The 57671-nt window shown below is 52.1% G+C and carries 48 protein-coding genes, 1 pseudogene and 1 riboswitch (1 of these 50 running past the window's edge); of the genes and pseudogenes, 30 read left to right on the forward strand and 19 right to left on the reverse strand.

Features of this window, described 5'->3' with window-relative positions:
- Positions 1-368: 368 nt before the first annotated feature.
- A complete protein-coding gene (locus BUB06_RS18545) occupies positions 369-1451 on the reverse strand; it encodes an ABC transporter ATP-binding protein (protein ID WP_039474973.1) in 1083 nt (360 codons plus the stop codon).
- A gap of 492 nt (positions 1452-1943) precedes the next feature.
- Here BUB06_RS18545 and BUB06_RS18550 point away from each other — a divergent pair, with 492 nt between their 5' ends.
- From BUB06_RS18550 to BUB06_RS18575, 6 genes are all read left to right on the forward strand, one after another.
- Positions 1944-3176, forward strand: coding sequence for an extracellular solute-binding protein (locus BUB06_RS18550; RefSeq protein ID WP_010300990.1), 1233 nt, complete (start codon positions 1944-1946; stop codon positions 3174-3176).
- An 88-nt stretch (positions 3177-3264) separates the two neighbouring features.
- On the forward strand, positions 3265-4581 hold the full coding sequence (locus BUB06_RS18555; protein WP_048329346.1) for a sugar ABC transporter permease: 1317 nt from the start codon (positions 3265-3267) through the stop codon (positions 4579-4581).
- 12 nt (positions 4582-4593) lie between these two features.
- Positions 4594-5442, forward strand: coding sequence for a sugar ABC transporter permease (locus BUB06_RS18560; RefSeq protein WP_039474975.1), 849 nt, complete (start codon positions 4594-4596; stop codon positions 5440-5442).
- Positions 5443-5477: 35 nt separating this feature from the next.
- Positions 5478-6692: a glycoside hydrolase family 53 protein gene (locus BUB06_RS18565; protein WP_039474977.1), complete on the forward strand. Its 1215-nt coding sequence runs from the start codon at positions 5478-5480 to the stop codon at positions 6690-6692.
- A gap of 46 nt (positions 6693-6738) precedes the next feature.
- Positions 6739-8799, forward strand: a complete 2061-nt coding sequence (locus tag BUB06_RS18570; RefSeq protein WP_039474979.1) for a beta-galactosidase — start codon at positions 6739-6741, stop codon at positions 8797-8799.
- A 151-nt stretch (positions 8800-8950) separates the two neighbouring features.
- Complete coding sequence (locus BUB06_RS18575) at positions 8951-9292, forward strand: glucose PTS transporter subunit EIIB (protein WP_010301002.1); 342 nt, start codon at positions 8951-8953, stop codon at positions 9290-9292.
- A gap of 406 nt (positions 9293-9698) precedes the next feature.
- Here the strand turns inward: BUB06_RS18575 and BUB06_RS18585 are convergent, their stop codons facing one another.
- Positions 9699-10664, reverse strand: coding sequence for an aldo/keto reductase (locus BUB06_RS18585; protein WP_039474982.1), 966 nt, complete (start codon positions 10662-10664; stop codon positions 9699-9701).
- A 263-nt stretch (positions 10665-10927) separates the two neighbouring features.
- On the opposite strand from BUB06_RS18585, the gene BUB06_RS18590 reads away from it, so the two are divergent.
- From BUB06_RS18590 to yegS, 12 genes are all read left to right on the forward strand, one after another.
- Positions 10928-12118 (forward strand): NupC/NupG family nucleoside CNT transporter, encoded by a 1191-nt coding sequence (locus BUB06_RS18590; protein WP_029368774.1) that lies wholly within the window; start codon positions 10928-10930, stop codon positions 12116-12118.
- 245 nt (positions 12119-12363) lie between these two features.
- On the forward strand, positions 12364-13599 hold the full coding sequence (locus BUB06_RS18595; RefSeq protein ID WP_039474985.1) for an MdtA/MuxA family multidrug efflux RND transporter periplasmic adaptor subunit: 1236 nt from the start codon (positions 12364-12366) through the stop codon (positions 13597-13599).
- Positions 13599-16721 (forward strand): MdtB/MuxB family multidrug efflux RND transporter permease subunit, encoded by a 3123-nt coding sequence (locus BUB06_RS18600; RefSeq protein WP_039474988.1) that lies wholly within the window; start codon positions 13599-13601, stop codon positions 16719-16721. Before BUB06_RS18595 ends, BUB06_RS18600 begins: the two co-directional genes overlap by 1 nt.
- Positions 16718-19798: a multidrug efflux RND transporter permease subunit MdtC gene (gene mdtC, locus BUB06_RS18605; protein ID WP_039474989.1), complete on the forward strand. Its 3081-nt coding sequence runs from the start codon at positions 16718-16720 to the stop codon at positions 19796-19798. The genes BUB06_RS18600 and mdtC overlap by 4 nt, the downstream gene beginning before the upstream one ends.
- A gap of 423 nt (positions 19799-20221) precedes the next feature.
- Entirely contained in the window at positions 20222-21622 is a 1401-nt protein-coding gene (gene mdtD, locus BUB06_RS18610; protein WP_039474992.1) for an MFS transporter, read from the forward strand.
- Positions 21623-21629: 7 nt separating this feature from the next.
- Positions 21630-22997, forward strand: coding sequence for an envelope stress sensor histidine kinase BaeS (gene baeS / locus BUB06_RS18615; protein ID WP_039474994.1), 1368 nt, complete (start codon positions 21630-21632; stop codon positions 22995-22997).
- A gap of 25 nt (positions 22998-23022) precedes the next feature.
- Positions 23023-23751, forward strand: coding sequence for an envelope stress response regulator BaeR (gene baeR / locus BUB06_RS18620; RefSeq protein WP_039474996.1), 729 nt, complete (start codon positions 23023-23025; stop codon positions 23749-23751).
- Positions 23752-23781: 30 nt separating this feature from the next.
- Positions 23782-24426 carry a Vat family streptogramin A O-acetyltransferase gene (locus BUB06_RS18625; RefSeq protein WP_072013035.1) on the forward strand — a complete coding sequence of 215 codons (645 nt, stop codon included), beginning with the start codon at positions 23782-23784 and terminating at the stop codon, positions 24424-24426.
- Between the two features lie 53 nt (positions 24427-24479).
- A complete protein-coding gene (locus BUB06_RS18630) occupies positions 24480-25031 on the forward strand; it encodes a GNAT family N-acetyltransferase (protein WP_039475001.1) in 552 nt (183 codons plus the stop codon).
- 367 nt (positions 25032-25398) lie between these two features.
- A complete protein-coding gene (locus BUB06_RS18635; RefSeq protein WP_039475004.1) occupies positions 25399-26358 on the forward strand; it encodes a glutathione S-transferase family protein in 960 nt (319 codons plus the stop codon).
- Between the two features lie 213 nt (positions 26359-26571).
- Positions 26572-27933 carry a prephenate-dependent tRNA uridine(34) hydroxylase TrhP gene (gene trhP, locus BUB06_RS18640; RefSeq protein WP_039475007.1) on the forward strand — a complete coding sequence of 454 codons (1362 nt, stop codon included), beginning with the start codon at positions 26572-26574 and terminating at the stop codon, positions 27931-27933.
- Positions 27934-28347: 414 nt separating this feature from the next.
- On the forward strand, positions 28348-29247 hold the full coding sequence (gene yegS, locus BUB06_RS18645) for a lipid kinase YegS (RefSeq protein WP_010305487.1): 900 nt from the start codon (positions 28348-28350) through the stop codon (positions 29245-29247).
- 28 nt (positions 29248-29275) lie between these two features.
- Here yegS and psiE read toward each other — a convergent pair whose 3' ends face one another.
- The 3 genes from psiE to thiM form a co-directional block, all read right to left on the reverse strand.
- Positions 29276-29683 (reverse strand): phosphate-starvation-inducible protein PsiE, encoded by a 408-nt coding sequence (psiE, locus tag BUB06_RS18650; RefSeq protein WP_010305490.1) that lies wholly within the window; start codon positions 29681-29683, stop codon positions 29276-29278.
- A gap of 178 nt (positions 29684-29861) precedes the next feature.
- Positions 29862-30665, reverse strand: coding sequence for a bifunctional hydroxymethylpyrimidine kinase/phosphomethylpyrimidine kinase (gene thiD, locus BUB06_RS18655; RefSeq protein ID WP_039475010.1), 804 nt, complete (start codon positions 30663-30665; stop codon positions 29862-29864).
- Positions 30662-31456 (reverse strand): hydroxyethylthiazole kinase, encoded by a 795-nt coding sequence (gene thiM, locus BUB06_RS18660; RefSeq protein WP_039475013.1) that lies wholly within the window; start codon positions 31454-31456, stop codon positions 30662-30664. Before thiM ends, thiD begins: the two co-directional genes overlap by 4 nt.
- A 36-nt stretch (positions 31457-31492) precedes the next feature.
- A riboswitch (TPP riboswitch) is annotated at positions 31493-31589 on the reverse strand.
- Positions 31590-31747: 158 nt separating this feature from the next.
- On the opposite strand from thiM, the gene ahr reads away from it, so the two are divergent.
- The 3 genes and pseudogenes from ahr to BUB06_RS22305 form a co-directional block, all read left to right on the forward strand.
- Complete coding sequence (gene ahr / locus BUB06_RS18665) at positions 31748-32767, forward strand: NADPH-dependent aldehyde reductase Ahr (protein ID WP_039475016.1); 1020 nt, start codon at positions 31748-31750, stop codon at positions 32765-32767.
- A 153-nt stretch (positions 32768-32920) separates the two neighbouring features.
- The gene (locus BUB06_RS18670; RefSeq protein ID WP_039475020.1) at positions 32921-33844 is read left to right on the forward strand and encodes a GGDEF domain-containing protein; all 924 of its coding nucleotides are present in this window, start codon (positions 32921-32923) and stop codon (positions 33842-33844) included.
- A 35-nt stretch (positions 33845-33879) separates the two neighbouring features.
- Positions 33880-33972, forward strand: a pseudogene (locus BUB06_RS22305) (zinc-binding dehydrogenase); the annotation flags it as partial.
- 62 nt (positions 33973-34034) lie between these two features.
- On the opposite strand, the gene BUB06_RS18675 reads toward BUB06_RS22305, so the two are convergent.
- The 3 genes from BUB06_RS18675 to BUB06_RS18685 all read right to left on the reverse strand — a co-directional run bounded on the left by BUB06_RS18675 (position 34035) and on the right by BUB06_RS18685 (position 36276).
- Positions 34035-34853, reverse strand: coding sequence for a hypothetical protein (locus BUB06_RS18675; RefSeq protein ID WP_039475023.1), 819 nt, complete (start codon positions 34851-34853; stop codon positions 34035-34037).
- Positions 34854-35048: 195 nt separating this feature from the next.
- Positions 35049-35816 (reverse strand): sulfite exporter TauE/SafE family protein, encoded by a 768-nt coding sequence (locus tag BUB06_RS18680; RefSeq protein ID WP_029368761.1) that lies wholly within the window; start codon positions 35814-35816, stop codon positions 35049-35051.
- A gap of 73 nt (positions 35817-35889) precedes the next feature.
- On the reverse strand, positions 35890-36276 hold the full coding sequence (locus BUB06_RS18685) for a VOC family protein (protein WP_010305519.1): 387 nt from the start codon (positions 36274-36276) through the stop codon (positions 35890-35892).
- Between the two features lie 213 nt (positions 36277-36489).
- Between BUB06_RS18685 and BUB06_RS18690 the strand changes: the two genes are divergently transcribed.
- Entirely contained in the window at positions 36490-37392 is a 903-nt protein-coding gene (locus BUB06_RS18690) for a LysR family transcriptional regulator (protein ID WP_039475027.1), read from the forward strand.
- 16 nt (positions 37393-37408) lie between these two features.
- On the opposite strand, the gene BUB06_RS18695 is transcribed toward BUB06_RS18690, so the two are convergent.
- Positions 37409-38182: a DUF3750 domain-containing protein gene (locus BUB06_RS18695; RefSeq protein ID WP_039475031.1), complete on the reverse strand. Its 774-nt coding sequence runs from the start codon at positions 38180-38182 to the stop codon at positions 37409-37411.
- Between the two features lie 403 nt (positions 38183-38585).
- Here BUB06_RS18695 and BUB06_RS18700 point away from each other — a divergent pair, with 403 nt between their 5' ends.
- Together BUB06_RS18700 and BUB06_RS18705 are read left to right on the forward strand one after the other, a co-directional pair.
- Complete coding sequence (locus BUB06_RS18700; RefSeq protein ID WP_039475032.1) at positions 38586-39716, forward strand: linear amide C-N hydrolase; 1131 nt, start codon at positions 38586-38588, stop codon at positions 39714-39716.
- A gap of 201 nt (positions 39717-39917) precedes the next feature.
- On the forward strand, positions 39918-41963 hold the full coding sequence (locus tag BUB06_RS18705; RefSeq protein WP_236689875.1) for a discoidin domain-containing protein: 2046 nt from the start codon (positions 39918-39920) through the stop codon (positions 41961-41963).
- A 147-nt stretch (positions 41964-42110) separates the two neighbouring features.
- Here the strand turns inward: BUB06_RS18705 and BUB06_RS18710 are convergent, their stop codons facing one another.
- Genes BUB06_RS18710 through BUB06_RS18720 form a run of 3 tightly spaced genes read right to left on the reverse strand, consistent with a single transcriptional unit; the run spans position 42111 to position 43887 of the window.
- Positions 42111-42419, reverse strand: coding sequence for a YciI family protein (locus tag BUB06_RS18710; protein WP_039475037.1), 309 nt, complete (start codon positions 42417-42419; stop codon positions 42111-42113).
- Between the two features lie 39 nt (positions 42420-42458).
- Entirely contained in the window at positions 42459-43079 is a 621-nt protein-coding gene (locus BUB06_RS18715; RefSeq protein ID WP_039475040.1) for an FMN-dependent NADH-azoreductase, read from the reverse strand.
- A 34-nt stretch (positions 43080-43113) separates the two neighbouring features.
- Complete coding sequence (locus BUB06_RS18720; protein WP_039475042.1) at positions 43114-43887, reverse strand: alpha/beta fold hydrolase; 774 nt, start codon at positions 43885-43887, stop codon at positions 43114-43116.
- Positions 43888-44053: 166 nt separating this feature from the next.
- Here BUB06_RS18720 and BUB06_RS18725 point away from each other — a divergent pair, with 166 nt between their 5' ends.
- Together BUB06_RS18725 and BUB06_RS18730 are read left to right on the forward strand one after the other, a co-directional pair.
- Positions 44054-45082: a GlxA family transcriptional regulator gene (locus BUB06_RS18725; RefSeq protein WP_039475045.1), complete on the forward strand. Its 1029-nt coding sequence runs from the start codon at positions 44054-44056 to the stop codon at positions 45080-45082.
- Between the two features lie 105 nt (positions 45083-45187).
- Positions 45188-46645 (forward strand): tetratricopeptide repeat protein, encoded by a 1458-nt coding sequence (locus BUB06_RS18730; RefSeq protein ID WP_039475048.1) that lies wholly within the window; start codon positions 45188-45190, stop codon positions 46643-46645.
- Between the two features lie 252 nt (positions 46646-46897).
- Here the strand turns inward: BUB06_RS18730 and BUB06_RS18735 are convergent, their stop codons facing one another.
- Positions 46898-47113: a helix-turn-helix domain-containing protein gene (locus BUB06_RS18735; protein ID WP_010279992.1), complete on the reverse strand. Its 216-nt coding sequence runs from the start codon at positions 47111-47113 to the stop codon at positions 46898-46900.
- Between the two features lie 106 nt (positions 47114-47219).
- On the opposite strand from BUB06_RS18735, the gene BUB06_RS18740 reads away from it, so the two are divergent.
- The 3 genes from BUB06_RS18740 (at position 47220) to BUB06_RS18750 (ending at position 48475) form a co-directional block, all read left to right on the forward strand.
- Positions 47220-47450 (forward strand): helix-turn-helix domain-containing protein, encoded by a 231-nt coding sequence (locus BUB06_RS18740; protein ID WP_039475050.1) that lies wholly within the window; start codon positions 47220-47222, stop codon positions 47448-47450.
- Between the two features lie 82 nt (positions 47451-47532).
- Positions 47533-47757, forward strand: a complete 225-nt coding sequence (locus BUB06_RS18745; protein ID WP_039475165.1) for a helix-turn-helix domain-containing protein — start codon at positions 47533-47535, stop codon at positions 47755-47757.
- Between the two features lie 19 nt (positions 47758-47776).
- A complete protein-coding gene (locus BUB06_RS18750) occupies positions 47777-48475 on the forward strand; it encodes a hypothetical protein (RefSeq protein ID WP_039475053.1) in 699 nt (232 codons plus the stop codon).
- Between the two features lie 152 nt (positions 48476-48627).
- Here the strand turns inward: BUB06_RS18750 and BUB06_RS18755 are convergent, their stop codons facing one another.
- Together BUB06_RS18755 and BUB06_RS18760 are read right to left on the reverse strand one after the other, a co-directional pair.
- Complete coding sequence (locus BUB06_RS18755) at positions 48628-49080, reverse strand: GNAT family N-acetyltransferase (RefSeq protein WP_048329348.1); 453 nt, start codon at positions 49078-49080, stop codon at positions 48628-48630.
- 3 nt (positions 49081-49083) lie between these two features.
- Positions 49084-49353: a type II toxin-antitoxin system TacA family antitoxin gene (locus BUB06_RS18760; RefSeq protein WP_039475056.1), complete on the reverse strand. Its 270-nt coding sequence runs from the start codon at positions 49351-49353 to the stop codon at positions 49084-49086.
- 321 nt (positions 49354-49674) lie between these two features.
- Here BUB06_RS18760 and BUB06_RS18765 point away from each other — a divergent pair, with 321 nt between their 5' ends.
- Positions 49675-50013, forward strand: a complete 339-nt coding sequence (locus BUB06_RS18765) for an addiction module antidote protein (RefSeq protein ID WP_039475059.1) — start codon at positions 49675-49677, stop codon at positions 50011-50013.
- Between the two features lie 316 nt (positions 50014-50329).
- Here the strand turns inward: BUB06_RS18765 and BUB06_RS18770 are convergent, their stop codons facing one another.
- From BUB06_RS18770 to guaB, 4 genes are all read right to left on the reverse strand, one after another.
- Positions 50330-52168: a UvrD-helicase domain-containing protein gene (locus tag BUB06_RS18770; protein WP_039475062.1), complete on the reverse strand. Its 1839-nt coding sequence runs from the start codon at positions 52166-52168 to the stop codon at positions 50330-50332.
- A gap of 13 nt (positions 52169-52181) precedes the next feature.
- Complete coding sequence (locus tag BUB06_RS18775; protein ID WP_048329350.1) at positions 52182-54275, reverse strand: ATP-dependent nuclease; 2094 nt, start codon at positions 54273-54275, stop codon at positions 52182-52184.
- A 327-nt stretch (positions 54276-54602) separates the two neighbouring features.
- Positions 54603-56180 (reverse strand): glutamine-hydrolyzing GMP synthase, encoded by a 1578-nt coding sequence (guaA, locus tag BUB06_RS18780; protein WP_039475065.1) that lies wholly within the window; start codon positions 56178-56180, stop codon positions 54603-54605.
- A gap of 118 nt (positions 56181-56298) precedes the next feature.
- Positions 56299-57671: the 3' portion of an IMP dehydrogenase gene (gene guaB, locus BUB06_RS18785; RefSeq protein ID WP_005970134.1), read on the reverse strand. Its footprint extends 94 nt past the window's final position; 1373 of the gene's 1467 nt are visible here — the last part of the coding sequence; its start codon lies off the right edge, out of view; its stop codon occupies positions 56299-56301.

Consider the following 57671-nt stretch of genomic DNA (forward strand, 5'->3'; position numbering starts at 1 on the left):
CTATGCTATGGCGTACTTCATACTCAACAGCCCTATGACAAAAATTACGGCGTCGTAACCGATTGAAGTGCTTGACTGGCAACACGGTTACTCAATCGCCGCAGCGCCTTGACCACTGGCTTTTCGGCGCTAATTGCGTCGCTACGCGATGCCTTCAGCGTGCGTGACCGCTATTCGGGCCGCCAGTGACGCGTTCCCGACGCGGCAGTCACGCCCACCTCAGCGCAATTTTTTACGCCTGGAACACACAGAGCAGCGACATATTTCGCAATAGAGGATTTATAAATGTCAGAATTAGCGCCCGCTAAGGGCGCTGTTTATGTTTAGAAGGGATTTTGGCTATTGAGATTCAGCGATGCAGTCGCTTACTACTCACTGATACGCAGGCCATCGGCGTTGAACACCAGACAGTTATTCGGGGAGAAGAAGACCTCAATATGTTCATAAGGTTTGAAGGCACTGTCACCCGCCAGCAGAAGTTTGAAGTTGTCGATGCCACAGCATTGGCCGAACAGGTAGGTGCTGTTACCTAAACGTTCGACGACTTCACAACCGAATGACAGACGAATCCCCTCACCTTCCGGTGACACGTGTTCCGGCCGCAGCCCCAGCGTTATCGCGCTGCCAACGGTCAGTTCGCCAGTGCGAATCGGCAGCTCAAGCTGCAACTGCTCAGCAACATTCACCGTCAGGCTATCCGGCGCCCAATCGATGACCTGCGCAGGCAGGAAGTTCATTTTTGGCGAGCCGATAAAACCCGCAACAAACTGGTTAACCGGATGATAATAAAGCTCCATCGGCGATCCAACCTGCTCGACTTTGCCGTAGTTCATGACCACAATTTTGTCGGCCAGCGTCATGGCTTCGACCTGATCGTGCGTCACGTAGATCATCGTCGTTTTCAATTCCTGATGCAGTTTGGCAATGTGCAAACGCATATCCACGCGCAGCTCTGCATCCAGGTTCGACAGCGGTTCATCAAACAGGAACACTTTCGGGTTACGCACGATGGCGCGCCCTATCGCCACGCGCTGGCGCTGCCCACCGGATAGCTCTTTCGGTTTGCGCTCCAGCAGGTGAGACAGTTGCAGCGTCTTCGCTACCATCTCGATTTGGTGCTTAATCTGGTCTTTCGGGACGCCATTCACGCGCAGGCCGTAGCCCATATTCTCAGCGACGGTCATGTGCGGGTACAGCGCATAAGACTGGAACACCATCGCCACGCCACGGTGAGCAGGGGCAACATCATTCACCACCGCCTCATCAATCATGATTTCACCGCCTGTGACATCTTCCAGCCCGGCAATCATTCTCAGCAACGTCGACTTACCACAGCCAGACGGCCCAACAAAAACGGCGAACTCTCCATCCGCAATCGTCAGATTCACATCGTGAAGCGTAATCGTTTTGCCAAAATGCTTACTCACTCTATCCAACTGGATCGACGCCATAACGGTAACCTCTTGATAATTTTGCTTTTCAGGATATAAGCGCTGAGTCACAACGGCCCAGTGGTCGTCTACTCAAAATGGCTCGGTAGCCCTTCCAGATGCATTAGCATCCGGCCAGGTTTACCTGCACGCTGGTCATAATTGCAATATAACAGCATGGTGTAACCGTTTGCACAAACAGGGGGTTACTTTTGTGCATAAGATCACAGCCTTTACATGTTTCGCTGGCAGACGTGGCGCACTCTGCTTAATGTAATCGCCATTGGTGTAACCGTTATCCTAGTTTGTGGAAAACGCGTAATAAAGCGTCAAGCACCACACAGCGACGATCGCCAAACAACGTGTACTGTTAGATGCCTCATTCTCTGCGGTGTACTGCCGTGTGATGTAACGTTACACCAACATCGCACAGAGACAGCAAAAACGGCGAAAGCGGAAAGTACGCGACGATTTCCTACCATGATGGGCCCACCAGGGCTTTGAGGACTAATGATGAAAATGAAAACACTGGCCACCGTCATTATGATTTCACTGGGTATCACCGGTGTACTCAGCAAATCAGCGCTGGCAGCCGACAAAGAACTTCTGGTATGGGAAGATATCAAGAAATCCGACGGCATCGCCGACGCGATCAAAGCCTTTGAAAAACAGAATAATGTCAAAATCAAAGTGCTGGAAACGCCCTACGCACAGCAGATTGAGAAACTCCGTCTGGATGGCCCAGCGGGGATCGGCCCGGATGTAATCGTGATGCCACACGATCAGGTCGGTACCGCCGTGGTTCAGGGATTGATCAGCGAACTGAAGCTGGATCAGACGTTCCTGTCGAGTTTCACCAAACCAGCACTGGAAGCACAAACCTATAACGGTAAGCTGTACGGCGTGCCGAAAGCGGTTGAAACCACCGTGCTGGTGTACAACAAAGACCTGATGCCACAGCCGCCGGAAAAATTCGACGACCTGTTCACCTTCTCCAAACAGCAACGTGCCGAAGGCCGCTATGGTCTGCTGGCGAAATTTGACGAAATTTATTACGCCTATGGCGTCATCGCCGGGATGGGTGGCTACATTTTCGGGCAGAACAGCAACGGTTCACCGAACGTAAAAGACATCGGTCTGGATAAACAAGCCACTATCGATGCCGTCAACTACATCAAGAAATTCTATGCAGATGGCCTGTTCCCACCGGGCATCGTCGGTGAAACCGGCGCTAACGCCATCGATTCCCTGTTTACCGAGAAAAAAGCCGCTGCCGTGATTACCGGTCCGTGGGCGTTCCAACCGTACAAAAACGCGGGCGTAAACTATGGCGTCGCCCCACTGCCGCTGCTGCCAAACGGCGAGCATCCGCGTTCGCTGCTGGGCGTGAAAGGCTACAGCATCTCCACCTACTCCAAAAACAAAGAGCTGGCGCAGAAATTCATCGAGTTCATCAACCAGCCTGAGTACGCCAAAATTCGCTTCCAGTTAACTGGCGAAATCCCACCGATCGCGGCGCTGGTTGACGATCCGCTGATTAAGGATGACGAAAAATCCCGTGCTGTCGCGATCCAGTCTGGTTATGCCGTTCCTATGCCGAGCGTACCGGAAATGCAGGAAGTCTGGACGCCAGCGAACAGCGCGCTGCAACTGAGCGTGACCGGCAAGCAGGACACCAAAGCGGCGCTGGAATCTGCCGTGAAGATTATCAAAATGCAGATAGAAGCTAACCACAGTAACCAGTAATCCCCTGCACCACCGTGGGTCAACATGGGATCCCTTATTTCTCCCCAATCGGTTTCGGGATGTGAGGGATACCCATGTTTTTAAGAAAATGGAGGTAGATGTGACCGTCAACGCCAGCGGCCTTACGCCACAAGAAAGAGGATGTCGCCACGCCAGAACGGCTGTATTGCTGGCGCTCGTCCCCGGACTCGGACAGATTTATAATCGCCAGTTCGTCAAAGGCGCGCTTTTCTTTATCGTCATGGCCTGCTTCATCGGCATATTCCATGATTTCCTGCGAAACGGCGCCTGGGGGCTCATCACGCTGGGCACTGAGCTGCCGCGCGATCATTCTATCTTTCTGCTGGCAAAAGGCATTATCAGCGTGATCGTCGCCGCTTTTGGCGTCGGCGTTTACTATCTCAGCCTGCGCGATGCTTACGTGTGCGGTGCTAGACGCGATAAAGGCCTGCCGTTGAACAGCGTGAAAAAGCAATATCAGATGCTGCTGAGCGAAGGCTTCCCTTATCTGATGATCACGCCTGGCTTCATCCTGTTGGTCTTTGTCGTGGTTTTCCCGATTGTTTTCGGCTTTTCCATTGCCTTTACCAATTACAATCTCTATCACACACCGCCCGCCAAGCTCGTCGACTGGGTAGGGATGACGAACTTTATCAACATCTTCCGGCTCGATCTCTGGCGCTCAACGTTCTTTGATGTGCTGCAATGGACGGTGATTTGGACGCTGATTGCGACCACACTCCAGTGCGCCGTAGGCATCCTGCTGGCGATTTTGGTGAACCAGAAAGGGCTGCGTTTCAAGCCGCTGATCCGCACCATCCTGATCCTGCCGTGGGCAGTGCCGGGCTTCGTCACTATTCTGGTCTTCGCGGGGATGTTTAACGAAACGTTTGGCGTGATTAATAACGGCATTCTGGCCGCATTGGGGATTGAGCCTAAAGCGTGGATGACCGACCCGTTCTGGACCAAGACCGCGCTGATTCTGATGCAAACCTGGTTAGGCTTCCCGTTTGTATTCGCCATGACGACGGGCGTATTGCAGGCGATTCCTGACGATTTGTACGAAGCCGCAACCATTGACGGTGCCAGCAGCTGGTACAAGCTGACCACTATCACGCTGCCGCTGGTGCTCTACTCCATTGCACCGATCATCATCACGCAGTACACGTTCAACTTTAATAATTTCAACATCATCTATCTGTTCAACAACGGCGGACCGGCGGTGATCGGCTCCAACGCGGGCGGGACGGATATTCTGGTGTCCTGGATTTATAAGCTGACCATGTCTTCTTCCCAATATGCGATCGCAGCCAGCATCACCATTCTGCTGTCGATTTTTGTCGTGGGCGTCGCGCTGTGGCAGTTCCGCGCCACCAATTCTTTCAAACAAGACAACATGGCATAGGAAAGCGCGCAGATGAAAAAACACAGCGTTAAACGCCAGAATTTTATCAAACTCGGCCTGACCTACCTGCTGTTGACGATCGTGGCCGTTATCATTATTTATCCACTGATCTGGACGGTTGGCGCGTCGCTGAACCCCGGCAACAGCCTGCTCAACACCTCGATCATCCCAGATAACTTCTCCTTCATTCACTATGAGGAGCTGTTTAACGGCCAGATTGACTACGCGGCGTGGTACTGGAACTCGATGAAAATCAGCTTCCTGACCATGATTCTGACGCTCGTCAGCGTCAGTTTCACCGCGTATTCCTTCTCTCGCTTCCGCTTTCGCGGCCGCCAGAATGGGCTGATGTTGTTTCTACTCTTGCAGATGATCCCGCAGTTCTCCGCGCTGATCGCCATCTTCGTACTGGCGCAGATGCTGGGGCTGGTGAACAGCCATATTGCGCTGGTACTGGTTTACGTCGGCGGCATGATCCCGATGAATACCTATCTGATGAAAGGCTATCTGGATGCCATTCCGAAAGATCTGGATGAGTCCGCGCGTATGGACGGCGCAGGCAACTTCCGCATCTTTATCGAGATCATTATGCCGCTGTCCAAACCGATCATCGCGGTGATAGCCCTGTTCTCGTTTACCGGCCCGCTGGGCGACTTCATTCTCTCCAGCACCATCCTACGCACGCCGGATCAGTACACGCTGCCCATCGGGCTGTACAACCTGGTCTCGCAAAAGATGGGAGCCAGCTACACCACCTACGCCGCGGGTGCCGTGCTGATCGCGGTACCGGTCGCCATTCTTTATCTTTCATTGCAAAAGTACTTTGTCTCCGGCCTGACTTCAGGCGGAACCAAAGGGTAATAACTCAACATCTGTACCTATTCCAGGAACGTAAAATGAAAATGAAAAAACGCGTACTGATGGCCGCCATGCTGGCAACTGGCCTGTTGACCTTCTCCCTGCCGCAAACCCTGTATGCCGCAGAGAATGTGACGATCAATAAGTTGACGAACGTCCCTGCCGACTTCATTAAAGGCGCGGATATTTCCATGCTGAACGAGGTGGAAAAGCACGGCGGAAAATTTTATGACGAACATGGCAAACAGAAAGATGCCATGCTGATCCTGAAAGAGAACGGCATTAACTATATCCGTCTGCGCATCTGGAACGATCCGAAAGATGCGGCAGGCAATGGTTACGGCGGCGGTAACAACGATCTGGCGACCACGCTGGCGCTGGCTAAACGCGCCAAAGCGAACGGAATGAAAATACTGCTGGATTTCCACTACAGCGATTTCTGGACCGACCCGGCTCACCAAAACAAGCCCAAAGCCTGGTCTGGCCTAAATGCAGCGCAGCTCACGACTGCCGTACATGACTACACCAAAGCCACCATTAGCGAATTCCAGAAAGCGGGCGTCATGCCGGATATGGTGCAGATCGGTAACGAACTGAACGGCGGGATGCTGTGGCCGGAAGGAAAAAGTTGGGGTCAGGGTGGCGGCGAATTCGATCGCCTCGCGGCGATGCTGAAAGCCGGTATTCAGGGCGTGAAGGACGTACAGGGCGCGAATAACGTCAAAATCATGCTGCATCTGGCGGAAGGCACCAAAAACGACACCTTTATCTGGTGGTTCGATGAAATCGTCAAACGTAATGTCCCGTTTGATGTCATCGGTGCCTCGTTCTACACCTACTGGAACGGCCCCATCAGCGCGTTGCAGTACAACATGAACGACGTCACCAAACGCTACAATAAAGACATCATCGTGGTTGAAGCCGCCTATGCTTACACGTTGGAAAACTGCGATAACGCGGAAAACAGCTTCCAGCAAAAAGAGTTGGATGCCGGCGGTTACCCTGCTTCCGTTCAGGGTCAGGCCAATTACCTGCACGATTTGATGCAAAGCGTCATCAACGTACCCAACCAGCGCGGCAAAGGCGTCTTCTATTGGGAGCCAATCTGGCTGCCTACCCCAGGCGCAACCTGGGCCACGAAAGCGGGTATGAAATACAACAACGACGAATGGAAAGAAGGCAACGCACGGGAAAACCAAGCGCTGTTCGACTGCAAAGGCAACGTACTGCCCTCCATCAAAGCGTTTAAGTAAGTCGTAAACCGTATTCAGAGCGTGACAACCCGTTTAGGAGAGAACGATGTTCAAATTCCCCCCGCTAAGCAGCAAGGTGCCTGTTCTGCTGCACGGCGCAGACTATAACCCTGACCAATGGCTGGACGACCCAGAGGTTCTGGAAAAAGACATTGAGATGATGAAGCAGACACAGTGCAACGTCATGTCCGTGGGCATTTTCAGTTGGTCTGGGATTGAGCCGGAAGAAGGTCGCTACGAATTTGGCTGGCTGGATGGCATCCTCGACACGCTGTATGCCAACGGTATCTTCGTTTTTCTGGCAACACCGAGCGGCGCACGCCCAGCTTGGCTATCGCAAAAATACCCAGACGTACTGCGTGTAGGCAGCAACCGCGTGCAGGCGCTGCACGGCGGTCGCCACAACCACTGCCTGAGTTCGCCGAACTATCGCGAGAAAGTAAAACAAATCAACACCCAGTTGGCAAAGCGTTACTCGCACCATCCTGCAGTGATCGGCTGGCATATTTCCAACGAATACAGCGGCGAGTGCCATTGCGATACCTGCCGCAGCACCTTCCAGAGCTGGCTGAAAGCGCGCTACGGCACGATAGATGCACTGAATAAAGCGTGGTGGAGCACCTTCTGGAGCCACACCTACACCGACTGGTCACAGTTAGAACCCCCGTCGCCCATCGGTGAAGTATCCATCCACGGCCTGAATCTGGACTGGAAACGCTTTAACACCTCACAGGTCAGCGATTTCTGTGCCGCAGAAATTGCACCGCTAAAAGCCGAAAATCCGTCTCTGCCAACGACGACGAACTTCATGGAATACTTCTATGATTACGACTACTGGCAGTTGGCGAAGGTGATCGACTTCGTCTCCTGGGACAGCTACCCGCTGTGGCATAACGCGGAAGATGACTGCACGCTGGGCGCCTACACCGCGATGTATCACGATCTGATGCGTACGCTGAAAGGTGGAAAACCGTTCTACCTGATGGAGTCAACGCCAAGCCTGACCAACTGGCAGCCGATCAGTAAACTGAAAAAGCCGGGCATGCATATCCTGTCTTCGCTTCAGGCCGTCGCACACGGGTCAGACTCCGTGCAGTATTTCCAGTGGCGTAAAAGCCGCGGTTCCGTTGAAAAATTCCACGGTGCCGTCGTCGATCATGTCGGACATATCGACACCCGCGTTGGGCGTGAAGTGCAGGAATTGGGTGACATACTCAACAAACTCGCACCGGTGGCAGGAAGTCGGGTTGACGCCAAAGTCGCCATCATTTTCGACTGGGAAAGCCGCTGGGCAATGGATAACGCCCAAGGGCCACGCAACGCGGGGCTGTTCTATGAGAAAACCGTCACCGAGCATTATCGTACGTTCTGGGAACAAGGCGTGGCGGTGGATATCATCAACGCCGATGTCGATCTCAGCGACTATCAGCTCGTGATCGCACCGATGCTCTACATGGTACGCGATGGCTTTGCCGAACGTGTCGATGCCTTCGTCAAACAAGGCGGCCGCTTCGTCACCACCTACTGGTCTGGCGTCGTCAACGAAACCGATCTGTGTCACCAAAACGGTTTCCCTGGCCCGCTGCGTCCGATCATGGGGATCTGGGCAGAAGAAATCGATGGGCTGTACGATCATGAAAGTAACAGCATCAGCGGTCTGGACGGCAACGAGCAACGTCTGGTCGGCCCGTATCAGGTCACCCACCTGTGCGAGCTAATTCACCTTGAAGGTGCGCGGGCGCTGGCAACCTATGACAGCGATTTCTACGCGGGTCGTCCGGCCGTTACGGTCAATGATTACGGCAAGGGTCAAACCTATTACATCGCATCGCGTAACGATCTCGCCTTCCAGCGTGATTTCTTCACCACGCTGATACAGACGCTGGATTTACCGCGTGCGCTACCGACCGGCCTGCCCTACGGCATTGTCGCTCATCGTCGTGATGACGGGGAAAGTGAGTTTATCTTCGTACAGAACTACACGGCAACGCCGCAACAGATCGCGCTGCCTGCCACCTACGAGGAAATGACCACGGGCAGCACACTTTCAGGGGCGCTCGACCTGTCAGGCTACGGCTGCCGGATTCTACGCCGCGCGCTACAGTAAGGCTCATGCTTGTCGGTTAAGCATAACGATACTGGGCGAGCACAGTGCAGATGTTCCTACGGAACTTCATCACCGTGTGTCGCCTAACAGTAATGTTACGTGGACGGCATTATCATACGCACGCTGATAAACAAACGAAGAGGTGACTACGATGGGCAAGATTCACAATTTTCGGAAATTGTTCGCATCAATGTTGGGTAAGCAAATTACCGAGATTGAAATCGCTTCACCGCTAGACAAAGAAAACTTGCAGCAACTGGTAACCGCCTTTGGCGGCAAAGAAAATATCGTCAGTCTGGATGCCTGTATCACCCGCCTGCGGGTCGAGGTTCACAGCCTGCGGCTGGTTAACAGCGACAGTCTGCAAAAACTGGGCGCTATCGGCGTGATCATCGTCGGCCATCAGGTGCAGGCCATCTTCGGCACCCAGTCGGATAACCTGCGGCGCGAGTTAGCCGCCTGGTTTGAGGATGATGGAGCAGAAGCGCGGTAGCGGTTTTAAGTCTGCTCGGTCGCTATTTCTTAGCCACATTTTTATGCCACTATTGAAGCAGTTTCGTGCGCGATAATACCGTCATTTTCATGCTACCTCGTAGCACGCGCCCGACACGGGGCGGCTCAAACGCCGCCCGCCCCGTGACCCCTAGGCTTTTGGCGGAAATTATGCCGCTACGCGGTCCCATCGGTATTCATGCCCGCTAACCGAGCCGCCAGTGACGCGTTCCCGACGCGGCACTGGCTTTCGCGGCATCCATGCCGCTCACTCGGCGGTCAAGCCTACCGATGCATAATTTTTTACGCCGGATAACAACCATACCCCCATACATTCACAACATTTGTGGCGCACGAAACCATCTTCACGTCCGCATAAAAATCACCACTTCGAAGGTATCAATTTCTTAGTAACGACTCGCGCGATTCAACAGTTCAATATCTTCTGCTGGCAGCACCAGCCGCGTCGCGCCCGCCAGTTCGGCTACCTGTTCCAGCGACGTCGCACTGGCGATTGGGGCAGTGATGCTCGGGCGTGCGATCAGCCATGCCAGCGCGACCTGCGATGGCGTCGTCTGATGCGCATTCGCCACGCTATCCAACGCTTCCAAAATGGTGCGACCGCGCTCGTTCAGGTATTTTTCTACTACGCCCTGCCCGCGTGCGCTTTTCGACGCATCCTTCGGCTGACGATACTTGCCTGACAGAAACCCGCTAGCCAGCGAATAGTAGCTAATGACGCCAATCCCCTGCTCACGCACCAGCGGCTCTAGCGCGGCCTCATAACCCTGCCGATCGTACAAATTGTATTCCGGTTGCAGCGTTTCATAACGCGCCAGATGGTTGGCTTTACTGACTTTCAGCGCCTCCGCCAGACGCGTCGCACTGTAGTTAGACGCCCCAATCGCGCGCACTTTGCCCTCTTTAATCAGCGCATCAAACGCGGCCAGCGTTTCTTCCAGCGGTGTATCTTTGTCGTCAGTATGTGCCTGATAGAGATCGATGTAGTCAGTTTGCAAACGCTGTAATGAGGCCTCGACCGCCTGTCGAATATAGCGGGGAGACAGCCCTTTCTTGCCATCGCCTAAATCCATACCCACTTTGGTGGCAAGAATGACCTTGTCACGCTGGCCGCTTTTTTTCAGCCAGTTACCGATGATGGTTTCAGATTCACCGCCCTGATTGCCGGGAGCCCAGCGCGAATAGACATCAGCGGTATCAATGAAATTCAGCCCGTGCGCCAGCAGCGCATCCAACAGGCTGAACGACGTCGATTCGTCAACCGTCCAGCCAAAGACATTACCGCCGAAAGAAAAAGGTGGAACCACGATCCCAGAACGTCCAAGCTCACGTGTGGTATCTGATACTGACATAATCACTCTCCTTTTGAATCATGCAGAAAACATCATGAAAAGCCCCGCCAGCCTGCAACCTCAAGTAGGCCGACGTCACTTTCTGTGTGGAATAAGAATAATGAATGATCAGAAAAGTGCGAATAACGAGACGTAGCATTTAGTTTAGATAAAATCCCAAGGTATAATTGTTTTTTTGCGTTCTTCCTCTCATTTTTAATGCACGCGTTACATAAAATGACGTGGAAAATTAGGCCTGCCTCATATTTGGAGCACACATGTCCCTGTCCCATATCGCGCAATTTATTCTGGCGCTGGTTGTTGTTGCGGCGCTGGCACTACTCGTCTGCCGCGATCGTAAAAGTATTCGTATTCGTTTTATTATTCAGTTACTCGTCATCGAAATTTTGCTCGCTTATTTCTTCCTGTACTCCGACATCGGATTAGGCGCAGTCAAAGGGGTCGCAGCGCTATTCGACAAACTACTCGGATTTGCAGGTCAAGGGACGGACTTCGTATTCGGTGACATGGTTAACAGTGAGAAGAACCTGATTTCCTTCTTCTTTAAAGTGCTCTGCCCTATCGTCTTCATTTCCGCGCTGATCGGTATCCTGCAACACATTAAAGTGCTGCCCATCATCATCCGCGCGATTGGTACGGTTCTGTCCAAAGTAAACGGCATGGGTAAACTGGAATCCTTTAACGCAGTCAGTTCACTGATTCTCGGCCAGTCCGAAAACTTCATTGCCTACAAAGACATTCTGGGCAAGATGTCCGAAAAACGCATGTACACCATGTCCGCGACCGCCATGTCGACCGTTTCGATGTCTATCGTCGGTGCGTACATGTCTATGCTGGATGCCAAATTCGTCGTTGCCGCGCTGATTCTGAACATGTTCAGTACCTTCATCGTGCTGTCGCTGATCAACCCCTACAAAGTCGGTGAAGAGCAGGAATTGCAGTTGGGTAATCTGCATGAAAATCAGAGCTTCTTTGAAATGCTGGGCGAATACATTCTGGCAGGCTTCAAAGTGGCCGTTATCGTTGCAGCGATGCTGATCGGCTTCATTGCACTGATTGCCGCGGTCAATGCGATTTTCAGCGCCATTTTTGGCATCAGCTTCCAGGAAGTCCTCGGCTACGTGTTCTATCCGTTCGCCTGGATCATGGGTATCCCGTCTCACGAAGCCCTTCAGGTTGGTAGCATCATGGCAACCAAACTGGTTTCTAACGAATTTGTGGCGATGCTGGAACTGCAAAAAGTAGCAGGCGAACTGTCTCCGCGCAGCGTGGGCATCCTGTCTGTGTTCCTGGTGTCCTTCGCCAACTTCTCGTCCATCGGTATTATTGCCGGTGCGATTAAAGGTCTGAACGAACAACAGGGCAACGTGGTTTCCCGTTTCGGCCTGAAACTGGTTTACGGTTCTACGCTGGTGAGCATCCTTTCCGCCGCTATCGCCGGTCTGGTGCTGTAATCCTTCATCACGTTATAAAATTTTTATCTCTATCCGGCGGCCTTATGCTGCCGGATTCTTTTTCCTACAAACCCTGACATATCTTCCATAATTCCTTCATTTTTGTCCGGCATCCCTTGTTTAAACTAGTAAAATAAGGCCATTGGTCTAATAACGTGCTGGGTATGACAGCCAACGCACATGCAGCGTGAAGTATGCGGCTACGCCGTGCCTCCCGCGCAACCTGGAGAGAGTAATCCATCACTATGAATGCCAAACGTATCCGAGGCCTGCTGGTAATTGCCGCCGTTATCGCTATTGCCGTACTGATCTGGCGCCATTTTACCCAGGTACCGCCTGCCGCCCCTGGCACGAGTGAACAGCATGCCGCCCGTACGTCACATTCGGGAAGCAATAGCAATGGCGGTGGACGCCGCGCTGCTATGCGCACGCTGGCCCCTGTGCAGGCTGCGATGACGCAATCCGCTTCCGTGCCCTATTATCTGTCCGGGTTAGGCACCGTGACAGCGGCCAACACCGTGACGCTGCGCAGTCGGGTGAACGGGCAATTGATGGCGTTACACTTTCAGGAAGGGCAACAGGTTAAGGCTGGCGAGCTGCTGGCGGAAATCGACCCGCGTCCTTTTCAGGTTGAGCTGACGCAGGCTCAGGGACAGTTGGCAAAAGATCAGGCCTCACTGGCTAACGCCCGACAGGATTTAGCGCGCTATCAGCAGTTGGTGAAAACCAGCCTGATCTCCCGTCAAGAACTGGATGCGCAGACCGCCGCCGTTCGTCAGGCGGAAGGCACGCTAAAAGCCGATGAAGGTGCCGTCGCCAGCGCACAGCTTCAGCTGGATTACAGCAAAATCACCGCCCCTATCAGCGGTCGGATCGGTTTAAAACAGGTCGATGTGGGGAATTACATCACCAGCGGCGACACCAATGGCATTGTCGTGATTACGCAGACCTACCCTATCGATGTGGTCTTTACCGTACCGGAAGCGGAAATCTCCACGATTCTGAGTGCGCAGAAATCAGGTCAGCCGCCCGTGGTAGAAGCCTGGGATCGTGCTAATCAAAAGAAACTCTCGCAGGGCATCCTGCTGAGCATGGACAACCAGATCGACGCCACCACGGGCACGATCAAGCTCAAAGCGCGTTTTGACAATCTGGACGATGCCCTGTTCCCGAACCAGTTCGTGAATATCCGCATGAAGGTCGACACGCTGAAAAATGCCGTCGTCGCGCCGTCCGCCGCCGTACAAATGGGCAATGAAGGCCGCTTCGTCTGGATTCTGAATGATAAAAATGAAGTGAGTAAGCGTCAGGTTACCACCAGCATTCAGTACGGCCAGCTAGTTGTGGTGACCGCCGGGCTGGACGCGAATGTTCAGGTCGTGACCGACGGTATCGACCGCCTGACCGAAGGCGCGAAAGTGGAAGTCATTCCCTCTGCGTTGACGGAGAAAACGCCCGCAATCGCTGGGGAGAAATCCTGATGCAGGATACCGTTCCAGCCAGCGGCGGTGGGCCGTCACGCCTGTTTATTCTGCGTCCGGTCGCCACGACGCTGCTGATGATCGCCATTCTGCTGGCCGGTATTATCGGCTATCGGGCGCTGCCGGTGTCCGCGCTGCCTGAAGTCGATTATCCGACGATTCAGGTCATTACCCTGTATCCCGGTGCCAGCCCGGACGTGGTGACCTCGGCGATTACCGCGCCGCTGGAGCGGCAGTTCGGACAGATGTCCGGGCTAAAACAGATGTCGACGCAGAGCGCAGGCGGCGCATCCGTTATCACGCTCCAGTTCCAGCTTGAGCTATCGCTGGACGTCGCCGAACAGGATGTACAGGCCGCTATCAATGCGGCCAGCAACCTGCTGCCTAACGATCTGCCCTACCCACCGACCTACAGCAAGGTCAATCCGGCGGATCCGCCGATTATGACGCTGGCCGTCACCTCCAGCGCCATGTCGATGACGCAGGTGCAGGACATGGTGGACAACCGCATCGCGCAGAAAATCTCGCAGGTGGCGGGCGTCGGGCTAGTATCGTTAGCCGGTGGGCAACGTCCGGCAGTACGGGTCAGGCTGAACGCGCCAGCGCTGGCAGCGTACGGTTTGACCAGCGAAACGATCCGCACCGCCATTACTGCCGCCAACGTGAATTCCGCCAAGGGGAGCCTGGATGGTCCGACGCGCTCGGTGACGCTCTCCGCCAACGATCAGATGAAATCCGTTGATGATTACCGCAAGCTGATTGTTGCATGGAAGAATGGCGCGCCGGTGCGGCTTCAGGATGTCGCAACGATTGAGCAGGCCGCCGAGAACATTCATCTCGGTGCCTGGGCGAATCGGCAGCAGGCGATCATTATTAACGTTCAGCGCCAGCCGGGTGCCAACGTCATCACGACCACGGACAGCATTAGCAAGATGCTGCCCGCGTTGAAAGCCAGCCTGCCGAATTCCGTCGAAGTCACCACGCTGACTGACCGCACCACCAGCATTCGCGCCTCGGTGAAAGACGTCCAGTTCGAACTGCTGCTGGCTATCGCGCTGGTCGTGATGGTGATTTACCTGTTCTTGCGTAACGCCGTCGCCACGCTGATCCCCAGCATTGCCGTGCCGCTGTCGCTGATTGGCACCTTTGCCGCCATGTATTTTCTCGGTTTCTCCATCAATAACCTGACGCTCATGGCGCTGACCATCGCCACCGGTTTCGTGGTGGATGATGCCATCGTGGTGATTGAAAACATCGCCCGCTATATCGAAAAAGGGGAAAAACCGCTTAACGCGGCGCTGAAAGGCGCGGGGGAAATCGGCTTCACCATTATCTCTCTGACCTTCTCCCTCATCGCGGTGCTGATCCCGCTGCTGTTTATGGGCGATATCGTCGGACGCCTGTTCCGCGAATTCGCCGTCACACTGGCGGTGTCTATCCTGATTTCCGCCGTCGTTTCGCTCACGCTGACGCCCATGATGTGCGCACGAATGCTGAGCCATCAGTCGCTGCGTAAACAGAACCGCTTTACCCGCGCCAGCGAACGTTTCTTCACTCGCCTGATTGATGCCTACGGCGTCTGGCTGCGTAAGGTGTTGAATCATCCGTGGCTGACACTCAGCGTCGCGCTCGGTACGCTGCTGCTGACAGTTTTGCTCTATATCTGGATCCCGAAAGGCTTCTTCCCGATACAGGATAACGGCATCATTCAGGGCACCGTGCAGGCACCGCAGACGGTCTCGTTCAGCAATATGGCCGACCGCCAGCAGCGTGTCGCATCCATCATCATGAAAGATCCGACGGTGGAAAGCGTGTCCTCGTTCATCGGCGTTGACGGCACAAACGCCGCGCTGAACAGCGGCCGACTGCAAATCAACCTGAAACCGCTCAGTGAACGCAGCGAACGTATTCCAGAGATCATCAGCCGTCTGCAACAGCAAACTGCCCAGATCCCCGGCATTCAGCTGTATCTGCAACCGGTGCAGGATCTCACCATCGACACCCAGATTAGCCGCACGCAATACCAGTTTACCTTGCAGGCGATGTCGCTGGACGAGCTGAGCGAGTGGGTGCCAAAGCTGATGACCGAGTTGAAAAAACTGCCGCAGCTAGAGGATGTCAGCAGCGACTGGCAAGACGGCGCAGCGGTCGCCTACGTCAACGTGAACCGCGACAGCGCTAGCCGTCTGGGTATTACAATGTCACAGGTCGATAGCGCGCTGTACAATGCCTTTGGTCAGCGACTAGTTTCCACCATCTATACGCAGGCCAGCCAGTATCGCGTGGTGCTGGAGCACGATACGACCAACAACACCGGTCTGGACGCGCTGAATGAAGTGCGCCTCATCAGCAGCGACGGCGGAACCATTCCGCTCAGCAGTATTGCTACCATTGAGGAGCGTCAGGGGCCGCTGGCGATCAACCATATCGACCAGTTCCCGTCGACGACAATCTCCTTCAACGTCGCTAAAGGCTATGCGCTGGGCGAAGCGGTTGATGCCATCACGCAGGCCGAGCAGCAGATGAATCTGCCTGCGGATATTACCACTCGTTTTCAGGGCAGTACGCTGGCGTTCCAGTCGGCACTGAGCAGCACCGTGTGGCTCATTGTGGCGGCGATTGTCGCGATGTACATTGTGCTTGGCGTGCTATACGAGAGCTTTATTCACCCGATCACCATCTTGTCTACGCTGCCAACGGCGGGCGTCGGCGCACTGCTGGCGCTCATGATGGCGGGGAATGAGCTGGATGTGATCGCCATTATCGGGATCATTTTGCTCATCGGGATCGTGAAGAAAAACGCCATCATGATGATCGACTTCGCGCTGGCGGCGGAGCGAGAACAGGGCATGAAACCGTATGACGCGATTTATCAGGCCTGTCTGCTACGTTTCCGGCCGATTTTGATGACCACTATGGCGGCGCTGCTGAGTGCGCTGCCGCTGATGCTGAGCACCGGCGTCGGCGCAGAACTGCGCCAGCCGCTGGGGATCTGTATGGTCGGCGGCCTGATCATGAGCCAAGTCCTGACGCTGTTTACCACACCGGTGATCTACCTGCTGTTTGATCGTCTGGCGACGCGATTCCGCCGTGCGCCACGTCAGGAGGAAGAAACCGAGTGAAGTTCTTCGCCCTGTTCATCCACCGCCCCGTCGCCACCCTGCTGCTGACGCTGGCCATCGCGCTCTGTGGCGTATTAGGTTTCCGCCTGCTGCCGGTGTCGCCGCTGCCGCAGGTGGATTTCCCAGTGATCTCGGTCAGCGCCTCGCTGCCCGGTGCTTCGCCGGAAACCATGGCCTCTGCCGTCGCCACGCCGCTGGAGCGGGCACTTGGCAGGATCGCGGGCGTCAGCGAAATGACTTCCACCAGCTCACTCGGTAGTACGCGTGTCATTCTGGTATTTAATCTCGACAGGGATATCAACGGCGCGGCGCGTGATGTGCAGGCAGCTATTAACGCGGCACAGAATCTGTTGCCGTCCGGCATGTCCAGCCGTCCGACCTACCGCAAAGTCAATCCGTCCGACGCCCCCGTCATGATTCTGACGCTGACCTCGGACACCTACAGTCAGGGACAGCTGTACGACTTTGCTTCTACCCAGCTGTCGCAAAAAATTTCGCAGATGGAAGGCGTTGGCGATGTCTCCATCGGCGGGAGTTCGCTGCCCGCCGTGCGCGTCGCGCTGAATCCAGTGGCGCTGTTTAATCAGGGAATTTCCCTCGATGAGGTACGGCAGGCTATCGCGCAGGCAAACGTGCGCCAGCCGCTGGGGAACGTGGAAAACAGCCAGAAAAGCTGGCAGATACAAACCAATGATGAGCTCAAAACCGCCGATGCCTACGCGCCGCTGATTATCCACTACAACAACGGGGCCGCCGTCCGCCTGAGCGACGTCGCCACGGTAGAAGATTCGGTGCAGAACTCCCGTAACGCGGGGATGGCGAACTCGAAGCCTGCGATTCTGGTGATGATTCGCCGCGCGCCGGATGCCAACATTATCACCACGGTAGACAATATCCGCGCCGCGATGCCAGAACTGCGTGCCAGCCTGCCTGCCGAAATACAGCTGGACGTCGCGCAGGATCGTTCACCCACCATTCGCGCCTCGCTGGCGGAGGTCGAGCAATCGCTGATTATCGCCGTCGCGCTGGTTATTCTGGTCGTCTTCCTGTTCCTGCGTTCAGCCCGTGCAACCGCCATTCCAGCGCTGGCCGTCCCGGTGTCGCTTATCGGCACCTTCGCCGCCATGTACCTGTGCGGCTTTAGTCTGAACAACCTGTCGCTGATGGCGCTTACCATTGCCACCGGTTTCGTGGTGGATGACGCCATCGTGGTGCTGGAGAATATTTCCCGCCACATCGAAGCCGGCATGAAGCCGCTACAGGCATCGCTTCAGGGCGTGCGCGAAGTGGGGTTTACCGTCTTATCGATGAGTCTGTCGCTGGTGGCGGTGTTCATCCCACTGCTGCTGATGGATGGCTTGCCGGGGCGATTATTCCGCGAATTCGCCGTCACGCTGTCGGTAGCGATCATGATTTCGCTACTGATCTCGCTGACGCTGACGCCGATGCTGTGCGCCCGCCTGCTGCGTGCTGTACCCAAGCGTAGCCAGCCGCGCATCCGTGGCTTTAATCGTGTATTGCTCGCCATGCAGCAAGGCTACGGGCGCTCGCTGAAATGGGTGCTCAACCATGCGCGCTGGGTGTTGCTGCTCCTGCTGGGAACGATCGCGCTCAACGTCTGGCTGTACATCAGCATTCCCAAGACCTTCTTCCCAGAGCAGGACACGGGCAGGCTGATGGGCTTCATTCAGGCCGATCAGAGTATTTCTTTTCAGGCCATGACGGTGAAACTCCAGAACTTCATGACCATTGTCAGCAGCGACCCGGCGGTGGATAACGTGAACGGGTTTACCGGCGGATCGCGCACCAACAGCGGCTCGATGTTTATCTCACTGAAACCGCTGTCCGAACGTGATGTATCGGCACAGCAGGTGATCAGTCGCCTGCGCGTCAAGCTGGCAAAAGAACCCGGTGCCAACCTGTTTTTAATGCCGGTGCAGGATATTCGTATCGGCGGGCGGGAAGCGAGCGCCGGATACCAGTACACGCTGCTGTCTGACGATTTGAGCGAGCTGCGCATCTGGGAACCCAAGATTCGTGCTGCTTTCAGCAAACTCCCTGAGCTGGCCGATGTGAACTCCGATCAGCAGGATAAAGGCGCGGAAATGGCGCTCACTTACGATCGCGATGCGATGGCGCAGCTCGGCATCAGCGTTTCTGCCGCTAACGCGCTGCTCAATAACGCCTTCGGACAGCGCCAGATTTCGACCATTTACCAGCCGTTAAACCAATACAAGGTGGTGATGGAAGTGGACGACGCCTACACGCAGGATGTCAGTTCACTGAACAAGATGTTCGTGATCAATAACGAAGGTAAGCCTATCCCGCTCTCTTATTTCGCCAGTTGGAAGCCGATCAACTCGCCGCTGTCGGTGAACCATCAGGGGCTGTCCGCCGCCTCGACGATCTCTTTTAACCTGCCAGAGGGCACCGATCTTTCCAGCGCGACGGCAGCGATAGAAAGAACCATGACGTCGCTGGGCGTGCCGTCAGCGGTACGCGGTCAATTCTCCGGTACCGCACAGGCATTCCAGCAGTCGCAGTCTTCCCAACTGTTGCTGATTCTGGCAGCGATTATCACCGTGTATATCGTGCTGGGCGTGCTGTATGAAAGCTACGTCCACCCGCTGACGATTCTGTCTACCCTGCCCTCGGCAGGCGTGGGCGCGCTGCTGGCGCTGGAGTGGTTCGGCGCACCGTTTAGTCTGGTGGCGCTGATTGGCATCATGCTGCTGATTGGGATCGTGAAGAAGAACGCGATCATGATGGTGGATTTTGCGCTGGTGGCACAGCGCAGCAGCGGGTTAAGCGCACAGGACGCCATTTTTCAGGCCTGCCTGCTGCGTTTCCGCCCGATTATGATGACCACGTTAGCCGCGCTGTTTGGCGCACTGCCGCTGGTGTTGACCAGCGGTGATGGCGCGGAACTGCGCCAACCGCTCGGCATCACGATTGTCGGCGGGCTGGTGATGAGCCAAATCCTCACGCTGTATACCACTCCAGTGGTGTATCTGTTTTTCGACAAGCTGAGGAATATTCGGCGCAAAAAACCGGAGAAGGATTTGTCACTGTCGTGACGGAATAGGATTAACGTTAACTATCTAATTAATATGCTATTTATGGGGATATTTCGTGCGCTCAAGCTTCACCGTTTTTCTAATAGCGCCCCGAACGCGCCCGACCAAGGGCGGCTCAATTGCCGTCGCCCTTGGAACCCTGGCTTGTGGCGCTAAATTGTACCGCTACGCGGTGCCTTCGTCGAAAGCCGTCTCTTTACGGGCCGCCAGTGACGCGCTCCAGGCGCGGCAGCGGCTTTCGTGGCGTCCATGCCGCTTATCCGAGAGTATGCATTTCCCTCAGCATAATTTACGCCAAGGAAAATGCTCAGCGCACGAAACCTCTCCGAGATAATAATATTCGTGCTTTGAGAGCACCATGCGAAATGTGAGGACACCACCGACTATGCCCAATGTATTCAACAATCCAGAGGGTCATGAAAGATGACCCAACCAGCCTCCGTCCGCTGGCAGCTCTGGATTGTTGCCTTTGGCTTCTTTATGCAGACGCTGGATACCACCATCGTGAATACCGCGCTGCCTTCGATGGCCGCGAGTCTGAATGAAAGCCCGCTGCATATGCATTCGGTGATTGTTTCCTATGTGCTGACCGTCGCGGTGATGTTGCCCGCCAGTGGCTGGCTGGCGGATCGCATCGGCGTAAAAAACATCTTTTTCACCGCGATTCTGCTGTTTACGCTCGGATCACTGCTGTGCGCCCGTTCGGAGACGCTGAATGAACTGTTGGTTTCACGCGTCATTCAGGGTGTCGGCGGCGCGATGATGGTGCCGGTAGGCCGCCTGACAGTGATGAAGATCGTCCCACGCGATCAGTATATGGCGGCGATGACATTCGTAACGCTGCCCGGCCAGATTGGCCCACTAATGGGACCGGCGCTCGGCGGCTTTCTGGTGGAATACGCCAGCTGGCACTGGATTTTCCTCATCAACCTGCCAGTCGGCATTATCGGCGCGTTGGCAACCTGGTTCCTGATGCCCAATTACACCATGCGCACCCAACGCTTCGATATCAGCGGCTTCCTCTGGCTCGCCGTTGGGATGGCAACGCTGACATTGGCGCTGGACGGCAACCGCAGTCTGGGCATTCCGCCAATTGCCATTTTCGCGTTAATCGCCGTCGGGCTGATCGCGCTATTAAGCTACTGGCTGCACGCCCGTCACAACAAACGGGCGCTGTTTAACCTGCATCTGTTCGACACATCCACCTTTTCTATCGGCCTGACAGGCGGGCTCTTGGCGCGCATCGGCAGCGGCATGTTGCCGTTTATGACGCCGCTGTTTTTACAGTTGGGAATGGGATTCTCTCCGTTCCACGCTGGGCTGATGATGGTGCCGATGGTGCTAGGCAGCATGGGAATGAAGCGGATCGTGGTGCAGGTCGTCAACCGACTCGGCTACCGCCGCGTGCTGATTATCTCCACGCTGCTGCTGGCGCTGATCACGGCGCTGTTTGCACTGGTTGCGCTAATGAAATGGATCTGGATGATCCCAATTGTGCTGTTCTTCCTCGGTACGGTAAACGCCGTTCGCTTCTCCACCATGAACACGCTGACGTTGAAGGATCTGCCGGATACGCTCGCCAGCGGCGGCAATAGCCTGCTGTCGATGACCATGCAGCTGTCCACCAGCCTCGGCGTCAGCATCGCAGGCATTCTGCTGGGCATGTTTTCCCAGCCGCACATGGCGGCGGGAAGCGGCGAAACGCACATGGTGTTTATTTACACCTATCTCAGCATGATCGTCATCATCGCCCTGCCCGTGTTGATTTTTAATCGCGTGCCAATGGACAGCGTCAAGCAGTCAACGCTGCCGCGTAAATCGTGAGGTCGTCATGAAATTCGGAATCACCGCTAAACTGTTTCTCGCGATTTTCGCCACCTGCATGCTGGTGCTGATTACCATGCACTGGGGTGTGCGCGCCAGCTTCGAGCGTGGCTTTATCGACTACATTAAGCGCGGCAACGAACAGCGGGTCACGCAACTGCGCGATGCACTGGCGGAGCAATATCAGCAGCACGGCAACTGGTCATTCCTGCGTAACAATGAGCGTCTGGTGTTCAAGATGCTGCACTCGATGGATCAGAACAACGATACCGACAACAGCATGCAAGGATGGCGAGTCCGTCTTTGGGTGCTCGATACTGGTAAACGCAAACTGTTTGGCTCTCCCGCTCCCATCCCGAACGAAGGCACCTGGCAGCCGATTGAGGTGCAAAACCAAACGGTCGGCTGGATTGTCGCCTCGCCCGTTGAACGCCTGACCCGCAACGCCGATATCAGTTTCGATCAACAGCAGCAGCGCACCAGTTGGCTGATTGTCGCACTCTCGACGCTGCTCGCGATTATCGCCACCTGGCTCACCGCGCGTGGCCTGCTCGCGCCCGTCAAGCGGTTGGTCAACGGCATGCACAGTTTGGCATCGGGGGATTTCAGTACGCGCGTGACGGCAAGCTCGCACGATGAACTAGGCAGGCTGGCGCAAGACTTCAACCAGCTAGCCATCACGCTGGAAAAAAACGAGCAGTCCCGTCGCGCGTTTATGGCCGACGTATCCCACGAGTTGAGAACGCCGCTGGCGGTGCTGCGTGGCGAGCTGGAAGCCTTGCAGGATGGCGTACGTAAACCCGACTCGAATTCTCTGCACTCGCTCCAGTCTGAAGTCGCGACGCTGACCAAACTGGTGGACGATCTGCATCAGCTCACCCTATCCGATCGCGGGGCGCTGGCCTACCGCAAAACGTCCGTGGACGTGGTGCAAATTCTGCATATTGCTATCGCCGCGTTTCATGAACGTTTCCAGAAAAAGCAGATTACGCTCACCACCGCTTTACCGACTCAGGCTGGCGTCTTTGGTGACCCGGACCGGCTGAGCCAGCTATTTAATAACCTTCTGGAAAACAGCCTGCGCTACACGGATGAGCAGGGTCAGTTGACCATTACGGTGGTTCAGCAGCATAAACGCTGGGCGATTATCTGGCAGGACAGCGCCCCCGGTGTGACCGACGAACAGCTCACGCTGATTTTCGAGCGCTTTTACCGTGCGGAAAGTTCGCGCAACCGCGCCAGCGGCGGCTCCGGGCTGGGGCTGGCGATCTGCAATAATATCGTTGAGGCGCATAGCGGACGGCTGTATGCTGAACATTCACCATTAGGGGGAGTGATGATTACCATCGAGCTTCCCTTGCACGAAGCTGATTAAGATCCACACCTAAATAAGCAGAGCTATGACAACCGCACCCGATTTCGCTATGGCATCACCGATTCTGATCGTCGAAGATGAGCCCAAATTGGGGCAACTGCTGGTGGATTACCTTCAGGCAGCGGACTATGCCACGCACTGGCTGCCCAACGGCAACGATGTCGTCGAGTGGGTGCGGCAGCATTCTCCTTCACTCATTTTGCTGGATTTAATGCTGCCGGGCTGCGACGGCCTGACGCTCTGCCGCACTATCCGCCAGTTTTCCAACGTGCCGATTATTATGGTCACCGCCCGTAGCGAAGAGATCGATCGCCTGCTGGGGCTGGAAATTGGTGCCGACGACTATATTTGTAAGCCCTTCAGCCCGCGTGAAGTGGTCGTGCGCGTCAGAACGCTGCTGCGCCGCTGCGGCTGGCAAAATGACGGGCTGAAAGCCGCAGAGAAAACCGAAACGGCCCTGTTGATTGATAAAAGCGGCTTTCAGGCCAGCTATCTGGGGCAGAACCTTGACCTGACGCCAGCAGAGTTTCGCCTGCTCAAGACGCTCTCCACCGAGCCGGGCAAGGTGTTTTCTCGCGAGGCGCTGCTGGATAAGCTCTACGACGATTATCGCGTCGTGACCGACCGCACCATCGATAGCCACATCAAAAATCTTCGCCGCAAGCTGGAACAGCTAGACGAAGAGACCTCATTTATCCGCACGGTATACGGCATCGGCTATCGCTGGGAAGCCGCGCCCTGTAATGAGGTATAACGCCCACCGCCTTATGATGTTATGGAGACCATGTTGAACGGACCAGACCCTGATAACCGCTACCCCATGGCCGGTTTCCCCCAAGTGTGTTTCATCAAGAATGTTGTCACCAACCCGAATATTGAAATTGGCGACTACACCTATTATGACGATCCCGATGGCGCGGAAAATTTCGAGCAAAATGTGCTCTACCACTATCCGTTTCTCGGCGATAAATTAATCATCGGTAAATTTTGCGCTATCGCGCGTGGCGCAAAATTTATCATGAACGGGGCCAATCATCGGCTTTCCGGCCTGTCTACCTACCCGTTTCAGATTTTTGGCAACGGCTGGGAGAAAGTGACGCCCAAGCCCGGCGATCTGCCTTACAAAGGTGATACCCTCATCGGCAATGATGTCTGGATTGGCTATGACGCGCTGATCATGCCCGGCATCCGCATTGGAAATGGCGCCATCATTGCGTCACGCGCCGTGGTCACCGCCGATGTGCCCGCTTATACGGTCGTTGGCGGCAATCCGGCCAAAATCCTTAAATCCCGTTTTGCGCCGGACATCATCGATACACTGGAAACACTGTGCTGGTGGGACTGGCCGATAGAAAAAATCACGCGTCATCTGGAAATCATCGCGGCTGGCGATATTGCGGCGCTGCAAGCTGTCCATCTGTCAGAGTAATCGTCTTCCGTTCCACATGAATCCTTCCACACGAAGAAGAGGCTTTCACGCTAATGACTGCGCTATTTTCCGAAACCACCCGAATCGAGACACCTCGCCTGCTGCTGCGTCCGCTCTATCGTGATGATGCGCCTGCGCTGTTCGCCTTTATGTCCGACCCGGTTGTGATGCGCTTCTGGAATCATCCGCCCTGGCAGCACATCGAGCAGGCGCACGACGCGATTGACGAACACTGGAGCGCGCTGTGCGCCGGGCAGCACATGAAGCTGGGTCTGGAAGTCAAAGAGAGCGGCGAACTGATCGGCACCTGCGTGCTGTTCAACCTTGAGATTGAGTCTAAACGCGCCGAGATCGGCTACTGTCTGGCGGCGAGTGCGCAAGGCAAAGGCTATATGGCGGAGGCGCTCTCTGCGCTGCGGGATTTTGCCTTTGAAACGGCGGGACTCAGCCGACTGGAAGCCGAAATCGATCCCCGCAATATGGCCTCAGCCCGCTCGCTGGAACGACTGGGATTCACGCAGGAAGGGCTGTTAAAGCAGCGGTGGATCGTAGACGGCGAGGTGTCCGACTCTGCGCTATACGGTCTGCTGGCGGCTAAGCGTTAGCCTAATGTTGATCGTTTAAGGATCGAGATACCGGGGCGACCACGGTGTGAGGCATCCCTGCGGGAACCTCCTCACCGTGTTTCCCCTATAAAATGCAAACGCATTTTAAATGCCGCTTGTGGCAGCCCGTCAGGGCGAGCACAGGGACTGTGCGAGTAAATCCATGCTTAAGTGACTGGTATTAGGCTCTAGCTCCCCATCCCCTTCCCATGCTGGTCAAAAATACTGTCTGACTTAATGAAAATTTTGTCATTTTCTCTTTTCCCAAGGCTGCTACTCTTTTAAGCCTACAATAATAACGGGTATCACCTCGCACACAGTGCGGGACAGGGGTAACCTGCAACAGTACAGATAAGGGGAAAAGTGTATGTCAGGCTTAGTGAATGGCAAATGGGTTAACGGCGATGTCGCAGCGGAAGAGATCAAAAACGGGGCGTTCCACCGCGAAGAAACCAAATTTCGGCAAACCGAGCTGGTGCCAGAGGCAGGTCGTTACCAGCTTTTTGTCTCCTACCTCTGCCCGTGGGCATCGCGCACGCTGATTTTCCGCAAGCTGAAAGGGCTGGAGAACATCATTTCCCTCTCCGTTGCCAACCCGCGTATCGCCGATAACGGCTGGGAATTTGCCACGCCACAGGATGCCGGCGAGCATGTGGGTGAGATAAACTACCTGCACCAGCTGTACACCGCCAGCGTGCCCGACTACACCGGAAAGGTATCAGTCCCTGTGCTGTGGGATCGGGTAGAAGGCCGCATCGTGAATAACGAATCGGCGGATATCATCCGCATGTTGAACAGCGAATTTAACGACCTGACCGGCAATCACCTTGATTTCTACCCGTCAGAGCTGCGCAGCGAGATCGACCGCTGGAACGAAACCGTGTACCACAACGTCAACAACGGCGTGTATAAGACCGGGTTCGCCAAAACGCAGGAACACTATAACGATGCTGTCACCACGCTCTTCGCCACGCTGAACGAACTGGACGATCATCTGGGTCGCCATCGTTATATCATCGGCGACACGCTGACCGAGGCCGACTGGCGTCTGTTTGTGACGCTGGTGCGTTTTGACGTGGCCTACCACGGCGCGTTCAAATGTAATCTGAAGCGCATTGCCGACTACCCGAACCTGTCGAACTACCTGCGTGAACTGTACCAGTGGCCGGGCGTCGCGGAGACGGTCAATATCGAGCACATCAAAGCGGGCTATTACGGTATTGCCTGGCTGAACCCGACGCAGATTGTGCCAGTTGGCCCACAGGTCGATTTATATCAGCTCCACAACCGCGAAACGATTGGAAAATCCCGTATCGCGACGCGTTAATCCTGCGTTATCTGGCCTGCTATATTAATGGCAGGCCATTCTTTATTTAGGTCAAAAAAATTGATTTACGTCAAACGATTGATTTACGTCAAACAAAGGCCCCACATTTCGTGTGTCGTCTACTGCAATTTACCCCTATTAGCGCTAGAATCCTCCGCCTTTACTGCTCCCGCCGTGGAGCAGCCTGACTTGTGATCAGAATCGAGAGATACCATGTTTAAACCGGAACTGCTTTCTCCGGCCGGTACGCTGAAAAATATGCGCTACGCCTTTGCCTATGGCGCGGACGCGATTTATGCCGGTCAACCCCGCTACAGCCTGCGCGTGCGCAATAACGAATTCAACCATCAGACGCTGGCGCAAGCCATTAACGAAGCGCATGAGCTGGGCAAGAAATTTTATGTGGTCGTTAACATCGCGCCGCACAATGCCAAACTGAAAACCTTCCTGCGCGATCTGCAACCCGTGATCGAAATGGGGCCGGATGCGCTGATCATGTCCGATCCGGGCCTGATTATGCTGGTGCGCGAAAACTTCCCGCAGATGGATGTTCACCTTTCCGTTCAGGCCAACGCGGTCAACTGGGCGACGGTGAAATTCTGGCAGCAGATGGGGCTGACCCGTGTGATTCTGTCCCGCGAACTGTCGCTGGAAGAGATTGCAGAAATTCGCCAGAACGTCCCAGATATGGAACTGGAGATCTTCGTTCACGGCGCACTGTGCATGGCTTACTCTGGTCGCTGCCTGCTTTCCGGTTACATCAATAAACGCGACCCGAATCAGGGCACCTGTACTAACGCCTGCCGCTGGGAATATAAGGTTCAGGAAGGCAAAGAGGATGACATCGGGAATATCGTTCATCAGCACGAACCTATTGCGGTGAAAAACGTTGAGCCTGCGCTGGGCATCGGCGAACCGACCGACAAAGTCTTTATGCTGGAAGAAAACCTGCGCCCCGGCGAGTACATGAGCGCATTTGAAGACGAGCACGGCACCTACATCATGAACTCCCGCGATCTGCGTGCCATTCAGCACGTTGAGCGCCTGACGCAAATGCAGGTTCATTCGCTGAAAATCGAAGGTCGCACCAAGTCATTCTATTATTGCGCCCGTACCGCACAGGTGTATCGCCGCGCCATTGACGATGCCGTCGCGGGGAAACCGTTCGATCCGACGCTGCTGGAAACGCTGGAAGGCCTGGCGCACCGTGGCTACACCGAAGGCTTCCTGCGCCGCCACGTGCATGAAGATTACCAGAACTACGAATACGGATACTCCGTTTCCGATCGTCAGCAGTTTGTCGGTGAATTCACCGGCGTGCGCCGCGATGGGCTGGCGGAAGTCGAGGTGAAGAACAAATTTTCCTGCGGCGACAGCGTGGAGATGATGACGCCAAACGGCAATATTCAATTCACCATCGAATCTATGCAGAATACCAAAGGGCAGCCGACCGATGTGGCACCGGGTAACGGCCATATCGTCTATCTGCCCGTGCCGGACGATGTCTCGCTGGATTACGCGCTACTGCTGCGCAATCTGCCGGGCACCACCACGCGCAATCCTAACGTGGAATAAACCGGTAATGTCGCCGGATGTCACGTACATCCGGCAATGCCTCCCACAAGGCAATCCTTCCTTGCAGTATGCTCCCCCCTTATCGACCTTCCCCAACCGCGAATCAGTACGTCAGCCGCCCGAGGGTATCGTTACAAAGCTCAGGGTTTTTTAACGAATATTAGAAACAGATCACATCAATTAGCTGGTCTTGTGGTTAGTATTGCACCGCTGAGAAAACATAGAACGAAAAATAAGCGTAGTGATACTACTAGGAACCACCTCCTTGGCCAGCTCAATCTCCCTTGAGCTGGCTTTTCTTTTTATCACGCCCCACCATTTCCCTACCGCAAACATTCACCGACTCTTCTGATTTCTACCTACCGATTTAGTGTCTATTATTAATTCCACTATCCTGCTGAGGAGAAATAGGCCATGGAAAAAAATCCGGTGACGCTGCTGATTCTGAATGGGAAAAGCGCGGGTAATGAAGAACTTCGCGAGGCCATTGATGAGCTACGCAAGGACGGCTATACGCTGCATGTCCGCGTGACCTGGGAATACGGTGATGCCAAACGCTATGTGGAAGAGGCGATTCAGCTCAACGCGGATAACGTGATCGCCGCCGGTGGCGACGGTACCGTCAATGAAGTCGCCGCCGCATTAGCAGTACAGCCGGAAGCGGTTCGTCCATGTCTGGGGATTGTGCCGCTGGGTACAGCCAACGATTTTGCCACCAGCTGTCAGATTCCGATGGAGATGCACAACGCGTTGACGTTGGCGATCAAAGGCCGCGCCACCGCCATTGATATCGCCAAGGTGAACGACAGTCATTACTTTATCAACATGGCGACGGGCGGATTTGCTACGCGCATTACTACCGAGACACCGGCCAAAATGAAGGCCGCGCTGGGAAGCGCCTCATACGTGCTGCACGCGCTCTTTCGCATGGACATGCTGCAAGCCGAGCGCTGTGAGATTCGTGGACCGGATTTTCACTGGTCGGGGGATACGCTGGTTATCGCGGTAGGCAATGGTCGTCAGGCTGGCGGCGGGCAGCAGCTTTGCCCGGAAGCGCTAATCAACGATGGGCTGCTGGAACTGAGCGTGCTGTCGGCAACCGAGCTGCTGCCGAATATGCTTCAAGCCTGGTTTACCGGCAGCGAAAACCAGAACATGATTTCCGCTACCCTGCCCTGGCTGGAGATTACCGCCCCGGACGATATGACGTTTAATCTGGACGGCGAACCGCTCACCGCCAAACGTTTCCATATCGAGGTGCTTCCCGCTGCAATTCACTGTCGGCTGCCGCCCCAGTGCTCGCTGCTGGAATAGCGGCGCGTTTCGATTATTCCTGTTTCAACTATTCCCGCTTCAGGCGATTACTGTTTGCCAGATACAGCGTTACCACCAGCAGCAGAATCGCCGCGGAATAAATCAGCGTATCCGATGGGCTTTTGTGATCGACAATAATCAGGCGAATGATGGCCGTAATGCCGATGTAGATAAAATAGCGCAGCGGGAAGTGATAGCCGGACTGGAAATACTTCACGATCAGCGCAATGAACTCAAAATAAAGGAAATAGATCACAATGCCTTCTATCAACTGATAGGAGGAATCTTTCTCGTTGGAGATCAGCAGCACTTTCGCCAGATGAAACGTTTCCTTGACCAAAAAAATCACCAGAATGGTCGCCAGCACCAGCAGGCCGATATTGAGTATCGTCTGAAGCGCCTTGGCAGCCATCGCACTACGAGCAGAACCTGCCATATGTTATCTCCACATCCTATTTCACATTAACGCCAAGAATTCACAGCAAAGTAACCGGATGCCCCCGCACTGTCACGCCAAAATACGCTTAATTTAGTTTGAAATTACTGGCAAATATGTCACGCAAAGTACAAGTCAATTTACTTATGCCCGTCAGACTTCAGGCTGCATGTGCGTTTTACCACCAGCGGTGGAAATGATGAACAGGGCCGATGCCGTGCCCAACCTCCAACGTGTCGGCCTGCTGTAACGCCTGTTGCAAGTAGTCTTTCGCGGCCTTAACCGTTTCGCCCCAGCTATCATGACGCGGTCGCAGCGCCGCCAGCGCGGCAGACAGCGTGCAGCCGGTGCCGTGTGTATGACGAGTATTCACGCGCGGAGAGCTAAAACGCTGTGGCTCGGCCTGCCGGCTGAACAACCAGTCCGGGCTTTCCGCTTCACTCAAGTGACCGCCTTTCATCAGCACCGCCTGACAACCCATCGCCAGCAGCGCTTCCCCCTGTTCACGCATTTCCCGCTCGTTGGTGGCGGGTGACGTATTCAGCAGCGCGGCGGCCTCCGGCAGGTTCGGCGTAATCAGGGACACCAGCGGCAGCAGCTCACGACATATCGACTCCACCGCCTCCGGCGCAAGGAGCGGATCGCCACTTTTCGCCAGCATCACGGTGTCCAGCACCACGAAAGGCACCGCGTAATGGCGCAGGCGCTCGGCAACGGCTTCGACAATATCGGTCTGCGCCAGCATGCCAATCTTGGCGCTGTCGATACGCACATCGCTCAGTACGGAATCCAGTTGCGCCGCGACAAAATCCGGTTCAATCCGGTAGACGGACTGCACGCCGCGCGTATTTTGCGCCACTAGCGCGGTAATGACCGACGTGCCGTAAGCGCCCAGCGCAGAAAACGCTTTTAAATCCGCCTGAATCCCCGCACCGCCGCTCGGATCGGTGCCCGCAATCGTCAACGCATTGATACGCTTCATGCCAGATCCTCCGCGCGCAGGGTATAAAGCCGATCGAGAAAGTTAGGTATAAAGCTTCCCGTTCCTTGCGACGTCAAAGCTGCCTGCTGCCCCGCTAACGCCATGACATAGCACGCCGCCGCTACGTGCAATAAGCGGTCACCTTCCAAAGAACAGAAACCCGCCACGACCGCCGACAGCGCACAGCCCGTGCCAACCACACGCGTCATCATGCTATCGCCGCCGGTTACCGCGATATCTCGCTCACCGTCCGTGACATAATCCACCACGCCGGTCACCGCAACAATCGTCCCCACTTGCCGAGCCAGCTCGCGGGCGGCAGGGAGCGCCGCCAGCGAATCATCGGCGCTATCGACTCCCCTCCCCTGTGCGGCTAAGCCCGCCAGCGCCATGATTTCAGATGCATTGCCGCGAATCGCCGCGGGTTTCCCTGCCAACAATTCACGACAGAATTCAGTACGAAAGGTCAAACCGCCTACGGCAACCGGGTCGAGTACCCACGGCGTACCCGCCTGATGTGCGCTGTTTATCGCCGCCCGCATCGCCTCAGCGCGCGTACGTTCCAGCGTCCCGACATTAATCAGCAGCGCATCGGCCAGCGCGCTAAACTGCGCAGCTTCTTCAGGATCGACCACCATTGCCGGTGACGCATTCAGCGCCAGCAGCACATTAGCGGTAAAAGATTGCACCACATCGTTGGTCAAACAGTGCACCAGCGGCGAGGCAGAACGGAATTGGGTTAGTGATGTTGCTGCCTGAGCGGCAGAAAAGTCGGCGGGCCGCATGTTCATAGGTCTCCCAACCGGCGTGGAAGAAGGCGGCTACCGGTGGGCATACCGTGACTTCCCTACGCTGGCATTATCCAGATCAGGTGGTACGGGTATTTCTCAGCCTTCACAAAGAAGGGCACCCCGAGTCATGTACTACGCTTTGCAGGATAAGTAAGTGACGCCAGTAAAGCAAGCCATCGCCACGCGACCCCCACCCGACACAAAATGAAAAACCACAGGCACGTTGTGACATAGAGAAAAACGCCATAACCCTTTAGACTGGTTAATCAAACCCATACTGAGGAAATTGTGATGACGATGATAAAGAGTTATGCCGCACCGGAAGCAGGCGCAGCGCTGGAGTTGTATGAGTTTGATGCGGGTGAACTGCAAGCGGAAGACGTCGAAGTCGTGGTTGATTACTGCGGCGTGTGCCATTCCGATCTCTCAATGATCGATAACGAATGGGGTATGTCGAGCTATCCGCTGGTTGCAGGGCATGAAGTGATTGGCCGTGTACACGCACTGGGTGACGCGGCGAAAAGCAAAGGATTAAAGATTGGTCAGCGCGTCGGCATTGGCTGGACGGCTCGCAGCTGTGGGCACTGCGATGCCTGTATCAGCGGCAGTCAAACTAACTGTCAGCAAGGCAGCGTGCCGACCATCCTGAATAAAGGTGGTTTTGCCGATAAGATTCGCGCGAACTGGCAGTGGGCTATCCCGCTTCCTGACTCCATTGATATCGAATCTGCGGGTCCGTTACTGTGCGGCGGCATCACCGTGTTCAAACCACTGTTAATGCACCATGTCACCGCAACCAGCCGCGTCGGCGTGATCGGTATCGGTGGTCTGGGACATATCGCGATTAAGCTCCTGCACGCGATGGGCTGTGAAGTCACAGCGTTCAGTTCGAACCCGGCCAAAGAACAGGAAGTGCTGGCGATGGGTGCCGATAAGGTCGTCAACAGCCGCGATCCGCAGGCGCTGACCGCACTGGCAGGCCAGTTCGATCTGATCATCAACACCGTGAGCGTCGATCTGGAATGGCAACCCTACTTCAACGCGCTCGCCTATAACGGGAAGTTCCATACCGTCGGCGCGGTGATGAAGCCATTCAGCGTTCCAGCTTTCACGCTTATCGCGGGTGACCGCAGCGTTTCCGGTTCTTCTACCGGCTCACCGCATGAGCTGCGTTCTCTGATGAAGCTCGCCGCTCGTGCTAACGTGAAGCCGCAGACGGAACTGTTCCCGATGTCGAAAATCAATGATGCCATCCAGCACGTACGTGACGGCAAAGCCCGCTACCGCGTGGTACTGAAAGCCGATTTTTAATCGGTAAAGACGCCTGAGCAATCAGGCGTCTGCTTTTGCAGAATCAGTCCGCCCTACACCATCCTCTGGAGTACACCTGCGGTTAACATAATACTGAATCTATTCAATCTATTTCATGATAGGATTAAAAGGTGATACAAGAGGAGGTGAGCGATGCCTTTTAAACAATATGATCATGATTTCATTGATAAAAACAAGAAAGCGTCTTACCCGGTAAGGCTCGCCCTATTATCGTCAACGCTGATCGTTATATTTAATCTTCTGTTCTTAAAGCATCGAGATTTTCAGGAGCAGTTGCACAACAATCCTGGGTTTTATACCGATGCGATCGCACTGGTTTTTCTTTTTTTTATCCTATCGTGTACCAGTAAAATATCACTTAACCATACTTCGGCTTTATCCATTCGCCTCGGGCTACACGTATGGATATGCTCCGCCACGTTTGATTTTATGGATGAGTTTGTTTATCAGACTAAATTTATTGGATATTACGTTGAGGATTTACTGAGAATTATTGGTATGTTTGGCGTCGGATTTGGTGTTTATAACCTGATACAGCAAATCAACAATAAGTATGTTGAAGCCAGAATACAGTCATTTAGCGATGAACTCACCCAGCTTCCTAATCGTCGGTTTTTTATTAACGAATTAAAAAAACTCGAAGCGAAAACACCCTATTTATTTATTATTGACATCGATAATTTCAAAGTCATCAATGACAAATATGGTCATACGAAAGGCGATGAAATATTAAGTAAATTTGGCCATATTCTTTCCCGTTTCGATAATAGTGAAGTCGTCGCAACCCGAATCGGTGGCGAAGAATTCGCGATTATTCTGTATGCCGGGACACAGGCTCGGGCAGAGAAGCTGGCAAGAGAAGTACTAAAAAATGCGAACAAAATCATCATTAAAAATATGCATCATCTTTCTGTCAGTATTGGTGCCGGCCAAAAACAGCCTCAGGAACCCACTGAACACTTTATGAAACGCGTGGATGTCGCCCTGTACCAGGCCAAAAGCACAGGTAAAGGCAAGGTTGAATGGGCTCTGGAACCGAAAGAAAAAACCCTGTAGCCCGCCCCTCTTATCCCCGCAACACGGCCGCATGGACGCGCCGTCCTCTGAAACACATCAACGCCATTTTCGCTGAAATGAAAGACGGGAAAATCACAGGCCGTATGGTGATCGACCTGCCACTGTAAGCCACGATTGATTAATATAAAACGAGATAACACAGCGCTATCCCGTCTGTTTTCTTTATAGCTTAGCTAAGCGCTTGGGTATTACCGGGGCACACGAGCTGTTTACTTTTAATATGGTAAACCTCGACGTCAGGACGCGTGAAAAAGGCGATTTCCCACGGGTTTTTAGTGACGAATTCATGGCGTACTTTTTCATAGAGCGGATTATCACGCGCGATAATAAACGCTTCCCCTTCAATAATCGTGTAGTTCCACTCAATGGCTCGCTCGAAGGTATAATGGCTGCGTTCATCCATCGCAAAAAAGCAGTGCGGATTACGTTTGAGCAGCTGAGATTTAAAGGTTTCAGGGAACGTAATCAGGAAGATATCGTTATCCACGGACGACAGGAATGCCAGCACCGTAGTATGCGGCTGTTCGGCAGCCATAGTAATCAGTACACCGACCTTATTGGAGAAATCCTGCTTTTCCGTCGATGGAAAATCAACCATCGGCGTCAGCGGCACAGGCTTTGACGGACGGTTATCTTGCGGAAACTGATAGCCCGGTTCGCGGATATCCAGCACAGGCGTGAAACCGTGCAGGAGCTGGCACTCTCGCGGTTCCAGCACGACCCAATCGCCATCGCTGGCGACCACACGCCCTTTGTAAGAAGTACGATAGACCTGAATATTGGCATCAAATTCATCAACCCCGGAGCGGTTATCAAGGTGAATAGTTGCCAGATCGCCAACGGTAAACTCATGCCCGTGTGGGAAAAAAACGCGCAGACTGTTATCCGCATTGGGGTAGACGCCACAAATATGGATGACCACGCCATCCTGCTTATAACCCGCCAGTACACCGAGAGTTTGCTTTCCTAGATAGCTCACGAGACTCATACATCACGCCTTATTCAGATTGGGCTTCAGAGAGGATGCGACCCTGCTTCACTCGGGCCGTTCCAGCAGCGGTCAGGAAACGGAGAAATCATTCACGCTAACCGCATCACTTCCTACCTATCAACGGAGAAAGCGCTGAAAACTTTAGGCTGAATAGGTAGGAATTAAAAGCGATAAGTAGGACGTATCAGTCAGTTATTTCAGCACCAGCATAGTGATTCCCACGCCGATCAGCATCAGACAAAACGCCCCACGCAGGTAAACAACGGGCAGCTTGTGTGCTAAAGCCACGCCCCAGGAAACACTAAAGATCCCGCCCAACGCCAGTGGTAAACCAATACCCCAATCAACGTTACCCGCCTGCGAGTAGGATAGCAGCGCCGCCAGTGCGCCCGGAACAACGAGTATCAACGCCATGCCCTGCGCCTGCGTTTGCGCAAAGGCAAACAGCGTAACCAACACCGGCACCACAACCAGACCGCCACCGACGGTAAAAATACCGGACATAAACCCGCTTGCGACGCCGAGCAGCGGCAGGTATTTGGTCGACAGCACAATTTCCGACGTTTGGCTGCGCTTCTTGTTATACCACTGCCACATATAGAACGCCGCCAACACCAGCAGGAAAGTGGCAAAGGCGCGCTGGAGATTGTGAACATCAATCGATGAGGCAATGTGAGCCGCAAGGTAAGCAGACCCCGTCGCGAAAGCACACATGGTCAGCGCCACCCGCGTATCGATGCGGTTACGCTGGCGATAGCGTAGAAAACCAATCAGCACGTTAGGCGTAATCATCACCAGCGCGGTTCCCTGTGCCATATGTTGATCCATCCCGAAGAGCACGCCCAGAATCGGAATCGCGATCAGCCCACCGCCAATCCCCAGCATTCCTCCACAAAATCCCAGCCCAATCCCCAAAAGCAAACACAACAAGATATCGCTGAACATCATTAAGCTAAACATAAAAAATGCATGACCTATATATCACAAGACTATCTGGAGAACCGCGTGTCAGGCCGGTAGACAGACAATGGCTTTAGGGTAAATATTCCGCGATTTCGATCAAATTCAGATCGGGATCGCGCAGATAGAGAGAACGAATTGGCTGCGTTGCACCGGTTCGCATCACTGGTCCTTCGCTAATTGGCCAGCGGCAGCGTGCCAGATGATCCATAACCTGCTCCAGCGGCACCGACGCAATAAAGCACAGGTCGAGCGATCCCGGAACGGGCAGATGCGCTTTCGGTTCATGTTCGGCACCGCGCAGGTGCACATTGATTTTTTGATGACCAAAATGAAAAGCAACGCGCCCATTCGCAAACGTTTCTTCCCGCATTTGCAACACATCAACATAAAAATGTCGGGTCGCCGCAAAATCAACGCAGGTCAATACAAGGTGATCGACATGATCGATAAGTGACATTGATAAGTCCTATCCTGAACGATATTTCTCACATCCTAGGAGTAACGCGGTCTTTTGATAATCCCTGAATACTCAATGACCCTTTCCTGTCAGGAAAACCATCCGCCGTGCTACATTACAGCGTGACATAAGACATGTGCCCGCATACTGCGCGGTATCAATACGCCAGTCATTGGCCTGCTTTTCTGCCCTGCTGAGGACTCTCGATACGCCATGATTAACCCGACGCACTTTGACCTCCAGTCGCTCCGCATCTTTTTGCAGGTTGCCCAAACGGGTAGCCTGACCAAAGCCGCAGAAAAATTCCACATTACGCTTTCAGCCCTGAGCAAGCGTATCGCCGAACTGGAGCGCACCGTGGACTGTGCGCTGTTTATTCGAATGCCGCGCGGCCTGACGTTAACCCCCGCAGGAAAGGAATTGGTGAATCACGCGCGCAATGTGTTGAGCAACGTGGAGCGTATGGCGAGTGAAATGAACGACTACGCCGTTGGCGTGCGCGGCCACGTACACATGTGGGCGAACACCTCGGCGATTATTCAGTTTCTTCCGCAGGATTTGGCGTCATTCCTTCTGGCACGACCGCTCATTCGTATTAACCTGGAGGAAAAGCTCAGTAAGACCGTGGTGACGGCGCTCGCGATGGGAGAAGCCGATATCGGCATCTTCGCTGACAATGTCGGCTCGCAGGGGGTCGAGAAGATTCCTTATCGTCAGGACAAGCTTGTCGTACTCGTTCCGCCCCAGCACCCACTTTCCGCAAGGCCAGAAATCAGCTTTAACGACACACTGGGCTACGACTATGTCGGCCTCAATAACGGCAGCTCGTTGCTGAAGCAGTTAAAAGATGCCTCAGATGAGCTGGGGAGAGTGCTGCGCCTGCGGGTGCAGGTCAGCAGCTTTGACGGCATTTGTCGCATGATCGAAGCAGGACTGGGGATCAGCGTCTTGCCGGAGGGCGCGATTCGCCCGGGAGTGCTCGGCACCGGGTTACGCGCCATCAGTCTCACTGACGAGTGGGCTTCACGCCAGCTCTGGCTGGGCGTGAAATCCGGCGCGACGTTGCAACCCGAAGTCGCCAATCTGCTGACACATCTGCGGCAATGCGGCACGTAAAAGTGAAGCGCGAGCCTTAGCCTTCTTCGCTACCCGTTTTTTCATAGCCGAGGCGGCCAACAAAGGGTAAACGCAGCGCGGGCGGGTTCATATCCACGCCCATGCTCAGCCCCAGAATGTTGGCCTCAATTCCCTCTTCAATGCCCATCGTGATACCCAGCACGCCCAGCAGTGAAATCTGCACACCGCTTCCCGATGGCGACAGCCCCACTGGGCGCGTGATCGGACGGTAATCTTTGCCAATCGCATTAGCGGGCATATCCAGCTTGAGCGCGGGCACTGCGCGGCCAATGTGCGCCAGAAACGTATTGCTGTTCGGTCCCGGCCAGGCGTGGTAAGTATTCGGCCACGGGTAGCTTTTTATCGCAGCCTCAATCTGTGGGATCATCGCTTCCGCGTTGTCGCCACGGTGTTCCACCAACAGCTTCGGTTTCGCACCATACCAATACGCATCGGCCACCGAACGGTTAAGACGGACGACGTTATCGCTCCCCCAACTCACGACTTCATAGCGGCGATATTGGGTTTCCCCTGCTTTCTTGAAAATGATCCACGGATGTACCGCCACCAGCCCACGCCAGCCGTATGTCGGCGCAGCATAAACCTGCACGATAGCAGTCTGGCGAAATTGCACAGGGTTCGGCGCCAAGCCGGAAGAATCACGTTTGGCAGACCACCAGCTTTGCCCATTAAACGTTTCGCCGTTACGCGTTGACTGCGCCCAGCTTTGCCAAAAAGACAGCAACAGCACACAAATAAACCCAATCCCCAAGAATTTGAGGTACGTCATAGGCCAGATAGCTCACTGAAAAGAGGGAACGGAATCGATACGCCTGTGAGCGAGCGCCCACAGTGAAAATCGCTCAAAAAAATCATTCCACCAGTTTACCGCCAGTTGGCGGTTAGGTTAAGCGCTGGGTGAAATATTGACCTATTTTTACGTTATGTGGGTACGACGACAACCGTCTCAAAGCATTTTATGGAATGCTCGTTTTAATGCATGGCTTGGTTGAAAATAAACCTAAAATAAACAAACCATCAAAAAATACATTCTCATTGAATAATAAGAAATAAACTAATCAGAATGCATCATTCTATTTATTTTATAGCCACCACCTCCCATAAATAAATCACTGACTATAATCAGCGATAATATTAGTGAACTCCCCCTGAGAATAAAATGGAGAAATTAAATGATAAGAAATAATAAGCACCTTAAGTCTACGGTATGCGCACTGTCATTAGCCGCATTAACGCTAGGCTCAGCGGTTTCACTCGCCTGTACGCGATTCGTTTATAAGGACCTACAGAATCCTGATTACCCTATTACGGCCCGTTCAATGGACTGGGCCGATGATACCGAGACCAACCTCTGGATTTTCCCCCGAGAATTAAAACGTTCTGGTGCCGCAGGCCAGCATTCTCTGGAGTGGACATCAAAATACGGCAGTGTCATTGCCTCTGCTTTCGACAGTAACCCAAATATGGCCTCCACCACCGATGGCGTGAATGAAAAAGGGTTGGCGGCCAACGTACTCTGGCTGGCGGAATCTAAATATCCTAAAACCGCACCGACGGCACAAAAACCAGGCTTAAGCGTCGCTGCGTGGGCACAATATGTACTGGATAATTTTGCTACCGTCGATGAAGCCGTAAAGGCGCTGAAAGAGGGAAAATTTATACTGGTCACAAAAGACTTACCACATCAGGATAGAAAGGCAACGCTTCACCTCTCCTTATCCGATTCATCCGGTGACAGTGCAATTATTGAATATATCGATGGCAAGCAGGTCATTCACCATAATAAGGATTATCAGGTGATGACCAATTCTCCGACGTTCGATCAGCAGTTGACGCTGAATGCCTATTGGGATCAGATAGGTGGCAATGTGATGCTACCGGGAACGAACCGCGCGGCCGATCGTTTTGTCCGCGCCTCATTCTATGTGAAAAATGTTGCCCCCAATAAACTCATTCCAGGGGTGGCAGAGAAAAGTAAAATAGAAAAAGATAAGGCGGACTTAGCCACCGCATTCAGTATCATACGTAATGTTTCGGTCCCTTATGGTTATTCCTTACCGAACATGCCAAATATCGCCTCAACGCGCTGGCGTACCGTTGTTGATCATAAGTCGCTACAATACTTTTTTGAGTCTGCCGTATCCCCCAATATTTTTTGGGTTGATTTGAATAAGATCGACTTTTCTCCTCGTGGAAATAACGCCAGTAAGTTAGATTTAGGACCAAACCAAAGCACCATTTATTCTGGTCAGGCTTCCGGGCACTTTAAACCCGCTACGCCGTTTGAATTCGCTGGGCTGTAAATAGGGAAATTATTTTTCGATATGCTGTTTATTTCACGATGATGTTAAAGCGCCATTTTTTCATGGCGCTTTCGCGTTATGCCATCAAACATCCACAAATTGAACACTCCAATAAACTATTTAGTAAACTGCTTTAAAATATCCCTTCCGTTGAATCAAGGATAATTTTCACGAAAATCAACCAACGGGGTAATAAAATTTATGAAAAATTTCAATATCGAAATTAATGTATGTGACAGTACAGGAAAATCAACCTGCACCGTTCATCCACCAATCAACGTTGATCACCACACGTGTTGCAATACAAACAGCCAGTGCGAAGAGAATCCAAACATCTCTGGCGTTTCCTCCGTATTCGGGCGCACAGGTGTCGTAACAGCACAAGCAGGCGATTACACCGCAGATCAGATCACAGAGACGGCAACAAGAAAGTTTGTCACACCTGATGAAAAGTCCGTATGGAATGCAAAGCAATCTGCATTAATTTCTGGCACTAATATCCGGACGCTTTTTGGACAATCTTTGCTCGGTAGCGGAGATTTCTCACCGACCCCCGCTCAAATGGGTGCAGCAGCAGCAACGCATACCCACACAACCTCAGATATCACCGACTATACGCAGAAAACCAAGCAGCTGATCGCCGACTCACTTGAAGCCGGAAATGGCGTAACGTTAAGCCACAATGCCTCTAATGGCAAAACGGTCATTAGTGCGACGGTCAGCAGTGGTTCAGGTAACGGAGGGTATACCGTTGTTAATAAAGCTGGCGCAGCAGCAGGTGAAAATCATTTATTCAACATTAGCTCTCAGACATCCTACGCGTATGACGCTTATGCACTGAAAGAAGAAAAAGGTGCAAGCAATCAAACCTATCTGGTAGATGACTTTGATAGCGCCAGCAAACTTAACTATAACAGTACGAGCACGGTAAATTTTAACGGTTCGGTGACCCCCTTTACTGGCGATACGTACGAGTTACAACAAGATGGCGGTTTCCACAGCGCTGAAATAAAAGCTGATGGGGAATTTCTTTCGATCGTCCCAGAGACTAGCACGTCTATTATTCCGGTCATGACATCGGACACCGCGCCTACCGGTTATGTCGCAAGCGCTTCCAATTTTGCGATCTCTACCGCAGCCTTTCACCCTTATGTGGCTTTCGATGGAAAAGACAATATCGGAGAATGGCCAGACTGCTGGAGTACCGATAATCAGTGGCTCCCGTCTGTGGCGAACCCACACTGGTTGCGGATCGACCTTCCAGAAGGAAAATCGGTTCTCAGCTACCAGATGGTTAACCGCTCAAGAAATGAATTAGGCAACCCTAAATCCTGGAAATTTCAGGGAAGCAATGATAACGGCGGCACATGGGATACCCTGCATGAGGTTACAGACAGCGCAGACAATAATCCCGGAAGTAAAAGAAGTTATAAGCTTGGCACAACCGTCACCTATAAAAGCTATCGGTTGCTGATCACGGCCAAAAATGGAAACCAGCCATTTACTACGCTGGCCGAGCTAAATTTATTTTCCCCCATTGGTCGATTTGTGATTCACTCAAACAGTAAATATTACGGGGTAACCAACGGTGTCTTATCAGAAATCACTGGTGAATTAACCAAAGAAAAAATTGATCAATTTGGTGTTTTCAGCCTGGATAAACTCCCGACTTCCGGAAAAGAGTTGTCCGCTCCGGTGAAAATTGTTTCAAATGAAAAACTGAAGGTAAAAACGACATATATTCCTTTCCCACAAATCGTGTTACCTAAAGAACTGATGCATGCCAACGCCTGGGAGAAAATTAATTCAGCAACCTTAACAGCTGTACAAACTAATGCAGGCAAAGTTCGCGTTGCGGTATCACGCGATCTGAACGATTGGTTCACATGGGATGGCACAGCATGGTTGTCTATTGGTGCACTCTCTGCCGATACAACAGGTGCAACCGCATTAATTCAGAGTGGCATGACACCAGGCGCTTTAAATGCAGTAACAGCGGCACAGTGGGGACAACTTTTTGCTGCAACAAATAATGTACCAGACCGTATCGCATTTGCCTTTGGATTAGATGTCACCGATCCAGCAATCGATGTTTCTTCCATCGATAAACTGGCATTAAATGTCGATAACGCTTCATCCTGGAAATTGCAAACGCCAGCGGAAGTAGAAATTCGTTGGAATAGCAATAGCATCACATTCCGCACAGTGGTTGCCGGGAATTACAAGCTCGCTTATCAACATCCATAATCATTAAGTTATATTTTTAAGCCGCTATTTCAGCGGCTTTTTTTATTGGATTTAAACTCGAACAATGTCGAATAAATTCCATTAAATCCATTGTATTTTAGTGCAGAATTAAAATAGCCAGATTGCTATTATAACTCTAACACTACATTACAACGCCTTCGCATTTCCTGCCCATTCGGCATAGAAATGACTCGAACAAATTCCAGGCTCAATTTCCTTTATCTCTGTATTGACTAATCCCAGATTGACAAAGGGATCGTCAGCCAGAATGTCTTCCATATCAGAAAGTTCTAACCCGTAGGCTAAAATAAATCCCCCCGTTCCATCCTCCAACGGGCCAGCAAAAATAATATTTCCTTTTTTAATATTATCCGCCAGCCATTTTTTGTGGGCGTCAATACTCTTTTCAAGTTCATCTTTAGGGCTGGTGTAATACAGCGTAATGGCATAGAGCATGATTGCTACCTCAATGATTATTGTTTGGCTATATATCTTTTAAGCTATGGATGTAACCACCGAATGGATAGAGGACTGCGCATTTTGGATTTCACGATGCTTGATTTCATCCCCTTTTGAAGCGCCTTCCGCGCGGACGAAATGAATATCGGTAATGCCAAGAAAGCGGAAAAAGCCCTGGAGATAACGTTCCTGAAAATCCATATCTAAAAAAGGCAGCGTAGTATAAAAACCACCACGGGAGGAAACCACAATAACCGTTCTTCCCCCAGATAAACCTACTGGGCCTTTTTCCGTATATTTAAAGGTCTTTCCTGCCTGCGCAAGACGGTCCAGCCACGATTTCAATTGGCTAGAGACAGAAAAGTTATACATCGGCGCGCCAATGACGATAACGTCATTCGCCAGAAATTCCGCAACCAACGCTTCAGAGAGTTGGTGTTCCCGCAGCGTTGCTTCATCCGCTGAAGAAGACGCTATTTGGCGGAAACCCGCCGCAATCGGCCCGGTTAAGTGGCGTATTTCATCTTTAACCACATCCCGATAAGCAACGACGGCATTCGGATGCTGTTTGACTAACTGTTCCACAACGTCAGCAGAAATCTGTCGGGAAACGGAACCGCTCTCAAGAATACTGGAGTCTATATGTAAAATGTTCACAATGACTTCTCCTACATTGAGTTTCAACGCTCACTTATTTAACTGCTTTAGCCGCGCTAGCAATAAAATCCGCGACAGCTTCCGGGTGTGACACCAGAGACATATGGCTAGACGAAATAGACTGTGTCTTTGCACCGATATGGCTCGCGATGTCTTTCTGAATCGATGGATTTAATGCCTTGTCCTTCTCCGTCAACAAATACCAGGTTGGTTTATTTTTCCACGCCGCCTGCTGAACGCGATCGCCAAAGGCTTTTGCCGCAATCGGCTGTTGCACCGCAGCCAGCGCCTGTGCTTTCTTCAGGGGGACATCACCCGCCATCACCTCACGGTACTTTTCCGCGTTATCCAGCCAAATCAGGCCATTAGAATCGGGTGCCATGCCTTCCATCGGCGCTTTCAGGCGTTGCAATAAATCAGAGACGGATTCTCCACTGTCTGGCACCAGCGCCGACAAATAGACAATGCCGCGAACCTTGGGATCATTACCGGCCTGCGTCACGACGGCCCCCGCCCATGAATGCCCCACCAGCAGCACATCGCCCTGCTGCCTTTGCAGCACGCGCTCCGTCGCTTCAACGTCATCCGCTAAGGAAGTGAGCGGGTTTTGCACCGCCGTCACGTGGTATCCCATTTCCTGTAGTCGGGCCGTGACGGCGGACCAGCTGGAGCCATCGGTAAAGGCACCGTGGACTAAGACGATATTGTTAATTTTTGCCGCCTCCGCAACATTGTGAACGCTGGCAGACAGCACCAGACCTAACGCGATAGCCAGATGGCCTAGCCATTTAATGCGGTAATGCGTCATATGCTTTCCTCTGGAAGGGTGATACGGCTGCTGGTTTCCCCCGATGCGTTTCATCAGGGGTAGCGAATGGTTGAATGTTAATCGTGGTTGATGCTTGCGGTAAGATGGCAAACTTGACATAGTTCATGCAAAATTCGCCAAATCGTGTCTGGCAGGCAAAATCACTATGCACATCTCCATTCTGGCGCTGCCGGGCAGTATGCAGTCGGCCATATCCGGGCTTTCCGATATCTTCTGGATGGTTAATCAGACGCTCATTACACAGCCTGATAGCATCGCTTCTACCGACTCGCCGCTGTCTTTTGAAACGTCCATCGTCAGTGCAGACGGCAAGCCCGTGCGTGATGCGCAGGGGAGACTGATTCACGTAGACAGTTCGTTTGACGCAGTGGGTAAGTCGGATGTCGTGCTGGCGACCGGAATGATGCTCGGGCCCGATAAATTACCGATGTCGATGTCATCCGTTAATGAATCCGCACTGTGGCTCAGGGAGCAATATCGACAGGGCTCGCTGATAGGCGGTGCCTGTGCGGGGGGCTTTATTCTGGCCGAGGCCGGGCTGCTGGATGGCCGGTTCTGCACCACGACATGGTGGCTCTACCACACGTTTAAGCAGAAATACCCGAAGGCAAAACCGGTGTGGGGCAAAGCGCTGGAAGAACAAGATGGCATCATTACCACTGGTGGACCATTGTCCTGGGTCGAACTTGCCCTGCATATTATTCGCCGCAGTGGCGGACATAAGCTCGCAAAATTAGCAGCAGATATTGCAGTAGCAGATAGCCAGCCCCTTTCTCAACGCATTTATGCCCCACAAGGGTTCATTAATACCGTACATCCCTTGCTACTGCGTGCTGAACAGATCATCCGCTACGAGAACCCGGCAATTACCGCAGAAGAATTAGCAAGCGCCCTGAATTTCAGTGACCGAACGCTTCACCGCAAGCTCAAAGAGCTCACAGCGGAAAGCCCGAAAAACTTTATTACCCGCGTCAGGATCGAAATGGCCTGTCGGCTGCTTGAAAACCCAATGACCCATATCAAACAGGTCGCCGCCGAATGTGGCTACAGTGAAGACACAGCCTTCCGACGCGCCTTTTCCCAGCAGATGGAGATGACGCCGACCCAGTTCAGGAAATGGGCGCTGTTGAGGAATAATCAGCAGATCGCGCTGGATCATGAGGATGATGATTAAGGCGATGACTCTGAAAGACACAGCTTACGGTAAACCGCCGTCTTGATTGGCACCTTTGCTACACATTGCTATTCACTCAGGGAATGAATTAAGGACATAAAATCGATGATAAGGAAAACCGTTATTGCCACGTTGATCGGCCTATCGGCAGTATCCATCAGCCAGGCAAATGACAAGATAGATACGCTCTACCAACGCCTCACGCAGCAGGATGCGGCTGCATTAACCGCGTTGACGGCACTAGCGACAGGCAACGACCCGCAGGCATTGAGCACGCTGGGGTTCATCTATGAATATGGCATCACCGTCCCGCAAAATACGACACAAGCGCTCCAGTATTATCAGCAGGCCTGCGAAATAGACGGCAATGTTGGCTGCTACAACGTCTGGTATTTTTATCAATACGGCAAAGGCGTGGCGCAGGATAAAGCTCGCGCCAAACAGTTCTCAGAAAAAATGAACCGAGCCGACATAAAAATACCCGTTGATGTGATGGATAAGGTTGTCGATTACATTTATTCCGCGAAAGCCGCTGCCGATAGTGATATATCCTATCGACCTAAACTAATTCGAGCAGTAAGACGATATTTGACGAGCGGCGATGCCGATACTCAACGCTTCTTCACCCATATTGGTTTTAGCAAACAGGATATTCTGCGACTCGCGACATTCTGGGCAAAGGATGGCGATCCAGAAATTAATTTCCACGTCGGTCATTTTTATAATTTTGGCTATGCCGATATCAAAAATGAGAACATTGAGGCGTTGAAGTGGTTCCGTGTCGCCGCTGAAGGTGGCCATCGAGAAGCACAAAATATACTTGGGTTCGTCTACGAAAAAGGGCGTTGGGGCGTTTTCCCAGATGGGGTAGAAGCTGAAAAATGGTATGAGCGTGCAGCAAAGCAAGGCGATGATGATGCATTAATGAATCTGGGGAAAATGTATTATAACGGTGTGCTTATCAAGGCCAATTACAGTAAGGCCTATACCTTGTTTGAACAAGCCTATAAACGTGACTTGACTGGTGCCAGCCGCTATTTATCCCAGATGTATTACAGTGGGCAGTACGTTGAGGTAGATTGCCATCAGGCTCAAAAGTACGCAGGGAGTACAGATAACAATTATTTTCGCCAGTGTGAAAAAGACAAACGCGAGAGAATAGCGACCCGCGACGTATTACCACTTTTAACGTTAAAGCATGAATCTAGCCCATACGGTGGAAATAATAATCCCTATAAATGCGAGCTTAATTTCTCTATCAATACGAATAAATTAGGCGAAGTCGCCAATTTTCGCGCCACGCTGCAACTCAAAAATAGTGAAGGCGCTTCAGCCGAACAAACACTCGCCTTCCCGCCTTTTGGGTTGAGTAGCCTTGATGCCGGAATGATGGGAGAAAAATTCATTTTTTCCCAGGAATCAGCTCTGCTCCCACAGTACCAATCTGATTTTTGCCAGTTCCACGATGTGGAATATCAGGTCATCGCGGCTACCGCCACGATCAACGGCGAAGAGGTGGATGTGCTTAAGGCTGGGATTTTGAAGCAAGAGGAAAAGCGTTAACACTCAGGATTAATAGCGTTAAAGTCGTGTTTACGTGATTTCATTGCACGATAGGGCTTACGGCCGACATGAAAAAGCGCCATCGATGAATGTAATGCCGATCGTTTAAGGATCGAGATACCGGGGGCTACCACGGTGCGAGGTATCCCTGCGGGAACCTCATCACCGTGTTTCCCCCTAAATCCATGTTTAAGTGAACAGCATTACATCGAGGAATAGCGCTTTCACCTTTTTCTACCCTACTCCCTGCCCTCATTTCACGCCTGAATAACGCGACGGCCAAATCTCTTCCGGCCTTTTCCCCATCGCTTCGGCAATCAAGCGTTCTCCTTTCGGCCAATGTCTGGTAAGCGCATTCGCCAGCGTAGATGACGCCAACCCCGCCGCTCTGGAAACCGCCGCCAGCGTCGTCCCTTTCTTCCGTAACCCCGCGATGATATCCGCCGGGTGCCAGTCAGTGTGATTCATTCCATTGCTCCTTTTGTTGACTATAAGTCACAATTATAGCACAAAACTTAACGAATGTGACTAATAGTCCGTGGACTGATAAGCATCAAAATTGAATGCTAGTCACATGAAAACATCAGACTCAGTGAAAGTCCTGCTAGGACAACGTGTAAAAACACTCAGATTGCAAGCAGGTCTGTCGCAAGAAGCTTTTGCTGAAAAATGCGGTCTGGATCGTACCTACATCAGCGGCATTGAGCGCGGTATCAGAAATCCCACTCTGGAAATCCTCCACATCATCGCCAACGGATTACATACAACTCTGAATCACCTATTCACTTTCAGTGATCCCAACTAACGTCACGATTTTGTTGGTTATACAATCAATTGTGACTCATCGTCCGTGGTCGGATAAGCAACAAAAGATAATGCTTATCCGCATGGAAAGATCAAAAGACATCACAGTCCGCTTCGGACAACGAGTAAAAACACTTCGCTTACAAGCAGGGCTTTCACAAGAAGCCTTCGCAGATAAGTGCGGATTAGATCGTACCTATATCAGCGGCATTGAGCGCGGAGTGAGAAACCCGACGCTGGAAGTGATTGGGGTTATTGCTGATGGTCTGGGGATAAAATTGAAAATTCTTTTCGATTTCTCTTGCTAAAATAAAAAGGTAAATCAATATGCCACAGTGGATTGAACCTCTGTCGTGGATTGCGGGGATTTTTTGCGGTATAGTTTTACTTTCAGAAACTCTCATCAAGAATTTTAAGAAATTTAATAAAAAAATCAATAAAAACAAAACATGGAAAGTTTTAGATGAAGCATTTCAAGGTTTTAGAATAGGAAATCCAATTGATAATTTAGGAGGTTCGAGGTTAGAAAAAATTGCAAGAGAAGGAATAGGAAACATAAAAATATCAAAAATAAAATTAAAAAACGGAAATGAACTCAGCATTACCTACGACAGTATAAAAAATCGTATCATTTATATGGAGATTGATTGGAATCAAAATAAAAGTGGTGAAAAAACTGGCATTAATGGGTTAACTTTCGGAAAAACAACATTAAGTGAAATAAGAAAAAAGTATCAAAGCAATGGCTTTTCATACAAAGAAAGATCTTTTATAAAAAGTGGTGACGTAACTGCTACATTTAACGCCTTTGAGTTAAAAAGCTCACCAAACGACATTATTGTTTTTGTCACAAAAACTTCAGAAAAAATTGAAAATGAAATAAAAACGAATAAAACCAAAAAAATAAATAAAGTAGGGGGAATTTTCACGCTAGACGCAATAATCATTTCCGATGAATCATATTTAGATAACATATGGGGAGAAGAAAAAATTTATGACCCGATTAGCTCACCAATTAGAATATAGAACATTCATGTTATTTGTTTTAATAAAAAGCCACGCTATAAATAAATTCATTCTATTCAGGAAGCAAAGCAGTATGAGTCACTTCACATTCCGTGGGGATAATTGCACTCACCTAGCCGTTCGATATTGGTAGATACAATGTCAACGCTGCGCTAGCTGTTGCGCCGGAAACCGTATTCCTCATAAAACGCCGCAGCCCGTGCATCTTTCGCATCAACAATCAGCACTCGCACCCCCATCGTATTACGCACAGATAACGCCATATTCACAGCATGTCCAAGCAAAAGTTGTCCGTAACCTTTCTTCTGTTCAGCAGTCGATACCGCCAAACGCCCCATACGCATAGCAGGCACCGGATATCCAGGCAGTCGCTTACGGTCATTTTCACTGAGCTCGTGCAAATATAAGTGTGCTGCGGACAATGAGCAGTAGCCCAGAATACAGGTAGGCTGCGACTCATCGAGCAGGATATGAGTCGTAGCGATTCCATCACGCTGATGTTGCGAGGCTCGCTTTTGTAGGTAATCATCAAGAGCCAAAACACCACAAGAAAAACTTGAACGGTCATGGCGGCGGCCGTCCAACAATGAAAATATCAGAGCCATAGGTTAGCGTTTCATCAAATTGGCAGCCCCTTCCATCGCTTTATGCAAACGATCATTAGGCAGAAACGGCTGATTCAACGCAGCCAAGAAACGGCGAGATTCTTGCTCAGAAAGCGTAACAGCGGTATCTGCGGCAATGGCGGTATCCGCTTCACGCAACACCGCATCACGCACAAATGCAGAAACAGCGATACCACGTAATGCGGCAGCCTTAGTGATGCGTTCTTTATCGTGAGCATTCAACCGAAGATCTAAACGAGCAGTAGTAGTCATAGTGACCTCCTTTTGTACGTAATTTTACCGTACAGAAAAAGATTGCGCCACCGTTTGTGGTTGGATAATTTGTCACCACTTAAATCTGTCTAATCCCGAAACACCAATCCAATGAAACTACTTTGCAACGTTGTCGTTTTTAAGTTAAAAATCCAGTGGATTGAAAACTTACAAGGAGACCATCCTGTACGCCGCAAAAACGTTATCAGGACGGTAGTAATAAAGCCTCTTACTTGAAATCGACACAAAGAAAAAATAATAAAAAATAACTAGTTATATAAAACAGCCAATACTGCCGGGATTATCAAAAGAGGTAACATCATGGCAATCATCACCCAATCCACTAAATTCGAAAAAGTCATTAGCCACGATGATGCAATGGTTGCGGAACTACGAGAAAATCCTGGATACGCAGAAATATACCTCCAGACAGCGCTAGAGGATATTTATGAGGAAGGTGGCATCGCGGCATTCCTGACAGCATTACGCCGTGTTGTTGAAGCGCGTGGCGGAGTGGGCGAAATAGCCAAAAAATCGGGACTGTCTCGCCAACAGCTATACAGAACATTGTCTGAAAATGGCAACCCGACGCTGACGACGCTCACCGAAATCACCAGAGCCGCAGGCGTTCGACTGATTCCCTATACTCACAATAACTAAAAATATCAGTAGCTCAAGAGCCCAGAAAGACGTAAAAAACCCGCAGTTACGCGGGTTTAGATATTTTTTGCTGTTTAGCACAACGCTATTTCAGACGCTGGCTTATTCCCACTCGATTGTAAGTCAAAGTAACTTACCAATTAAAATCAATAAATTAGATAAAAATATTGAATACCATTCAAAATACTACGATGTCATTCTACATGAGCCCATTGATAGTCTACGTTACATTACCTTACTTGACGCCGTCATTCAGGCGCAGGGACTGGTCGCGGCCTTAACCCCCATTTAGTAAATCAAAAGGCAATAACAACACTCAGGCCATGATTCGGATTTGATCAGATGCTAATAGCTTGCTTTCAATGAGTTCATCTCGTGCTCCATCTGGGTCACTGGTGAAGAGTACGATACGCAGATCCTCCTCCGCACGGGAGAACGAGACATATGCAAGTTTCTGAGTTACAGAACGTTGCCGCTCAGAAGGCTCGCCAGCAGTGAGCGGGGTTAGAGTCTTACTAAAGCTGTATTGGTTCCATGCGGCTTCGACATCGTCATAGACGACCAATACTTTTGGATACTCCTCCCCCTTAACGCCATGCTGAGTACTATAAGCGGTATTGTTGTTAAGAAAATCAGCATAACGGGATACCATCTCAGGCGTCATTTTGAACAGCGAGTCTGCGAGCCAGTCTCCTTTATCAAGACTATGAAGATCCTTATCGAACAGCTCAGCCCGAGGGGCACGATCAAGATGCTCACTCAGCCTTTCAGAAGGCTGGATGATCTGATTCTCGATACAAAAACGAAGGATCGCTCCGATCGTCTCCGTATCCCACAAAGTCTGCAATTGCCCAAGCAAAGCCCTCGAAGTCTCAATCATCAATTTCAGTGATTTTTCCGCATTTAATCCATCGATCGCGAAAGCTGGACTATCGCGACGAAGCAAATTGATAATGTTTCGTTCATCACCCTGACGTTGAGCATAGATAAGAGGGCAAATCGTCGAAAGAAATGGTTTGAGAAGAAAATGGGTACCTTCCTCAAAAGCATCCTTTGCGCGGGACGACGCAAAATCGCCAGTGAAAAGACGGTTGAGGTCAGCAAAGCCAAGCCGACGTGCGATCATTTGACGTGCCAGAAAGAGTTTCATGACATCATCGCGATCTGTCCAGCCCCACTCTTCGACTGCAGCATCCATACGAGCTAGCGCCCGCTCAATCTGGTCTTCTGAGTAGCGCCTGCGTGGCTCCGATGGCTCTTCTGCCCCAATAAGCAAAAATTCGACACTACCTTCACGTGCAGCATTTTCGCCAGCGGCATACTGTTCAACATCTCCCCGATAAGCATTGAGAAGTCGGATGACGCTCTGGGAACATCGGAAATTTTCCCTTTTCTTGATGACTTCACCTTTGTCAGGCGGTGCAAAATTACCTGCACTCCGGTCGTAAATTTGTTGCCAAGGGTCACCAAAATAACCGATCAAAGGAAGTTCAGCACCCGAACTAACGAGATTGAGCCCTGAAACGATACCCTCAAATGTATCCTGTGCTTCATCGATAAAGATGTAAGGGAAACGTAGGCCGATGATCCGTCTGAGGGTTTCATTATTTGCAAGTAAGTAGCTTGCAATCTCAATGACGTCGTCGTGGCCGATCTGTCCTTTTGCGTAATCGCTGAAGCTCGTGTCGGCATAGTCAAAATGTTTGATTGAGGAGAGAAGTTCAAGCTCCTCAGTCAACCGTTCAATTTTTGCACGGGCATTTAGTGCCTTCTTGCTGTTACCACCGTTATCATCTTCCCTAGCCTTTTCTATAAGCTTTGGAATCCTACTCTCGCAGAGCGCTTGCCTAATATTTTCGTGAAAACGACTTATCTGTTCCCACAAAAATCCATGCAGAGTTGAAATCCGGTATAGCTCATCGAACCCCAGCCTCCCCTTGATGATCTCAACTGCACGCTTGGTAAAGGTAATACAGGCAATGCGTTGACCATTTTTTCTAAGGAAATGCCCCTCTTTGTGCCTAACCCGACTAAGAGCATCAACGAGGGAGCTAGTCTTGCCCGCCCCCGCACCAGCTATCATCGCAAAGCTACGATGGTCATCTATGCATTCTCGGACTTGAATATCCGCGTCGCTTTCTACCCATGTCACCATGCTATTCTCCCTCTTAGACAACGACTTCTGTATCCACAGCCGCTGATAGCTGGGGTAATAAGCGTGACTCAAGCCAACTCAATCCTTCGGCAATATACCTAGGGACAGTCCATTCCTGAGTGCAAGCCAATATATCCATGGCGAAATCGGTCTTTTTGAAACTATCTGACCGAACTCTCTCGTAGACGACCTGGTAAACATCGCTAAGAGGGACGTGGACGTTGGTGCCGATAGATAACGTACCGGATCGAAGTAGCCCAAGATTCTCATAGACGATTGCCTCTTCTAAAGTTCGCGGACGAAGTGTCGCGTTCGTCACACCATCTGTGACCAAAATATCCGTCTGAAAGGCAATGCAGCGATCCTTATCAGTGTGTTGTTTCTCGGCAGAAGTCAATGCCATCAAATCGGCGATTGTAGTCTGCCCGCAAAGTTTTTTTAGAGATGCGTTAGAGGTCCTTGCTCCGACTACATCTGCTCGACAGGCGCTCGGATGGCCGGTAGGTGCCACAGAATCAATATCAGTGATAACAAGGTAGGGGATATGAAGGAAGCTGAGCAGACCTTCGAAGCGGTGGGCATAGGCCCCTCCGACTTCTAGGATTGTTAGATATACAGTCCTCAATCGCCCTGCAGCACGTTCGATCATGGATGGCATTAGCAGTTTCTCAACTGCACCTTCGACAAGTATGGCGGCATCAGCAAAAAATAGGTCGCAGTGTGTAAGGCGTAAATAGCGTTTCAGGAAGGCTAGCGATTCTGACGGGGAAACAAGGTTACCATCTACCATCTCCACTTCCGGCTGGAAAGTCCGTAGACTTCGAACCATTGAGGCATTGCGAATACGAGTCGCTCCTATTTCACCCTCGCTGTAACAGCGCTGGAAATAGCGAACTTTCTCAAAGTCCACAGCTTCCATGATATGAGAAGAGTGTGTGGTTACGACAAGTTGTGGCACTAGATTAGGTTCGCCAGCCGCCTCAGCGGACTGGTTGATTACCTGCCATATATTAGAGATGAAAGTTTGTTGTACCTGAGCGTGAAGGTGAACCTCTGGTTCTTCAATAAATATCATCAGGCACAAAGGCCTGTTTTCAGTGGTCATTACCCACTGAGAATGAAAGTGCCGGGCCTGAATAGCCATAAATATTAAATTTTTAAAACCAAGACCGTTATATAACTCGGGAAGTTCATGCTTTCGGCTAGGGTCAATATAAAGCAGCTCGGTATTTCCACGCAGTGCAGTTTCAGGGCTAAGTGACGAGATAATCTGTAATTCTCGATCATTGATCGATGGTACACCAAGGTGTTTGATGAGGTCGATCAGCGGGGCAAACTGCTTTGCATAGTGATCTGTCAGCTGTTTGTTATTATCATCGATTACTTTGTGAGCATCTGCTGCATGACCGACTTGCTCAAGATTCTTTTGGTAGAAGGTGGAGAAAGCCGATGAGAGCCGGTTACTACGGCTGCTATCGTCATCGTTAATATTGCGCTGCGCGTCCACAAACTCTACCCGTATAAGATTCTTCAGAAGGCGTTTACCTTCATCAGGATCAAGGTGATTAGTTAGGATCTCTGGCGGTGCTCCCTCCTGAATTTTCTCATCGAGAGAGGAGTAGCAAACTGCAAAATGTCGTCCAAGATTTCCACCAAGCGCTAAATATTGCGACAGCGACTTAGAGCGGATCCCACCTTCCATTGGTGGATAAGCGGCGTCGTAATTGTCACGTAACTTCTTTGGTTCCGAGACTTCATACGACAGCCGAATTCCTACTCGAGTGAAATCCGAAAGTTTTGGCAACAGTGTGAAAACTCTACCGAAACCGATGCTCTCGGGATCAATGGTGAACCAAATATCAAGACTAATTTTGGGAAGCTGGGCAGCATCTCCGGTCGTTGCAAATGTGTCGAAATCAGGCATTCGGGCAACGGAGAAATCGTGAATCTTAAAATCGCGTCCGCCAAGAAAGCAGCGAAAAATTGCGGTGGCAGAAGTCTTACCGCTGTTATTGGGTCCAACAAAAATGGATTCCCTATCTTCAAGGTCAATCTGAACATTTTCCAGTCGGCGGAAATTCCGAATTGCTACACCACTTACTTTCATATAATCCCCCTCCCTGACACATTAAGAAAACAATCCGAAAACTGGTGCTCCTCGCTCCGTTTGCAATCCTATTCTATCTGTAACAACCAGACTCTTTTTACCATACCTATTATGTGATTGGGGGATGTAGTGGTCACAGCTTTAGAGTTTTTTCAGCGCAATAGTTGTAATCCATCTGGCGTAAAACCATCTCAAATTCCATTTGAAAAATGAGTTTCTCATGCGATAGCTGCCTGAAAATGCCAGACATAAAAACAAAAAACCCGCAGTTACGCGGGTTTAGATGTACTTTTTGCTGTTTAGCACAACGCTATTTCAGACGCTGGCTTATTCCCACTCGATCGTCGCAGGTGGCTTGCCCGATACGTCATAAACGACGCGAGAGATGCCGTCGACTTCGTTGATGATGCGGTTGGAGACGCGGCCGAGGAAGTCGTATGGCAGGTGTGCCCAGTGCGCGGTCATAAAGTCGATGGTTTCTACCGCGCGCAGCGCGACAACCCAATCGTATTTACGGCCATCGCCCATCACGCCCACGGAACGAACTGGCAGGAAGACGGTGAATGCCTGGCTGACCTTGTTGTACAGGTCGGCTTTGTGCAACTCTTCGATGAAGATCGCATCCGCACGACGCAGCAGGTCGCAGTATTCTTTCTTCACTTCACCCAGCACGCGTACGCCCAGACCTGGGCCAGGGAACGGATGACGGTACAGCATGTTGTACGGCAGACCCAGTTCCAGACCGATCTTGCGTACTTCGTCTTTGAACAGCTCTTTCAGCGGCTCAACCAGACCCAGCTTCATCTCTTTCGGCAGGCCACCCACGTTGTGGTGTGACTTGATCACGTGCGCTTTGCCCGTCGCAGAAGCCGCAGATTCGATCACGTCTGGGTAGATGGTGCCTTGCGCCAGCCATTTCACTTGTTCTTGCTTGCTGGCTTCTTCATCGAACACTTCAACGAACACGCGACCGATAATTTTACGCTTGGCTTCCGGCTCATCTTCACCCGCCAGTTCGCTCAGGAAGCGATCTTCCGCCGCCACGTGAACAATGTTCAGACCGAACTGATCGCCGAACATTTCCAGAACTTGATCGGCTTCGTTCAGACGCAGCAGGCCGTTATCGACAAACACACAGGTCAGACGATCGCCAATCGCACGGTGCAGCAGCATCGCAGTAACAGAAGAATCCACGCCGCCAGACAGGCCCAAAATCACGTGATCGTTGCCTACCTGCTCACGAATACGGTTCACCGCATCGTCGATAATCTTGGCTGGTGTCCACAGCACTTCACACTGGCAGATATCAAGAACAAAACGCTCCAGCATGCGCTGGCCCTGACGGGTGTGCGTCACTTCCGGGTGGAACTGCACGCCGTAAAAACGCTTCTCTTCGTTCGCCATGATGGCAAACGGACAGGTATCGGTACTGGCAACGGTCTCAAAGCCTTCTGGGATCGCCGTTACTTTATCGCCGTGGCTCATCCAGACATCCAGCAGCGGTGCACCTGTGGCGCTCAACGCATCCTGAATATCACGCACCAGCGCGCTATCCGTTTTCACTTCTACCTGCGCATAACCAAACTCACGCTCGTTGGAACCTTCAACGTGGCCACCCAACTGCATCGCCATCGTCTGCATGCCATAGCACACGCCTAATACCGGTACGCCAGCATTGAAAACGTATTCTGGCGCACGCGGGCTGCCAAACTCGGTGGTGCTTTCCGGGCCACCGGACAGGATGATCCCGTTCGGATTAAACCCACGAATCTGTGCTTCCGTGACATCCCATGCCCACAGTTCACAGTAAACGCCCAGTTCACGCACGCGACGTGCAACCAGTTGCGTGTACTGTGAGCCGAAATCCAGAATAAGAATGCGGTGTTGATGAATGTTTTGAGTCATGAGGAGCATGTTCCAAAAAGCAAAAGACAAAAGCGAAAAGTAAACCCAGCTAACCGCTCCGCCTCATTCAAAGGCAGAGCGGCGCAAAATAGTACAGGGTTTATGGCATTAAATCACCTTATGAACCCATACGGTAGTTCGGTGACTCTTTAGTAATGGTAACGTCGTGAACGTGGCTTTCCTGAATGCCCGCGCCGCTGATGCGTACAAACTCAGCCTGCGTGCGCAGTGCGTCGATAGTGGCGCAACCGGTCAGACCCATGCAAGAGCGCAAGCCGCCCATCTGCTGGTGAACGATCTCTTTCAGGCGGCCTTTATAGGCTACGCGGCCTTCGATACCTTCCGGCACCAGTTTGTCGGCGGCGTTATCGGTCTGGAAGTAACGGTCTGATGAGCCTTTGGACATTGCGCCCAGTGAACCCATGCCGCGATAAGATTTGAATGAACGCCCCTGATACAGTTCGATTTCGCCCGGGGATTCTTCCGTACCCGCCAGCATAGAACCGACCATGACACAGGCTGCGCCTGCCGCGATGGCTTTAGCGATGTCGCCAGAGAAGCGGATACCGCCATCGGCGATGACAGGAATGCCCGTGCCTTCCAGCGCTTCAACCGCATCAGAGATAGCCGTAATCTGCGGTACGCCCACGCCAGTTACGATACGCGTCGTACAGATAGAGCCAGGGCCGATACCGACTTTCACTGCGCTCACGCCCGCTTCGACCAGCGCTTTCGCACCAGAGCCTGTCGCAACGTTACCGCCGATGATTTCAAGGTTCGGGTATTTAGCGCGCGTTTCACGAATACGCTGCAATACGCCTTCGGAATGGCCGTGTGAGGAGTCGATCAGCAGGACGTCAACGCCTGCGGCAACCAGCGCATCAACACGCTCTTCGTTACCTGCACCCGCACCAACCGCTGCACCTACACGCAGACGACCGTGCTCGTCTTTACAGGCGTTCGGTTTACGTTCTGCTTTCTGGAAATCTTTTACCGTGATCATGCCGATCAGGTGGAATTGGTCGTCAATCACCAGCGCTTTTTCAACGCGTTTTTCGTGCATTTTTTGCAGCACGACATCACGCGCTTCGCCTTCTTTGACCGTGACCAGACGCTCTTTCGGCGTCATGAACGCGCTAACCGGTTTTTCCAAATCGGTAACAAAACGCACGTCACGACCGGTGATGATACCGACCAGTTCGTTGTCTTTTGCCACGACAGGATAGCCAGCGAAGCCGTTGCGCTCGGTCAGTTCTTTCATTTCACGCAGTGTGGTTTCTGGCGTCACGGTTTGTGGATCAACCACCACGCCGCTTTCGTGTTTTTTCACGCGGCTAACTTCTTCAGCCTGACGCTCAATGGACATATTTTTGTGAATAAAGCCCAGACCGCCTTCCTGCGCCAGCGCAATGGCCAGGCCAGATTCGGTAACGGTATCCATCGCTGCGGACAGCATAGGAATATTCAGGCGAATGTTTTTCGTCAACTGCG

It is taken from the genome of Pectobacterium carotovorum, from assembly GCF_900129615.1.
GTDB lineage: Bacteria > Pseudomonadota > Gammaproteobacteria > Enterobacterales > Enterobacteriaceae > Pectobacterium > Pectobacterium carotovorum.

What these genes read in the sequence shown, in the direction of transcription:
- BUB06_RS18545 (WP_039474973.1), bottom strand. Translation starts at nt 1,451, where the DNA reads ATGGCGTCGATCCAGTTGGATAGAGTGAGTAAGCATTTTGGCAAAACG.
- BUB06_RS18550 (WP_010300990.1), top strand. Translation starts at nt 1,944, where the DNA reads ATGAAAATGAAAACACTGGCCACCGTCATTATGATTTCACTGGGTATC.
- BUB06_RS18555 (WP_048329346.1), top strand. Translation starts at nt 3,265, where the DNA reads ATGGAGGTAGATGTGACCGTCAACGCCAGCGGCCTTACGCCACAAGAA.
- BUB06_RS18560 (WP_039474975.1), top strand. Translation starts at nt 4,594, where the DNA reads ATGAAAAAACACAGCGTTAAACGCCAGAATTTTATCAAACTCGGCCTG.
- BUB06_RS18565 (WP_039474977.1), top strand. Translation starts at nt 5,478, where the DNA reads ATGAAAATGAAAAAACGCGTACTGATGGCCGCCATGCTGGCAACTGGC.
- BUB06_RS18570 (WP_039474979.1), top strand. Translation starts at nt 6,739, where the DNA reads ATGTTCAAATTCCCCCCGCTAAGCAGCAAGGTGCCTGTTCTGCTGCAC.
- BUB06_RS18575 (WP_010301002.1), top strand. Translation starts at nt 8,951, where the DNA reads ATGGGCAAGATTCACAATTTTCGGAAATTGTTCGCATCAATGTTGGGT.
- BUB06_RS18585 (WP_039474982.1), bottom strand. Translation starts at nt 10,664, where the DNA reads ATGTCAGTATCAGATACCACACGTGAGCTTGGACGTTCTGGGATCGTG.
- BUB06_RS18595 (WP_039474985.1), top strand. Translation starts at nt 12,364, where the DNA reads ATGAATGCCAAACGTATCCGAGGCCTGCTGGTAATTGCCGCCGTTATC.
- BUB06_RS18600 (WP_039474988.1), top strand. Translation starts at nt 13,599, where the DNA reads ATGCAGGATACCGTTCCAGCCAGCGGCGGTGGGCCGTCACGCCTGTTT.
- mdtD (WP_039474992.1), top strand. Translation starts at nt 20,222, where the DNA reads ATGACCCAACCAGCCTCCGTCCGCTGGCAGCTCTGGATTGTTGCCTTT.
- baeS (WP_039474994.1), top strand. Translation starts at nt 21,630, where the DNA reads ATGAAATTCGGAATCACCGCTAAACTGTTTCTCGCGATTTTCGCCACC.
- baeR (WP_039474996.1), top strand. Translation starts at nt 23,023, where the DNA reads ATGACAACCGCACCCGATTTCGCTATGGCATCACCGATTCTGATCGTC.
- BUB06_RS18625 (WP_072013035.1), top strand. Translation starts at nt 23,782, where the DNA reads ATGTTGAACGGACCAGACCCTGATAACCGCTACCCCATGGCCGGTTTC.
- BUB06_RS18630 (WP_039475001.1), top strand. Translation starts at nt 24,480, where the DNA reads ATGACTGCGCTATTTTCCGAAACCACCCGAATCGAGACACCTCGCCTG.
- BUB06_RS18635 (WP_039475004.1), top strand. Translation starts at nt 25,399, where the DNA reads ATGTCAGGCTTAGTGAATGGCAAATGGGTTAACGGCGATGTCGCAGCG.
- trhP (WP_039475007.1), top strand. Translation starts at nt 26,572, where the DNA reads ATGTTTAAACCGGAACTGCTTTCTCCGGCCGGTACGCTGAAAAATATG.
- yegS (WP_010305487.1), top strand. Translation starts at nt 28,348, where the DNA reads ATGGAAAAAAATCCGGTGACGCTGCTGATTCTGAATGGGAAAAGCGCG.
- psiE (WP_010305490.1), bottom strand. Translation starts at nt 29,683, where the DNA reads ATGGCAGGTTCTGCTCGTAGTGCGATGGCTGCCAAGGCGCTTCAGACG.
- thiD (WP_039475010.1), bottom strand. Translation starts at nt 30,665, where the DNA reads ATGAAGCGTATCAATGCGTTGACGATTGCGGGCACCGATCCGAGCGGC.
- thiM (WP_039475013.1), bottom strand. Translation starts at nt 31,456, where the DNA reads ATGAACATGCGGCCCGCCGACTTTTCTGCCGCTCAGGCAGCAACATCA.
- ahr (WP_039475016.1), top strand. Translation starts at nt 31,748, where the DNA reads ATGACGATGATAAAGAGTTATGCCGCACCGGAAGCAGGCGCAGCGCTG.
- BUB06_RS18670 (WP_039475020.1), top strand. Translation starts at nt 32,921, where the DNA reads ATGCCTTTTAAACAATATGATCATGATTTCATTGATAAAAACAAGAAA.
- BUB06_RS18675 (WP_039475023.1), bottom strand. Translation starts at nt 34,853, where the DNA reads ATGAGTCTCGTGAGCTATCTAGGAAAGCAAACTCTCGGTGTACTGGCG.
- BUB06_RS18680 (WP_029368761.1), bottom strand. Translation starts at nt 35,816, where the DNA reads ATGTTTAGCTTAATGATGTTCAGCGATATCTTGTTGTGTTTGCTTTTG.
- BUB06_RS18685 (WP_010305519.1), bottom strand. Translation starts at nt 36,276, where the DNA reads ATGTCACTTATCGATCATGTCGATCACCTTGTATTGACCTGCGTTGAT.
- BUB06_RS18690 (WP_039475027.1), top strand. Translation starts at nt 36,490, where the DNA reads ATGATTAACCCGACGCACTTTGACCTCCAGTCGCTCCGCATCTTTTTG.
- BUB06_RS18695 (WP_039475031.1), bottom strand. Translation starts at nt 38,182, where the DNA reads ATGACGTACCTCAAATTCTTGGGGATTGGGTTTATTTGTGTGCTGTTG.
- BUB06_RS18700 (WP_039475032.1), top strand. Translation starts at nt 38,586, where the DNA reads ATGATAAGAAATAATAAGCACCTTAAGTCTACGGTATGCGCACTGTCA.
- BUB06_RS18705 (WP_236689875.1), top strand. Translation starts at nt 39,918, where the DNA reads ATGAAAAATTTCAATATCGAAATTAATGTATGTGACAGTACAGGAAAA.
- BUB06_RS18710 (WP_039475037.1), bottom strand. Translation starts at nt 42,419, where the DNA reads ATGCTCTATGCCATTACGCTGTATTACACCAGCCCTAAAGATGAACTT.
- BUB06_RS18720 (WP_039475042.1), bottom strand. Translation starts at nt 43,887, where the DNA reads ATGACGCATTACCGCATTAAATGGCTAGGCCATCTGGCTATCGCGTTA.
- BUB06_RS18725 (WP_039475045.1), top strand. Translation starts at nt 44,054, where the DNA reads ATGCACATCTCCATTCTGGCGCTGCCGGGCAGTATGCAGTCGGCCATA.
- BUB06_RS18730 (WP_039475048.1), top strand. Translation starts at nt 45,188, where the DNA reads ATGATAAGGAAAACCGTTATTGCCACGTTGATCGGCCTATCGGCAGTA.
- BUB06_RS18735 (WP_010279992.1), bottom strand. Translation starts at nt 47,113, where the DNA reads ATGAATCACACTGACTGGCACCCGGCGGATATCATCGCGGGGTTACGG.
- BUB06_RS18740 (WP_039475050.1), top strand. Translation starts at nt 47,220, where the DNA reads ATGAAAACATCAGACTCAGTGAAAGTCCTGCTAGGACAACGTGTAAAA.
- BUB06_RS18745 (WP_039475165.1), top strand. Translation starts at nt 47,533, where the DNA reads ATGGAAAGATCAAAAGACATCACAGTCCGCTTCGGACAACGAGTAAAA.
- BUB06_RS18750 (WP_039475053.1), top strand. Translation starts at nt 47,777, where the DNA reads ATGCCACAGTGGATTGAACCTCTGTCGTGGATTGCGGGGATTTTTTGC.
- BUB06_RS18755 (WP_048329348.1), bottom strand. Translation starts at nt 49,080, where the DNA reads ATGGCTCTGATATTTTCATTGTTGGACGGCCGCCGCCATGACCGTTCA.
- BUB06_RS18760 (WP_039475056.1), bottom strand. Translation starts at nt 49,353, where the DNA reads ATGACTACTACTGCTCGTTTAGATCTTCGGTTGAATGCTCACGATAAA.
- BUB06_RS18765 (WP_039475059.1), top strand. Translation starts at nt 49,675, where the DNA reads ATGGCAATCATCACCCAATCCACTAAATTCGAAAAAGTCATTAGCCAC.
- BUB06_RS18770 (WP_039475062.1), bottom strand. Translation starts at nt 52,168, where the DNA reads ATGGTGACATGGGTAGAAAGCGACGCGGATATTCAAGTCCGAGAATGC.
- BUB06_RS18775 (WP_048329350.1), bottom strand. Translation starts at nt 54,275, where the DNA reads ATGAAAGTAAGTGGTGTAGCAATTCGGAATTTCCGCCGACTGGAAAAT.
- guaA (WP_039475065.1), bottom strand. Translation starts at nt 56,180, where the DNA reads ATGACTCAAAACATTCATCAACACCGCATTCTTATTCTGGATTTCGGC.